Here is a 57,671-nt window from a genome sequence, read left to right on the forward strand (position 1 = left end):
CCGCGCAGTTGTTGACGCAAAGTTGAGAGAGAAGTCTGTAAATTCTGCTCTACTCGATTAGCGACTTCATAACGCAATTCACTAGCTACCTCATTGATTGCCTTTTGCCCATTGCTGATTGATAAGTATGCAGTTAATAATACAGCTAGCAAGATTTGCAGCAGAAATAATGCTACCAAAATGCGACGTAGGGGTACGCCTTTAAACAGGGAAAAAACACTACTTTGGGCAAATTTTTTGTTCATCTGCCCACTCTCCCTTCCTGTACTGTAGTACTGAGTACAATACCTCGACTTTTGACACCTGTGGGCTTATGCATAGTTTGTACTCGGTCGGGTCAAGAGCCAATATACCACTTCTGGTAAAACACTCTGCACCTACTTTACATCCAACTTGTGTATACACGGTAGCCTCGCTTGCCGGGAACTCTGTGCCCCCTCTGGGGATTAGAGGCAGCAGGGTAGTTTCATACGAAAAAAGAAAAATACATAAGTCTTGATTTCTCGTTTTGTGGCATAGCTTATTACCCCACTTCCATTCCTCTCCCCCCGTGTGGGAGAGGCTTTGAAACGCAGTTTTAGTTTTTTCTCTGCTTGTATCAAACCACCCTGCCTTTCCCGATGCGGGAAGGGGGAAATTCAAAGTCTCTCTCCTTTTAGGAGAGATTTAGAGAGAGGTTTTCCAGATGCCGTAAAAGTCAGGGGGTTCTTCGGCAGCAAATATCCTAATTAGCATCAAAGCAGCACAGGATTCTGCACTGGCTACTTTAGTATTATTTAACTTAACAAATTTTAATAAATATGGTTTCGGCATCGTATCAAAATGTGTAAAGGCATAACGATGCAAAAAGCTAATCTGCGTAACCCGTTTACGCAAGCTTAAAGATTAGTTAACTACAACCAACTGTCTCAATATGTGCAAAACATTCATAGGACAACCAGCAAAATTATCAGTAAGCTGATGCGCGCCTAAATTGTATAAACACTCTTTACGGTCGTTAACTGTTGACGGTTATCAGTCATCAGCCTTCATGTGAATGTTCAAGTTAAATGCGTAACAGCTTATCACTGAAGTTGCTTAGATTTGCCTAAGTTATAGATGAAAAGTGGGCTGGGCGCTAAAAACAACCGGGAGAATAAGAACTCAGTACTCCTAAGTCAGCACTGGCTCAAGCATAGCTATCCGCTAGCAGCACTTAGCACTTCTGAATGCGGTTATGATCAAAGAGGCTAGGAAAATAACTTTTTGGCCAAGATACCTCTTGAATTGTAAGCTACTTTTTTTAATGACTTTTCTAATGGAAATTACTGAATTGTTTGAATTTTCAATTGGACGATCGCGATCGCAGCATAGCGCTGATTATTTAGCATTTGCCCACCTTGAGCAGGTGCGTTATAACATCGAGCCTCTATCCGTCAATAAGTCTGCGGTGGTAGAAATTTGTTTAGATAAATCTAGATAGAGGTATAGATATTAAAATTCACGAGCAAGTATAAGGGTTAACCTCTTAGCCCTTTGCGGTTTGAAAAATGGGAAAGTTTTGCTGATTAATTATGTGCGGTGAGCGCCTTATGTTGATTCAGCTTGAATCTATTAAATCTAAAATGTTACCTCCACAAGCTGAAAAAAAAATGCGCTGCTGGATTCGCAGTCGCCACTTGATTTGTTCGGGCAACTTTTTTATATTCGAGACATTAGAATACACGACCATTGAGAGATTTTCTGAATGTGTCGCTTCTTTAGGAGGAACAGTAATATCCGTTGATCCGATTAATAAGATTTGGATGGGCGATCATCGCCAGGTGATCTTGTATCAGGCAAAAGCTAGTTTACATACGCCTCATCATACTTTAAAACAATACTGGATAAAATCCGGTAGTGCATACACTAAATTTGATGAGCGTGCTTGAGATTTACTATCCTGCGGAAAAGGTTCTGACAGGCGTTTACACTCCAATTCAAAATTAAAAACTTAATTTTGAATTTTAAATACTCCCCAAGGGGATTGACGGCTAATTGTTAATGTCTAATTGCTAATTTTTTTATAATGATTAGCTGTTAGTTATTACCAGTTAGCCGTCTCAGTTTATTAGAGAATATAACTAAAAAACTTCCTAAGACATAAACGACAAACGCTTTAGCAGAAGTTAAAAATGTAGCGTAGTTTAACTCGTAATATAAGCATCGCGTGCAATAATTCTAGAAAGTGCGTAGACGCGTAGCAGCTTGTCGCAAGACATCGCCTCAAAACTTCACCAACTCCAAATCGCGTTCCGCCCGTTGGATGGCTCCCTCTTTTAACTGTTCTCTAAGATTCACTAAGGCTTTTTGAGCAAGAGAAAAGGGTTAGAGAAGAGATGGCGATCGCTTATAATTACAGCAGTTGCCAGTTAAGGTTAAGACATAACCTTATCGTAAAACCCTTACACCATAATATTTTCAAGCCTGTTGCCTGTTACCTGCTATATCTGCAATTGCGATCGCGTTCGAGGTGCTTAGGCGATCGTACAGTGCCGGAGGCGGACGCTAGGAAAGCTTGTAGAATTTGTTAGTTAATAGGGTAGGCATCATTTACCAAAGAAAGGCAGAGGGCAGAAGGCAGAGGGCATAAGGAAGAAAATATACTTTTTGCCCGACGCCTTCATGGTTTAAAGCCCCTAAATTTATTTATGAAAAAAAGACAAAATTATGTATAACGAGTGGCGCAGCGCAAGAAATACTACGTCCCTATTGAATCCCCTAAATTGATTTATGGGGTTTCCCTTCTGCCTCCTGCCTCCTGCCTTCTGCCTTCTCAACGAATCCCTATTGGTAAGAGATCAAGATGGTACAAACACCCGCTAGTCCAGAAACCGAAACCCTATTGATTGAGTTGCCTAAGTCGATTGGGCTGTATGTTACCCAAGAACAGTTTGCTGCTTTAGCCGCAGCCAACCGAGAGTTGAGACTGGAAAGAACCGCACAAGGAGAATTAATAGTGAACCCACCAACAGGCTGGGAAACTGGAGAGCGAAATTGCAGTATTTCGGGAGAATTGTATTTGTGGTGGCGTAATGCGGGTGAACCTGGTAAGGTCTTTGACTCTTCTACAGGCTTCATTTTACCCAATGGTGCGACTCGCTCCCCCGATGCCTCTTGGGTGAGTGGAGAACGATGGCAGGCGCTTACTTCGGCACAAAAAGGAACGTTTGCTAATATCTGCCCCGATTTTGTGGTTGAGTTACGCTCTAGTTCAGATACCCTCAAGTCCCTGCAAGATAAATTGAGGGAGTATATCGACAATGGCGCTAAACTTGGTTGGTTAATCGATCCGCAGCAACGACGGGTGGAAATTTATCGACTGGCTAAGGATGTGGAAGTGTTGGAGAATCCGGGAGAATTGTCGGGTGAAGCAGTGTTGCCGGGTTTTGTCTTGAATTTGCGACGGGTGTGGGATTGAAAGCATCTTGCTCGCTACGGTTAATTAACGCGTAGCTTGCTTCTTGCTGGAGGCGAGTATTGTGAATTAAAAATTACGAATTACGAATTACTTAATATCATCACAGAGACGCTTGTCGCTCTCACTCAAATTCGGGTTATTCTGCAAATAATCATGCAGCCAATTGCAACCCCGCACCAACAATCGGTCTAAATTATCCACAGGCCACAACCGCGCTGTCCCGTCTTGTGATGCCGTGGCGATGGTTTTGCCGTCCGGGCTGAAACTCACACCCCAGACTATGCCTTGATGCCCTTTGAATTCTTGTAGCAGTTGCCCGTTGAGCGTCCACAACCGCGCTGTCCCGTCTTGTGATGCCGTGGCGATGGTTTTGCCGTCCGAGCTGAAACTCACACTATAGACTATGCCTTGATGCCCTTTAAATTCTTGTAGCAGTTGCCCGTTGAGCGTCCACAACCGCGCTGTCCCGTCTTGTGATGCCGTGGCGATGGTTTTGCCGTCCGGGCTGAAACTCACACTGTTGATTTCGCCTTGATGCCCTTTGAATTCTTGTAGCAGTTGCCCGTTGAGCGTCCACAACTGCGCTGTCTTGTCAGATGATGCCGTGGCGATGGTTTTGCCGTCCGGGCTGAAACTCACACTGTTGATTTCGCCTTGATGCCCTTTGAATTCTTGTAGCAGTTGCCCGTTGAGCGTCCACAACCGCGCTGTCTTGTCATCTGATGCCGTGGCGATGGTTTTGCCGTCCGGGCTGAAACTCACACTCCAGACTATGCCTTGATGCCCTTTAAATTCTTGTAGCAGTTGCCCGTTGAGCGTCCACAACCGCGCTGTCTTGTCAGATGATGCCGTGGCGATGGTTTTGCCATCCAGGCTGAAACTCACACTATAGACTCTGCCTTGATGCCCTTTGAATTCTTGTAGCAGTTGCCCGTTGAGCGTCCACAACCGCGCTGTCTTGTCAGATGATGCCGTGGCGATGGTTTTGCCGTCCGGGCTGAAACTCACACTATAGACTCTGCCTTGATGCCCTTTGAATTCTTGTAGCAGTTGCCCGTTGAGCGTCCACAACCGCGCTGTCTTGTCAGATGATGCTGTGGCGATGGTTTTGCCGTCCGGGCTGAAACTCACACCCCAGACTATGCCTTGATGCCCTTGGAACTGGTTACGTTCTTTAATTTTATTGAGAATAGTATCCAAAGCAAAAATAGGGCTAACAGCTGGATATTTTTCTAAAGGGCGACCATGTTTTACTAAAGTTTTTAACTCTTTACCACTCCGCACTACTGCCACCAGCGATTCTAACTCGGTATACTCAAATTGTTTTAAAGCATTGACACCTGCCCGTTCTAATTCCGTTCCCTTTTGTGCTTCTTCACGTGCTGCTTCTGCTTCTTCTGTTGCTTTCTGTGCTTGTGCAAGTTTTGCTTCCGCTTGTTCAAGAGTGGTTTGGACTTGTTGTAATTTTACCTCAACAGTTTTAATTTCTTCCCTTACCGTTTTAATTTTTTCCTCTGCTTGCAAGCGTTGTTCTCGCTCTCTAGCAAGTTCTGCTAATATTTCATTACCCTGTTGCTGACGAATGAACGACACAAGGTAATCATGCACCAGTTGATAACGGTCAGCCGGAGATTCTGGTAACAGCAATACTAACCTTGATGCCACAAAAATCTCTAACACCAAATCGAGTTTATCGGCTTCTGCTACCAAATCTGCGGCTAACTCAGCACGAGTCTTTAGGGGACGAGTACCATTTTCATCTGTAAGTAAATATAAAACCAGTCGCGCAACTTGTTCATTCTCCGCGCCACAATCATGGATGACTTCTTCTAAAAATCGCTCAACCAGTTTTTCTTTTGTACCAAACTGACGATAACTATCTAAACTTATAATTTTCTCAGTTTGCAGTTGCGTTCCCACAATTTGTAGCTCAATCGGGCGTACCTCACCCAAATCACCTGCTAAATCTCGCACTAATTCATCAATCAATGCAGGCTCAAGATAAAATTGAGAACGTTCTGTTAAACTCTGCACCACAGCCTTCGCATCGGCTGGCGAAAAGTTACCCAAGTAATAACGAATATTTTTATCGAGAATATTATTATTAATTGCAGTTAAATTAAACAGACGTTCTAACTCTAATAAATAATGTAAATAATCTTCCCGCAAAGACAGAATTACCTTGACAAAAGGAATATCTAGACAAACTCGCAAAAAATCATAAAATGTTCGTCGTTGACCTTGGTCTGAATAAACAAAGAAAAACTCTTCAAACTGGTCAAACATTAAAACCGTCAACAAATTCCGGTCAGCATTTCTCCGTAATTGTTCTAAAATAGCTGCTGAAGAATCAAGATTAGCAAATAATTCTTTACCTCTGACTTCCTCAAAAGCCTTAGATAAACACTGCCCCAACATCCCTACCCAATCTGTATAAACTCGCAACAAAATAGGTAAAGCATCTCGCTCACCAATTGCTTCTTGTTGCAGCGCCGGAATTAAACCACCCTGCAAAATTGAACTTTTCCCTACTCCTGACTGACCATGAATTACAGTCAATTTATGCTCAGTCCCGCCAATTCTTTCTCGCAACCGCTTCACATCTTGTCCCCGTCCAGAAGCGGCAATTTCTTGAGCAATTGTTTCCGGGTTTTCGACTTGCGACTGTGCAGAATGAATTGCCTGTCGTTGCGGGTTAAGATAAGATGCACCAACAAAGGCGCGAAAACCATACTGCTGTTCAATTTGTAGTTGTTCTTGCTTAATATAAAAAGCTTTGAGATATTCACCTTCCCCAAAGTAGAGTGAGCGTAACCTCTCTAATATGGATATATATAAATATGGGTTGTAGTGATGATTACTTTCTTTTTTTGCCGTTTCTAAATTAGTAATTGCTGCTTTAACTTGACCTAAAGCCTGCTGCGACTTAGCTAAAATAAACCGATATAATCCAAATTCGTCTGATTTAATATTAGGAATATCAGCTAATATTTGTAATGTTTGCCCCGCGAGTTGATTAGCTTCATCCCAGCGTGACTGCTCTAAAGCTACCTCTGCCAAAAAACCATAATCTTTAGCCAATTGCAACGATGTGCCATAATTCTGATGTAGCGGCAGAGATTTCTCAACAAGGCTTTGCAACTCTGTCCATGCTTGCAGATGTCGCAGAACTTCACCCAGTTTAGTAATATGTTTTGCTACTAAATCTGAACGTTGCGCTAGTTCAAAAATCTCAATAGCTTGCTGAAGGTAATTTTTAGACTCATGCCAATAGCGTTGATTTTCTGTCTGATTTTTTTCAGCTTGGCGGTTATACACCAAAGCAATATTAACAAATAATATACCTTGTCGTTCTAAATAGTTATTTTGCTGCCAAAACCTCAAACTTTCTTGATAATCTGCCAAAGCAGAATCTATCTGGTCATGTAGATAATTATTTAAACCAAGCACAAACTTTAAACTTGCTTGAAGCGCTGGTTCTAATACTTCTCCTCGATTTTGCAAATCTTTACGAGCGGTTTCTAGTTCCCAACACATTTGGGGATTAGGCGCTACCTCATCAGCAAAAATTTCATCAGTTTTTTGCTGGAGAAGGTTTACTAAATCATCAGTAGGGTTTTCAAACTCAATAATAGTTGCCCAATTCTCTAAATCAGTTGCCAATCGAATAAACTTTTGCAGAACTGAATCATTAACCCACAACAATATCGGAAACGGAAAATTCTTTTTAAACTCCTCCCGTACTTGGTTAGCCGAAGCTAGAACTGTCTCAACATCTTTAACCAACTCCAAACCAAAAACCATCAATGCAGGTGGCTGTTCATCTCCAATTTGTTCGCGTATATTTGTGTAAAGCGTTTTAACTGATGCAGGTAAAATAATTTCGCTAATATGTATAGGAGATAATTGGTGCAGACGTTCCACCATACGCTGACGTAAAGCAGTATAATTACAGCGCAGCAAAATCAGCGAAAATTCTCCTTGAGAAAAAGTAATTGTTCGCACCAGAGTTTGCAATGAATGCTCATTGTCAAAGGGTAAATTTTCTGGCTCTTGCTGATTACTCATAACATAGATAATTTACCTTATATTAACTGTTTGTATAATTACATCATGCAAGTAGGGGGCAGTCGGCAGAAGGATGATTTTTGTTAGTTGTAGGCTGTAGTTGTGAAAATTACAACTGATATCGCTCCCATGAAGACAGCTACGGTGTACACACATCTTTTTGCTGGGTGCAAAATGTGTATCGATCCCCCTAAATCCCCCGATAAATTGGGGGACTTTGAGAGCTTTTTGCCCCCCTTTTTAAGGGGGGTTGGGGGGATCAAAGCCTGTGGTGCAACTCTAGAAGACTTGTGTGTACACCGTAGCATGAAGACAAAGACCGCTCCCGCGAAGACAAAAACCGCTCCCATGAAGACAAAGACCACTCCCATGAAGACTGAGACCACTCCCATCACGACAAAGACCGCTCCCATGAAGACTGAGACCACTCCCATCACGACAGAGACCGCTACCGCGAAGACAGAGACCACTCCCATCACGACAGAGACCGCTACCGCGAAGACAGAGACCACTCCCATCACGACAGAGACCGCTACCGTGAAGACTGAGACCGCTCCCATCACGACAGAGACCACTCCCGTGAAGACTGAGACCGCTCCCATGAAGACTGACATGCTTAACGTTATAGCATTTCACAAAATACTCAATTCATAACCTAAATTCCTTGGCCTCAGCCAAAATTGGATTGATATCAAACCAAGAACCATCCTGATTCCGGTATTCAAATACAAACATACTGCGGAGCAAAAGTTCGTATCTTTCATGACCCCTTAAGTTTTTGTCTTGCGCTACCTCACGCAGTAATTCCCATTCATCGGGCGTAATTGCCAAACTTAGCTCATTGCGGCGTTGTTTAATCACCCTATTTACACACTCCCGCGACAGAGGTGGGTCTTCTTGCTGAAGACAGCGAAATAATAACATTAGCAAATTACGCAAATGACCGCCGCTAACTCGGCAAAGTCTCTCTAAAGTATCAGGACTATCAAAAACCTCAGTAATTAAATTTCGACTTTGTTCCCAACTAACACCAGGAAAAGCCCTCGCCATAACCATCTGTTGCAGTAGCGTGATTCCTTGTGAGAATTGTGAACTATCTTGTAACTGCACAGGAACCATCGGCAAAACCTTGGGGTCTACGCCAAAGCGATTTGTTAACCTACCTAAAGCGTTGGAAAAAATCAACACTAACGGAATGGTATAAACAACATGACAATTTAGCTGATTTAACTGTTCACCGCGTTCTACAAAGAGATATTCTGGCTGGTAATAACCCGAAGGCTTCAAAGAATTATCCACTCTGTCGAGATTATCTATAATTACCACCAGTCCTTTTTTACCTTCCTGCTTGAGTTTTTCTCTCGCAGGCTTGAGCAATTCTTTGTTGATTGATTCTAAAATGCCATTGGTGCGCGGTTCTAAATATTGTCGCAACTGACCGCGAAGTTTGGGACTATCTTTAGTTTTGGCAGTAATCTTGGCAATACCTACAGATAATTCAGCCTCTACCCCAATATCTAAAGGCGTTTGCAAAAACTCAGAAATTTCCGTAAACAGATTTTTAAAGTATCCTGGTTTGAGATTAATTTTTATTGCTTCCAGGCTTTGACTCACCTCACGAGCTACTGCCAATAAAATATCTGTAACATCAATATCAGCCATATCTAGGCTTTGGCTAGACTCAAAATAAACCACATGAAATCCCTGCTGCTCTAACTCTGCCTTTAGCCGTAGTAACTCAGTAGATTTGCCACAGCCTATATGTCCGGTAAATAATTGACAGGTAGGTTCTTCAGGTGAAAGGCGGGTAATAGTTCGCCCAAGTTCCTCAATAATTTTGGCACCACGCACTTTAGAGAAATCAATATAATATTGTTTATCCTCTGGTTTGCTTACAACTAAAGTCTTGCTAGGGTTGCAAGCTTTAAAAAACCTTGTTAAATCCAGTTTCATTACAAATCACCTGAAATTAGCCTGACACTCTTGCCCATCTCAGTGGTTATACAGACGGCAAAACCGCTATTTCGGAAAAAACTTCTTCAAAGCGGCTAATTAAGGACTTCCAATAAAAAATATCCAAGCAGTAAACATAGCATAACTATGCTACTCTGTCTGTGGTTTTCTAGCTTTACCAACAGATGACAGAAGGAAATGCATATCTGACTTTTCACGTTATGTGGAAAAGTCCACGAAAAACCTAACCCCTTTGCCGATGCGCGAAGGGGAAATTCAAAGTCTCTCTCCTAAAAGGCTGCGGTGTACACACAAGTCGTATTACCCCCCTTAATCCCCCCTTTATAAGGGGGGAAATGATATTTCCGGTTCGGTTCCCTCCCCTTTATAAGGGGAGGGTTAGGGTGGGGTAAAACCTTGGTTAATCAGCTATTTCAGACTTGTGTGTACACCGTAGCCTTTTAAAAGAGAGATTTAGAGAGAGGTTTTCCAGATGCCATGAAAAGTCAGAAATGCATATAGGTTGAGTTGGAGGTACAAGAACCCCACCCCAACCACCTCGCCACTCTTAGAGAGGTGGCTATGACATTAAAAAAAACTATAACGTAATAAGCAGATGTCTACAATTACAATTCCAACTTCTCACCCCGAATCGAATAATCTAACAACTCCATCGGGTGAATAACTGAAATTTTCTTACCTTGCAACTGCAAATGCTTAGTAATTTGCAAAGTACACCCCGGATTAGCAGAAGCAATTAACTCAGCACCAGTATTCAACAAATTCTGCACTTTTTGCTGACCCAATTCTTCAGAAACTTCTGGTTGGAGCATATTATAAACCCCAGCACTACCACAACATAAAGCCGCGTCTACTGGTTCTCTCAATTTCACCCCTGGAATTTGCCGCAATATCTGACGCGGTTGCACACTAATCTTTTGTCCATGTAATAAATGACAAGCATCTTGATAAACTAAATTCAAAGGTTTATCAGTCAGTGGCGAAAGTTTTGCTGTAAACCCAACAGTTGCCAAAAACTCTTGAGCATCTTTAACTTTAGCGGCAAAATCCCTTGCCTTTTCCCGATATTCTGGGTCATCTTCTAAAATGTGACCGTATTCTTTTAAAGTATGACCGCAACCAGCAGCATTGATAATTACAAAATCTACATCCGTCTTGGCAAAACTATCAATCATCTGCCTTGCTAAAGCTTTCGCCTGTTCTGTTTGTCCTTGGTGTTCAGGAAGCGCTGCACAACAACCTTGAGATTTGGGAATCACCACTTCACAACCATTCGCTGTTAAAACCCGCACCGTTGCTTCATTCACGGGAGAGAAAAATAGTCGTTGCACGCAACCCAAAATTACCCCAACTCGGTAGCGCTTTTCACCTTGGGCGCGAATAACAGTAGGCAAATTATCCTGAAAAGATTTGAGAGTAATTTCTGGTAGAATTGATTCCATTGCTGCCAAACGGGGGGAGATTTTATTGAGTAAACCCGTAGCGCGAAAGAATTTAGCAAAACCTAACTTTTGATAAACCAATAACGGAACTAATAAAACCCGTAAAAGATTGGGATAGGGAAACAGAGAAAATATTAGTTGACGAAAAAATTGGTCTGGCAAACTGCGGGGATAATTTCGTTCAACTTGGTGGCGGGTTGCAGAAATTAACTTGTCATACTGCACACCAGAAGGACAAGTACTCACACAAGCAAGACATCCCAAACAAGAATCAAAATGTTCTACAGTTGCCGTATTTAGAGCAATCTCACCCTCATTAATTGCATCCATTAAATAGATGCGTCCTCTAGGTGAATCCATCTCTTTGCCAAGCACCCGATAACTGGGACAAGTCGAGAGACAAAACCCACAATGGACACAACTATCAATCAACTTTGGCTCAGGCGGATGACTCTCATCAAACCCCTTCAAATTCTTTAAACTAGCCGTATTATTAACAGAATTATCTGAAACTTGCATTTTTCTCTCTTTCCCCTCTTCCTTTGCGTCCTTTGCGTCTACGCGGTTTGTTAAAACTAAATCCCACCCACAAACCGCCCAGGACTTAAAATATTTTTACTATCAAATTGTTCCTTAATACGGCGCATCAAGGGCAAAGCATTGCCAGTATAACCCCAAACATCTATTTGTTCTTTAACCGCCACTGGTGCTTCCAGAATTGTTAAAAAACCACTACTTGCTTGAGTGCGGTCGCTTCCAGCGGAGCGTAGCTCATCGCGCACTTTCAAAACTTGATTTTTATCCTCTAATTGTAACAAACCCAAACCACTACTTATATGAATTAAACCCAACTCCACCTGAGTCAAAATTTCCACAGCAGCAGTAGGTAACACTCCTATTTTGCAAGTAATTACAGATTCTGTGGGAGTAGTATGTATTCGTTCTTGCAATCTTTGCCATAGATTAGCCTCATCACCATCTGCAAAAATTGCCCCGTTTAAACCTAACTTTTGCCCTACTCCCAAAACTCGGTTTGACTGTTCCTTAACACTCTCACTAATACTTTGAAAGCGGGCAATTAATCCCAGTCCTTCACCCAAACCTAAGCTGGACACCAATTTAGTTGATAGCAAATCAGCCTGAACTGGTGTTAATGCCGAACCTCGAAGAATATCAGCCGCTCGGGATACAGCCTCTGCACTGCCGGTTAGTACTACCGTCCCCGATGCCTCTGGTAGCGGATATACGCGAAAAGTTAGTTGACTAATAAAGCCTAACGTACCATAAGACCCAGTAAGCAACTTCATCAAGTCATATCCGGCAACATTTTTAACTACTCTTCCCCCAGCTTTAGCGATTTGCCCATCAGCACGCACAAAGGTAATACCTAGTAACTGGTCGCGCACACTACCATAACGTTGTCGCAGAGAACCTGTATCGCCTGTGGCAACAATACCGCCAATGGTTGCTGACTCTGGTGCTGTAGGGTCAAGGGCAAGAAATTGCCGCGACTTTGCTAAGAGTGCTTGCAAATCAGAGAACTTCATCCCAGGTTCTACTGTGACAGTCAAATCCCCAACAGCGTGTTCAATCAGTTGGTTGATGCGTTCTGTACTAACTACGACATTAACGCCCTTAGCTAAACCGCCCCAGCTAAGTTTACTGCCACTACCACAGGGAAGGATGCGCCAGTTGTTAGTGTGAGCTGTAGCGATGACTGCGGCTAGCTGTTGTTGGGTGCGGGGATAAACGATACAACTGGGAGAATTTCCAGAAGCTATAGCTTGTTGGATAAGTTTTTGCTGCCCTATTTCTATATTTTCCCAAAGGCAAACAGCATTTTCTTCACCGACGATAGATGCAAAATCAGAAGCGCAGACGCCTTGCGGCCTGTCGTTAGACATCGCTTTCATTGAGTTTATTTTTTTACGCCCTACATCTAATTTACTGGCTAACCTGACCAAAAAAGCGCTGAGGTTATTTTAAGGGGTGGAGCTTTGCGTCCCTACTCCCCTTAGAGCCAACGATAGCGTGGTGGATTAACATTGTTCATATTTTCAACGCACGGGATTTCTTGTCTTCCCCTGCCCGTTTCCTTCTGTCTCTAGGGGGAATACAACAATGGCAGGTTTGCGTATATTAGTTTACTTGTCTCTAACCTTTTGTTAAATTAATCTTAATGTAAGCTAAACGTATTTGTTTACTGTACTTAGGTTATCAGCTACAAACTAGCCATTCAGCCCGCTAGGCATAGGTGCAAAGTTCCGTTCTGTCTGTAGGAGAAATAAAGCAATGGGGCCAATGTTTATTAATGCCAACGATTGGCCACATATAGCGTTTCGATTGTCTTTGGCGCTCCTGGTTGGTTGCTTGATTGGATTTAATCGTCAGCAAGGGGGTAGACCAGCAGGAATGAGAACATTTATGCTCGTAAGTATGGGGGCAGCAATATTCGTGATGATTCCTTTGCAGGCTGAGGGTGAGAGTCCCGATGATGCCGCCAATGCACTGAGTCGTACAATTCAAGGTGTAGCTACCGGGATAGGATTTCTCGGAGCCGGATTGATTTTACATGAATCCTCTAGAAAATCTGCGGCACCAAAGGTAAAAAATTTAACTACAGCCGCCTGTATCTGGACTGCGGCCGGTTTGGGGGCTGCGATCGGTTGTGGTCTGTGGCAAATGGGATTATTAGGAGGGTTGCTGACCCTGATTACCCTCAGTGGGGTAAAGCGGCTCAATGGCGCATTTGTATTTCTGACGAGTCAGGGTAAACAAGGGACGACTCAGAATTCAAAAACCATCTCTGATGAAGATGATGATTGACCGTCGGTACACATTTTAGGTGTACTTTTCAAAATCAATTCAAGATAATTTTTAGTTTCTTAGCTAACTTTAATCACCTGCTCAGGGCTAATTCAGAGCGTAGATGCATTAGCGAAGCGGTAGCGACGTTCGCGTAGCGTCTCGCAGAGAAGGAGCGTCAGCGGCTTGTCGTTCAAACATCGCTGATTATATAGCAGTTATGCTGGGGTGCAGTAGATTTTGACTTACTTCCATTCCTCTCTCTTTTTAGGCTACGGTGTACACATAAGTCTTCTAAAGTTGCACCACTGGCTTTTGATCCCCCCAACCCCCCGATAAATTGGGAGGCAAAAAGCTCTGAAAGTCCCCTTTAAAAAGGGGGATTTAGGGGGATCAATACACATTTTGCACCCAGCAAAAAGATGTGTGTATACCGTAGCTCTTTTTAGGAGAGAGGCTTTGAATCTTACTTCTATTCCCTCTCTTCTCTACGAGAGGCTTCTCTTTCAGAGACGCGAACGCGAACGCCAACGAGACGCTGCGCGAATGCAGGGAAGGGTTGGGGATTAGGTCTGTACCGCACTCAACTAAGAACCGCTATAGTCAACTAAGAGCAAAGGGAGCAGTTATTGCTAGAAGCAAGGGAGAGAACCCAATAAATAAATTTAGTTGTTCTAAAACCCTTACTCCCCTGCGTCTTTGATCATCAATGTAGGGAATCCCGTACTGGAGTTGATTGTCCAGTTAATCGGAAAATAGAAAATAATAGATAAATGGACAAACGATATTTTTTACAAGCTAGTGCAGTAATAGTCGGCACAGCATTGTTATCAAGGTATATTTACAACAATCAGGAGTCAGAAGCCATGACAACTTCTAAGAGTGGATTTGAAATTACTAAACCTGAAGAAGAATGGCGCACCATTTTAACACCAGAACAGTTTCGTGTATTACGTAAACACGGGACTGAACGCCCTCATACCAGCCCATTGGATAAGGAATACGACAATGGTACTTATTATTGTGCTGCGTGTGAACAGCCACTGTTTACCTCTGATACCAAATTTAACAGTGGTACTGGCTGGCCTAGCTTTTTTAACCCAATTGAAGGTGCGATCGCTACTACTGTAGATAGGTCGTTGTTTATGACCAGAACTGAAGTGCATTGTAGTCGTTGTGGTGGTCATCTTGGTCATGTTTTTGATGATGGTCCTGCACCCACTGGCAAGCGCTATTGCATGAACGGGGTTTCGTTGAAGTTTACTCCTGCCTAATTTAGTAGCCTAATAAATAGCTCATCGTAGACATCGCATTCATTAACGCCACATTCCTACACCGATTGTATGCAATACGGTGTAGGTAACTGAAATCCTCTAAATTTTCAGATTTTGAGGCTTGACCAAGGGTGAGTAAAGTTTGAGAATAACTTTTCCTACTCAATGCTACCGGACGAACTATTTTCAATATCAAGTAAATGCAACTCTTGGCCTTCGCTAGAGCTATCTACTTAAATTGTCCTATTTCTTTGGGTCGTTTTTATCCTTTTTGTCTTTGGGATCTTTTTTAGGTTTTTTAACTTCTTTATTACTTTTTCTTTCCTTCGACATCAGGGTTCTCCAATTAAGTTAGTGAAAATTTCCACATTCTGCCATTAGTAAATCAAGAGATGACTTACCTGATATTCTTTTAACGCAAAAAAGAAACTATCAGACATAAATGTTACTAACTATCATGATACGGTGTTGTTTGATTTAATGTAGCTTGAATCTATATCGCCAGAGCTTGCCCAAATTCCATAAAGACTTAGGTTACAGGGTGCAAAGGATAATTTTCTTTAGTGTCGTAACAATTGTCTATGAAGATGCACAGAATAAAAGACTTGAAACTCCATCCTAGACAAAGGAATTATTCTATGCAGGCTTACATAGGTTTCGTATCACCTGTAACCCATCCCGTTTTGAATTCCTAACTCCCTATACTATTGCTCCAACAACTTCATCCTCTGCCACCAACGATTTAGGGGATAATAGACTACAGGTGCCCACAGACTACTAAGAATGGCAGAGGCTAGGGCAACACGTTGATAATATGTCCAAATATCTGTGAACTTGCGCTCATCCCCTATCAAAGTTAATTGCAACCCAAAGATGGTTTCTGCTAGAACTGCCATAACAAAGACAATTACAGCGATCGAAATAAAATCTTCTTCGATAAAACGCTGTTTTTGGAGCAGACTAGTTAAAATTCCCACTATACCTAAACTGAGAGCATGAGTAGGGTTAGGTGATGTCATTGAATCTTGAAGTAGCCCCAGAACTATACCTGCCAATGCGCCAGCAAAAACTGTGCGTTTCACACTCCAAGCTACCACCCAAATTAATAGCCAGTTAGGGCCAATTCCCAATAATTCCATACCTGGCAGGCGAGTTGGTAATAACAGTAAACATAACAGTACAGAACTAGCCGTCACCATCCAACCCAGTAACTGACGTACACCAGGATGCCAACGAGAAAGTGGCTGGATTTGGAATTTCGATTTTCGTTCTGACGATTTTGGCTTTTTCTGCCTGCTGTGACTAAATGCAGGAATCTTCATTTTTCTATAGATTTTTTGAAGAATTTACTTAGACTTTTGCGGCACTTGATTTGCCGACTTTTGGGTTTCCAACTCTTGGTTTTCTAGCTTTGGATAAACAGCTACCCAATCGAGAGAGCGGATTGGTGGAAAAAGCTCAATTTTCGCCACTGATGCGGGGAGTTTCTTTAAATCCAGTGACTTTATGCGTCCTACTGCCAAGCCAGATGGATATTTCTGACTATAAGTAGATGTGGAAACTAAATCTCCTACTTTGACATTTGGGACTTTTTCATAAAACTCCAGCACAGCTTCGGCAGAAGAATCTCCTCGCAAAACACCTTTAGCTGCTGTGCGGCTAACGGATACACCCACTTGACTTTTGAGATCACTGATTAACAACACGCGGCTAGTATTGGGAGTTACACTCTCCACTAGACCCACCAATCCGCCATCTGCCTTGACTATAAAGCCTTCCTGAATCCCTGCATTCGTACCGCGATTTAAGGTAACCTGTTGCCACCACTGATCAGCACTACGTCCTATCACCCGCGCTGGAATTGGCCGTGATGCCAACGGCTCTTTTTCTACATAGCCTAATAAATCTTGTAGCTTTGTTTTTTGACTTTCCAAATCTACTATACGGGTTTGCAATTCCAATATCCGGGCATCTCTGAGACGTTCTTCTCGAGTTGGCCCTGACTGCAACATCTCTAACGGACGGGTAATTGCTTGGTATGTCTCAAGCACCAATTCACCTTGAGTTTGTCGCAATACCCAAGCACTACTAACTACTAAAGCTAACAACCCAATTTGTAACCCTTTATGATCCCACCAACGCCGTATTGTAACCATATATACCTTTATGCACTTACATAATTAAGTTCTACTTGGACTCTCTTTATATAGAACCCAAATAGAACTCAAATAGAACTCAAGTCTGATATTTTTTTGCTACATATTGCGAGAGCTTTCGGTGACAACTCGTTCTAACTGTTTGAAGTTTTCTAACACACGACCTGTTCCCAACACAACACAGGAAAGAGGATCGGCAGCAATGTGGGTCACAATCCCCGTTTCATGGCTAATGAGGGTATCTATGCCTTTGAGTAAAGCACCACCACCAGCTAACATAATACCTCTGTCAATAATGTCTGCTGCTAGTTCTGGAGGTGTACGTTCCAGTGTTCGCTTCACGGCTTCTATAATTACTGATAGCGGTTCCAACATACTTTCACGGATTTCTGGGCCTTTGATTGTTACAGTTCGTGGTAGACCAGAAAGCAAGTGTAAGCCTCGGATTTCCATCATGGCATCATTATCATCATTAGTAGGATAGGCAGAACCAATCCGAATCTTGATGTCCTCGGCAGTACGTTCACCAATGACTAAGTTATGAACTTTCTTAATATACTGAATGATAGATTCAGTCAGCTCATCTCCAGCAATGCGTACTGATTCGCTGATTACTGTACCTTGAAGACTCAGTACTGCAACTTCTGTTGTGCCACCACCAATATCGATGATCATGTTGCCAGTGGGTTCGGCAACAGGTAGTCCTGCGCCAATTGCCGCGGCTACAGGTTCATCGATTAAATACACTTTTCTTGCTCCTGCTTGGTGAGCCGCATCCATCACAGCTCGCCTTTCTACTCCTGTGACACCACTAGGAATACCAATGACAATTCGGGGTAAAATTAAAGATTTACCTTCATTTACACGCTGAATAAAGCTTTTGAGCATCAGCTCGGCTATATCGAAATCAGCGATTACACCATCACGCAAAGGGCGGAGGGCAATCACATTTCCAGGTGTACGACCGAGCATTTTTTTGGCTTCTTCTCCTACTGCTAGTGCTACCTTTTCGTTGACATCGATAGCAACTACAGAAGGCTCTTGCAATACAATACCTTTACCAGATACATAAACGAGGGTGTTAGCAGTACCGAGGTCGATACCCATATCCCATGATGTGCGAAAGTTCCTAAAAATACCCACGCGTTTCTAAGCCCCCTATGTGCGATACTTTTTGACTACAACGGTAAGATTTGATTTGATTATGTTTGTATCCTGAGTTGAGTAAACTAGACTATATATTTATATGATTCCCAGGAATATTTACTATGTCTCAGGTGTGTATGTTTTGATATTCTCTGGTTAACTTAGTATATCCGTATAATTTTATGTGTTTCTCCAAGTAGTATGTATAATTTTTCAAGTCAACTATATTGTTAACTGTTTAATACATTATTTTCAAGTGTTTCACAATTCGCTATGATGAAAGTCGGCATTTGTAAGTACGCTTGTACTAAGAGGTAACCCATATGAGTATCAATATTGTCACCCTTGTGGGTCGTGTAGGTAGCGACCCTGATATAAAATATTTTGAGTCTGGTAGTGTTAAGTGTAGATTGACACTAGCTGTAAAAAGGCGATCGCGCAACAGCGATGAACCTGACTGGTTCACTCTAGAATTATGGGATAAGACGGCCGAGGTAGCAGGTAATTACGTGCGTAAGGGAAGCCTAATTGGTATAAAAGGTTCCTTAAAGTTTGACTCATGGAGCGATCGCCAAACAGGAGCAAACCGTTCTACACCAATTATTAGAGTAGACCAACTAGATTTATTAGGCTCTAAGCGCGATGGAGAGAGCGGTGTAGCAGATATGTCTTCAGAACATTTTTAATTGGGCATTAGGTATTGGACATTGATAGTCCTTTGCCCTCACAAATGACAAAGGACTAATGACTAATAACTAATTTGCAGTGTCACGGATGCTTCTACTTGCTGTTCACCCCCAACAACAGGGGTGGAAGCATCTGCGTTGGCTAACTTTGCAGCCTCAGCCCTTAAAAACATCGGTGGTGGAGGCGCACTGGCATTATTAACTTGAATGCTCACCACTTCTTTGGATTTGAAACCCAAGGCACTGAAAACCGCATCAGCTTGCTGCTGGGCATCTTGAGTAGCTTCTTTTAATGCTTGTTTTTGAGCAGCCGCGATCGCTTCATCATTAGCAACAAAACTAATACCGTTAATTTGTGTCGCACCCGCTTTTACTGCATTATCCAATAATGTACCAGCTTTCTCAGTAGGAATCCTAAAACTTACAGTGTTATTGGCACCATAGCCTGTAATCCTCTGCACATTATTGGTGTAGCTGTAAACTGGATTAAGCTGAATACCAGTAGTTTGTAATTTTTCGACATTTTGGCTCTTGAGGAACGCAACTACAGCCGATGACCTCCGGGCGGCTTCTTGCTGTACCTCTTGGGCTGTTTTCCCCTGAATCTCCACTCCTAAACTAACCTGCGCCAAGGTTGTAGGAATTGTTTCAACTCCTCGACCACTGACACTGAGGGTTCGCCACAATTTGTCTTTTTCTTGCGCCAACGCAGGTAGTGTAAAAGTTGTACATAAAAGCATTGCTAAAGGCAGTATTTTCCACAACTTTCCATTGGGAAACTGAGAACCGGGTAAAGCAGCTCTAGTCATAAGATTTGCACTCCTCAAAGTATCCACAGATGTTTTGAATAAAGGTATATAGCAATTTTATGGTGACTGTTGACTCTCAACAGTCACCATAAGTTTTTCACAATTTAAGTGCGATCGCTAAATACGATTTGCATGTTCTTACTTTGACACTGCCATAGTTAAAACCTGAAATGGTTACATTTTTTGAAACTAAAAAATTACACCAATATAAAATTGCGTAAATCAACCACCCATTCCAAATCTATAAAATGTTTACGCCGTATACCTGTTTAAATTTTGAATTCTGAATTTTGAATTCGGATTACGTCACTATAGATAGACGTTTTTCAGAAACGCGTCAAAATCAAAGAGAAGGATTTTCAGAGAACCCATGCATTTGTTAGATCCAATCAACTTCTCTTTTCCTCTGCTGGCTACGGCAACGGAAGCCGCAGACAGTTCAATGGTAGTAGCAGCAGTGTTACTAAGCTTAGTAGTAGTTTATCTCGCCAGCAAAGTTGGTGGAGAGTTATCAAACCGAGTGGGTTTGCCTCCTGTCTTAGGCGAACTATTAGGTGGTGTGGTAGTGGGCATTTCTGTTTTCCACCTTTTAGTGTTTCCAGAAGGCAGCACAGACAGTTCTAACTCTTTGATCATGTCCTTCCTGCAAATCACTGCTGGTTTAACTCCTGAAGCCACTCCAGCGGTGTTTGCAGCTCAGTCTGAGGTGGTTTCGGTTTTAGCAGAATTGGGTGTGATCATCCTACTGTTTGAAATCGGCTTGGAGTCGAACTTAAAAGATTTATTGGCAGTCGGTATCCAAGCCACCATTGTCGCAGTAGTGGGGGTAGTAGTACCCTTTGCCGCTGGTACTGTGGGACTGATGACTTTGTTTGGTATTGGTGCTGTACCCGCAATTTTTGCAGGGGCAGCTTTGACTGCCACTAGTATCGGTATTACTTCCAAGGTGCTGTCAGAGTTGGGGCGACTCAATTCTAAAGAAGGGCAGATTATTTTGGGCGCTGCCGTAATAGACGACGTTTTGGGAATCATCGTTTTAGCGGTAGTTGCCAGCCTAGCTAAAGATGGCGTGGTGGATGTAAGCAAAGTCATCTATTTGATTATCAGCGCCACTGGTTTTATTTTGGGAGCAATCCTACTAGGCAATGTTTTCAATAAGTCCTTTGTGGCGATCGCTGATAAACTCAAAACACGCGGTGGACTGGTAATACCAGCATTTATCTTCGCCTTTGCTATGGCATACCTTGCCGCCGTCATCCACTTAGAAGCAATTTTGGGAGCTTTTGCGGCAGGTTTAGTCCTAGAAGAGACAGATAAGCGCAAACAACTGCAAAGCCAAGTCTGTCCGATTGCCGATATGTTAGTGCCAATTTTCTTTGTGACTGTTGGGGCAAAAACCGATTTGGGAGTATTAAACCCAGTAATTCCCGACAATCGAGAAGGTCTAATTATGGCAACTTTCCTGATCACAGTAGCCATTCTCGGTAAAGTAATCACAGGCTTAAGCGTGTTTGGTCAACCGGAAATCAACCGTTTAGCGATCGGTGTGGGGATGATTCCCAGGGGCGAAGTCGGATTAGTGTTTGCTGGTGTCGGCGCAGCCAGTGGCGCTCTCTCGAAACCATTAGGGGCGGCAATTATCATGATGGTTATCTTGACAACCTTTTTAGCTCCTCCCTTGTTACGATTTGTATTTCCAGATCCAAAAACCGTGGATGCAGGTTCAGACCAACTGATTTTAGACGGTTCCTCTGGAACCTCGTTGCTAATTGAACCACCTCAGTCGAGAGTGCCAGCATCAAATGATAGTGGCAATTTGGAAGTAACCCCAGAATCTGGCGATCGCTAATCAAAGTCTTCGGTAAATTCTTACTGAGTTCTGAGTAATTTTCGCTCAGAACTCAGGACTCTGAATTCAGTACTATCACCGTACTTTGAAGATTTTGTGATCGTGCAGTGGAAACTTCCCTTCCCAAATTTCCGTCCCGTGTGATTGTAGAATAATCGTTTGTTTCTAATTTTTACAGCATTCAGAATGTTATTTATTTCTAGTCTCCCTTGGCTTGTTGGCCTTTATCTGAATATTTTTTAGGTAATTGGGGAGTAACACCCATAAATCTTGCTAGATCTTCTCACAGTAATGGGAATTATTTACTTAGCGTATTGATGGCAACGAACAAAAAACAGTTATCAGATAACGGTTATCAGTTATTAGTTTTCTAGCTTCTTTAGGAGTCAGAGTTTCTACCTCTAAAGGTGGAGGTTTTCACATGGGGATTTAAACCCAATTATGAAACCTGGTACTGATTTAAGTGTGTGTTTATACCAGCTTAAAAAATCAAAAAAGGCATCAAAGGCGAAGTTTAGGTGGTGACGGTGTGATGATTTACCAATGAGTTGAGATATTGACGGCTCCCATGAACTTGAATTAGGAGAAAGGACTGTGAAATTACACTGGTTACTACCCAGCACTATTGGAACTATCTTCATGCTATCGTCGCCTGCAATGGCCGCGAGACTTGAATCTTGGCGCTTTGATGCCAATCAAAACAGGCTGGAAATTAATACTGTGGGAGCAGTTCAACCCCAGGCACAACTGATTTTTAACCCCACTCGGCTGGTAATTGATTTGCCAGGAACCACATTTGGGCGTCCGCAGGTAACCCAACAGGTAGGCGGTGGAATTCGCTCGATTCGGGTTGGGCAGTTTGATACAGAAACAACACGTATAGTTGTTGAACTGACACCTGGTTATAGTTTAGACCCTAAACGAGTAAAATTTGCTGGTACAGCTGGTGATCGCTGGACGGTGCAATTACCTAGACCAGAAGCCGAGAGAATAGTCTCATCTCCCAGAAGTGCTTACAGTGTTGTTACCCCAGACTCTGAACCGCAGCAACCTAGTTTTTCAAGGGTTGCCACTACTACACGAGGGGCGACTCAAATTGAGAGCTTACAAGTCACAGGCGATGGGTTGTTCGTCCGCACCAGTGGTGGCAATCCTCCAATTCAGGTAATTCGCAGCCGCGATCGCGCTACTATCTTCATGGATATCTCTGGCGCATCTTTATCATCACGTCTGGCGCAGCAGAATAATATACCCGTTAACAAGCATGGTATTAGCCGCGTCGAATTCACCCGATTACAATCCCAATCTCCTGGTGTCCGCCTAACTTTGCGGGTAGACAAAAATAGCCCAGACTGGCGAGCAACTAATAGTAGCGGCGGTGGTTTGGTGGTTCTGCCAAGTCGCGTTGTCAGATTGCCTGGAACTAGTACCTCAAACAATCTGCCGGATAATCAGTCACAACCACCATCCTTACCTAGCAGACCATCTGCCGACAACTCCCCAGCAACAATTGAGTCTGTGCAACTGGCTGATAATGGCACACAACTGCTAATTAGAGCCGACCAAACTTTATCTGCCACGGGAACCTGGGATAGAACTTCTGGTTTGTTTCGTGTCACAATTCCCAATGCCAAGTTAGCTCCTAGAGTTACAGGCCCTACTTTTGCTCCCAATAGCCCCATTCTCCGGGTACGTCTGCAACGGCAAGAGCCTAACACAGTCGTTGTCTTAGTTCAACCCGCAGCCGGGGTACAACTTGGGCAACCCAGGCAAATTGGTGGCCAGCTTCTGGCTTTACAAATACAAGGCTCTCGTCGAATTGTTGCAGTCCCCCCCCCAAGACCCCCCTTTGCTTTACCTGGACTACCACCGCCAAACCGGGGGCCATTCCCAGACCCAAACAATCCCAATCCCCAGCCCCCAAAACCACCACAGCGTCCAGTTACCAGGGGGCGAATGGTAGTCATGATTGACCCCGGACATGGCGGTAAAGACCCCGGAGCAGTAGGTCTTGGGGGACTACGCGAAAAGGATATTCTTTTGCCTATTAGCAAACGAATAGCTCAGGTCTTGCAGCAAAATGGCGTACAAGTAGTTATGACGCGGGATTCTGACTATTTCGTTACCCTTCCAGGACGGGTGCAGTTAGCAGAGCGAGCAAATGCTGATATCTTTGTTAGCATTCATGCGAATGCAGTCGGGCCAGGTCGTTCGGATGTCAGTGGCTTAGAAACGTATTATTACGATAGTGGTTTGAGTCTAGCTCGCACTGTCCATAATAGTATTCTCCAAAGTGTAAATGTCAAAGATAGAAGAGTGCGGCGAGCCAGATTTTTTGTTCTCAGAAAAAGTTCTATGCCTTCTATCCTCGTAGAAACAGGTTATTTGACTGGTCGAGAGGATAACGCTAAACTCAGAAGCTCTGCTTACCAAAATCAAATGGCAGATGCGATCGCTCGTGGCATCCTTCAGTATCTAAAGAGAAGATAAGGAATTTATTCAAAATAATTGAGTAAATACATCTAATCTTTATCATTTTTATCCAAATTTAGTAGTACAACAATTTCAGTATTCTTGCGGCGGGACAGGAGTAGCTTCTTTGTTATTGTCATCTGATGCTTTGCAAGTCAAATTTATATAGGCTCATGGCATGGCAAAATCAAAGGATCGTGCTATATTTTACGCCATTAGCTCTGTCTTAATACCAGCACAAAACTCAAGTGTGCGCGGTGACGGTGTGAGGATTAGCCAATATGTTGAGATGTTGACGGCTCCCATGAATGTGAATCAGGAGAAAAGACTGTGAATTTACGCTGGTTGTTATCCAGTACTATTGGAACTATCTTCATGCTGTCGTCGCCGGCAATGGCCGCGAGACTCGAATCTTGGCGTTTTTATGCCAACCAAAATCGCCTGGAATTTAATACTTTGGGGGATGTTCAACCTCAAGCACAATTAATTTTTAACCCCACTCGTTTGGTAATTGATTTGCCAGGCACCACATTTGGGCGTCCGCAGTTAACCCAACGGGTGGGTGGTGGAATTCATGCTATCCGTATTGGGCAATTTGACGAGCAAACAACGCGCATAGTCGTTGAACTCACTCCTGGTTATACTTTAGACCCCAAGAGAGTACAATTTGTTGGCACAACTGGCGATCGCTGGACAGTGCAATTACCTACGCCAGAAGCCGAAAATGTACCCTCAAATCCTGGGGGGCAACAAGAACAAGCTATAGCAACAGAAAGTTCGCCGAGAACGTCTCCACCAGTCTTCTCCCCAAGAAATATTTACAAAGTGGTGAGAACAGACCCTGTCAATCCACCTAAAAATGGAATGCTTGCTGCCAGAGTTACTCAAATTGAGAACTTACAAGTCACAGGCGATGGTTTTTTCATCCGTACCAATGGTGGTAATCCTCAGATTCAGGTAAATCGTAGCAACGATCAAAGAGCAATTAACATTGATATTGCTAGCGCTACTTTATCACCAAATCTAGAGCAGCGCGATTTGCCGGTTAATCGCTTTGGTGTCAGTCGCATTCAGTTCAGCCAACTACAAACAAGCCCATCTGTTGTTCGCATGACGTTACAGGTGGACGAAAACAGTCAAAATTGGCGAGCAACCACTAGCAGTATTGGTGGTTTTGTGATTCTGCCCAGTCGTGGCATTGCCCAGCTACCTGGAAATAATAGTCTACGCCCCATACCATCTACTGACACCTCGCCTGCTACTATTGAGTCTGTGCAATTGGGTGGTAATGGCACACAATTGCTAATTAGAGGCGACAAAAATTTATCTGCTACAGGAGGCTGGGATAGAACCTCTGGTCTGTTCCGCATCACTATTAACAATGCTCAGTTAGCTCCCAAGGTTACAGGCCCTACTTTTAATGCTAATAGTCCTATCCTTCGGGTTCGCCTGCAACCACAAGAATCCAATACTGTCATCGTCTTGGTTCAACCAGCAGCCGGAGTGCAAATTGGGGAACTCAATCAAGTTGGCAACCAGCTTTTGGCTTTAGAATTGCAAAGCTCTCGTAGCCTCACACCTCCCATTGCTTTACCTCCTCTGCCATCGCCAAACCAAGGTCAATCTCCAAACCCCATAGATAATCCCCGTCCTGTCTCCCAGCCACAGCCGGCCCCCTCGGTTCCTAGAGGAAAATTGCTAGTAGTTATTGACCCAGGGCATGGTGGTAAAGACCCAGGTGCTCCTGGTCTGGGTGGACTGTTAGAAAAGGATGTAGTCTTGCCTATTGGTAAAAGGGTAGCAGCAATTTTAGAGCAAAATGGTGTACAAGCAGTGCTAACGCGGGATGCTGACTTTTTCGTAGAACTTCAGGGACGGGTAGATATCGCCGAGCGAGTTAATGCAACTTTGTTTGTCAGCATTCACGCTAATTCGGTTGCTAATCGTCCTGATGTGAATGGGTTAGAAGTGTATTATTACGATAGCGGTTATGCTCTGGCTGAAGCAGTTCGCAATAGTATCCTCCAGAACATCGATACAATCAAAGACCGGGGAACCCGCAAAGCCAGATTCTACGTTCTCAGGAAAAGCTCTATGCCCTCGATTTTAGTAGAAGCAGGCTATATGTCTGGTCGAGAAGACAATCCTAGATTGGGAACACCAGAATATCAAAATCGGATGGCGGATGCGATCGCTAGTGGCATTCTGAAATACTTACAGCGTTAATATAGTACAAATTATTAATTATTATTAATTAAATTAATAGGTGGTATTTAAACTCCTTTGTCCTCCAGAATTTAGTGGTCAATTAGCGAATTGTCTGCTAAATTCTGTATTTTAAATCCCAAAACCTAAAATAATATCTGCCTGTGTATTCATCTTCGATTTTTGATCCGAATCTTGACGATTTTTCGGCTCTTGAACCCCAACGTGCCCCAATTGGCATCTTTGATAGTGGTGTGGGTGGACTGACGGTACTGCGACAAGTATATCGGCAACTCCCCAATGAATCAATTGTTTACTTTGGGGATACAGCTCGACTTCCTTACGGAATTCGTTCACAAGCAGAAATTTTACAATTTACGCGTGAAATTATTACCTGGCTACAACAGCAGCAGGTAAAAATGGTAATTATGGCTTGCAACACCAGTTCTGCCCTAGCCCTAGAAACCGTGCGTCAAGAATTCAACATACCCATTTTGGGAGTAATTCTACCGGGTGCAAAAGCTGCGGTGCAGCAAGGAAAACGCATTGGTGTAATTGCTACTCCAGCTACGGCGAAAAGTAATGCTTATAAGCACGCCATAATTGAAATTGCTCCTGATGTCCAAGTGTGGCAAGTTGGATGTCCTGAGTTTGTGCCACTCATCGAGCAAAATCGGATTTATGACCCTTACACTGCTGAAGTTGCACGAGCCTATTTAGAGCCATTACTAGAGCAGGAAATTGACACCTTAGTTCATGGCTGTACCCATTATCCCCACCTTACACCAGTATTGCGATCGCTCCTCCCCGCTCAAGTCCAACTGGTTGACCCAGCTGTTCATGTCGTAGCAGCTTGTGCCCAAGAGTTAGATTTACTAGGCTTAAAAAATACCTACCTACCACTGCCAACTCGCTTTGCCGTTAGCGGTTGTCCACAACAGTTCTCCCAGTCAGGAGTGCAGTGGCTGGGCTATACCCCAATGGTTGAAGAGGTTTGCTTCACTGATACTGCTATTTCCCAACTCCAATAAAACTAATTTGTTCTTAGTCATTGGTCATTTACAAATGCCCAATGCCTATTAACTATTAACTACTTCAGTTACCTTTGTCCTTACTGGTATCTCCTGCTTGTGTTTTCCTTCGGCAGATGGAGGTATTGTCGGAACAGTCTTTGTACCTGTTCGTTTCGCCAGTGCTAATAATAGGTAAACTGTGAATAAATATCCAGACGCTAAAATAAAAATCATCATCGGTATACTTCCGTAAATCATTGTTCTACCAGCACCGTTTCAAACGAATATAAAATTCCATAAAATTAGTAAAACCTCAGCTAACCAAGTACATTCTTGATTGCTGTAGTTTTCTATGGTAAAATTACCTATAGAGATTTCATATCTCTACGGTTAAAGAATTTATTGTCTAATGGGCTTCTTGCAGACCATAGATCCCACAGCAGTTAAATTGCCGTTTAACAATCTAAAACTACGGTTCTCAGCGATCCACTTGATCTGCGTTATTTTTGTTAACACTGCTATGAAAAGAGCAATGCTTGCGCTTAACATACGCTGAAGACGTGTAGCGACTTCCCATAGGGATATCGCATAGCTCCAAATCAGGAGTTTTGCATATCGTAATAAAAATCAAAGGAATTATTCCCTTAATCTCAACTACGACTAATTATTTTAGACTTACATCACCGACACAGTAATATCACTTAGTAAGTGACTTACTTTTGGGGTGTGACTATCTGAAAAATTTATAATTCCTATATTTTAGCGTAACACAACAACCCTGAATTTGAAGCCCATTCGACTACTAAATTTCAATTTTTTTGAATAGCTACACTTCAGTCCTGAAGAAATTTAATCTTACCTAATTGATAAATGTTTAAATAGCATCCATTTTGTCAATAAGCAATATTACTCAATTCTTCTTTCATGTTGTAGCGATAAATGTGTACTAGGAAACTACTTAATATAATTACAACAGATATTTATTTTAATATACTGAGGATTCATGTTTTAAGTTAGTTTAAAACCCGACTTACCAAAAAATAAGCAATTATGCTTATTGACAAACGTGCTACTAACTTTAATTATCACCGATATACTCATGAAAATGGGATTACCTTATGAAAACTTTGCGCTGGCACAGGGTTATCTTAAAATGAGTGTAGGATATGTAAACTTTCGTAACCTAAGTCAGAGTCCGCCCATCCATGACCCCAGCCACCTCCCTGTTTACCCCTGTGGAAGCAGACCTGCGACTACTAGCAGATAACCTAAAACAGCTAGTTGGAAATCGCCACCCCATTTTGTTTGCAGCAGCCGAACATTTATTCGGAGCTGGGGGAAAGCGTATCAGACCAGCAATTGTCCTGCTAATATCGCGGGCAACAATGTTAGATCAAGAGATTACACCGCGTCATCGCCGCCTAGCTGAGATTACAGAAATGATTCATACAGCAAGCTTGGTACATGACGATGTGGTAGATGAATCAGATGTGCGGCGAGGCGTCCCTACCGTTCATAGTTTGTTCGGTAATCGCATTGCCATATTAGCAGGAGATTTTCTTTTTGCTCAATCATCCTGGTATTTAGCAAACTTGGACAACTTGGAGGTGGTGAAACTCCTCTCAGAAGTCATTATGGATCTGGCTACTGGGGAGATCCAGCAGGGATTGAATCGTTTTGAAGCTGGTATCTCTATTGAAACTTATCTCCAGAAGAGTTATTACAAAACAGCTTCATTAATCGCCAACAGTTCTAAAGCTGCCGGGTTACTCAGTGAAGTCTCGCGAGAAACTGTTGAGCATCTGTATAGCTACGGTCGTCATTTTGGTATAGCATTTCAAATTGTTGACGACATTCTAGATTTCACCAGTACAACAGATACCTTGGGTAAACCAGTGGGGTCGGATCTGAAAAGTGGAAATCTGACTGCACCTGTTTTATTTGCTTTAGCAGAAAAACCATCCTTGGAAGTGCTAATTGAGCGAGAGTTTGCTCAATCAGGTGATTTAGAGCAAGCACTAGCACTAATTCAAGATAGTCAAGGTATACAGCAAGCGCGAGAGTTAGCTGCTCACCATGCTAAGTTAGCAATTGAACATCTTGCAGTTCTCCCACCCTCAGAATCTCACCAAGCCTTGATTAACATAGCTGAGTACACACTGAGTCGCCTCTACTAAATCATTTACTAGCTAACAGGTAAAAAACAGGATTTTAGACCGCAAGCGAAACCTCACAACTGTTCTTAGGTAGAGAAATTTTGCTCAATAATCAGCTAATTTTTGAAAAATGTTCACTGATAACTGTTTGTTAATCAATTTTAGATTAGGCGGAAAATTAAGCCGATCGCTTGCTTTTTTAAAGAACCAAAAGAGTAGTGACTGGCATTAATTTCTTTTCATCAAAAACTTTTTCAAACAAATTTGAGATTTAAAATTTTGGATGTGGGATTGTATCTAAAAAATCCCACATCCAAGTTTTTTCTATGCAATATCAGGGGGTATCTGTTTAAGCGATCGCTGTTGTCGCAACTGTTTCTGCATAAGTTTCTCTAGATCAGTTCGTCGAATTTCAACGGTATGAGTGGTCTTACCCGGCGTCTCCAAAAAAACGATACTATCTACGGGTTCCAATGCCACCAGTTGGAACAAAATATGGGTGACAGGAATAATTTTAGCTAGCATTTGAGGGTCAAGCCCAGCAGGGGAAATTAGAGAGACATCCTGTATGGTAGGAAAAGCGTAAATCACACGCTTTTCTAATCCTGGATTAGCACGATTGCTCAATGTAGTTAAAACCCAGCTTGACTCTGAATTTTGAAGAATATAGTACTGGGAGTAACGTAATTTTTGAGCGATCGCTCTAAGGGCAGGAGCAATTGCTGCAATCAGATTTGGTGTTATACCATCGCGGGGTGCATTGTCAATCAGCAATTGAATTTGTACTTCTAAATCCATAATGACTTGTATACGGCTCCTGGGTAATGGCAATAACATCTATCAAAGTGTGAACAATCCCATCCAAGTTGGGAATAATAAAATCAGCCACATCCTCAATGTTGGATTGGTCTGCGTTTAGCTTATACGTAAAACTGAAGCCAATACCCACGTCGTACAGGTTGTATTTAAATACTTAGGGTCTTTTGAAAACCGAGACTATGAATTCAGCCGCAACCGCAACTATTCCATCTGCAAATATTCTGGGAGAAAATTCTAAAGGCGTGGAGGTGATCTTTCAACTCCTATCCAGGGAGTTTCAACAATCAACCAAAGCTTCGGAACAGAATTGCCATGATGTAGCAACACGTATTACTACCGAAGTATATCGGATTTGCCATGAAAGCAAACGTATCCAAGCTTCTGGAACTGTAGAAAGCTCGGCGATGGCCTTGGCTCGGCATCGGCTACAACAGTGTCTCAGGTACTATCAGTTGGGTTCAAATCGGGGTAGGGTAGAATTACACAGCACTCTGAGTGCAATTATTTATCGATACATCAATCCTCCTCAGAAGCAATTGAGTTATCAAGGGCGACTGACTATAATTGAAGATTTCTTACAAAGTTTTTATCTAGAAGCATTAAACGCTTTCCGCCGAGAAAATCAACTCGGTGCTACTTACCGCCCTCAGACACTTCTAGAATTGTCCGAGTACATGGCATTTACCGAGCGCTACGGCAAGCGACGCATTCCTTTACCAGGCCGTCAGCAGCAACTAATTATCTTGCGGGCACAAACTTTTTCTCAACAGCAGCCCCCAGAAACCAGCGTAGATATAGAACAAGCCGCAGAAGGCAGTAATGGAGAAGCCGATGGTTCTTGGGAAGAACCAGCAGTGCATCAATTGCGCTCCACAATGGCAACGCAAGCCGAACCCGAAGCTGAAGAAGATACCTTGCGCTCCGTTGTGGTTACAGAATTAATGAATTATCTCGAAGAACGGCAACAATCTGACTGTGCTGATTACTTTTCCCTCCGCCTCCAGGATCTATCGGCACAGGAAATTGAGTCGATTTTAGGTTTAACCCCTCGTCAGAGAGATTATTTACAGCAGCGCTTCAAGTATCATTTAATTCGGTTTGCTTTATTACATCGTTGGGAATTGGTTCACGAGTGGCTGGAAGCCTCTTTGCACACCAATTTGGGTTTAACTCCCCAGCAATGGCAAGTATATACAGCACAGCTGGACACTAAGCAACGGTCTTTACTAGAGTTGAAGCAACAAGGACAAGCCGATGAAAAAATCGCAAAAACTTTAGGGCTGTCAATGGCACAACTTCAAAAACGATGGTTTAAGATTCTTGAGCAAGCTTGGGAAATTCGTAACTCATTAGTGTCCGGATCAGGTGCATCTACTCATGAATAGTGACTCAGAATCCTTACAATCTCAGTGTCTCGGTTGGTTATTGACAGATCATGTCAAAAATACCGAGCAATCTGTAGAATGTGAGGAAAATGACGGGGTAAAAAACCTCCACAATGAAGCCACTGCTTCAAAAAGCAGTGAGCCAAAATTGGGAGGAACGCCCCAGACCTTTAAATTGGGAGAAATTCCTACTGTGCAAGATCGTTTCCAAGCCGTCCTTAAGCGTCGGTTACAAATCCAAGTCCAAGAACACCCACCCTTATTTCCTTGGGAAACACAATTAATCGACTATCCCGATTTTGTTGACGAGCCGTCAATGACGCTCGTTCCTAGCTGGGGGTGGATGGTACAACAGTCGAAGCTGAATCTGCCACGTGCTTTACCAGAGAGAGTTTTTCAGCAATTGCTGGAAAAATGTCAAGCGATGGTGACATCTTCCGTGCCTCTGGGAGCAAAATTAGTTCAAGTGGTGGAAAACTTTTTCCCTAACGAGTCTCAAGCACTAAACGATATAGCTGGATTGGTGCTAAGAAGTACCTATCGGTCTGTAAGTACTCTGGAGACAATTCCCAATATTCAGAGCGATTATTCAGATTTACAACCGCGTCAACAAATGGCTTTGTCGTTGCTAGCAGCTAAACAACTGCTGGAAAATTTGACTCTACCACTTTCAGCAACCAGTCCAGTGGTAGAAAGACAATGGCTAACCACTGTCGGTAATTTAGACATCAGAGTAGAGTATCAGTCTGTAGGTAAACTTACAAAGTTGCTTGTTCAGGCTGAGTTACCTGTTAAAGGAACTTTGGCACTTCGGGGAAGTGGCACCTTAGCAATGGCAACATCTTCGACTTCGGGATACTTAAGTGTGGAGTTAGACTGCGAACAACTTTGCCCAACTTATACCCTGGAAGTTGAGTTTCCAGAAATAGACCAACAGCCGCTTTTATTTGTCATTAATCTGACTATGTAACCTTAATTGCCACCGCTAGTACGTAATGCTGAATATCTTAAGGTAATCATTGCCTAGCTGTTGCCTTGTGGCTTTTTCGTCCTCTCGAACACTATTAGCAACAGGGTGCTTACTTATATCGTTTGCGGAAATTAAGGCGTGGTTATAACTAACCAGTAGGAGTAGACTTACCCTCTACCTCATAATTGATTTTTTGTGGGTACTCGTCAGTCCACTCGGTTACTAACCAAGCCTGGAAAACGAGTTAATTTCTTGTGTTGTGCTGATTTCGGCTCGCCTCTATTTTACCAAGACACCATTTTTCACAACGGATTTATTCGTTTGTGTTGTTTTTTATACAAATTTATGCTCACTCTTGCCGTTACAGGTCGCGGTAACGTCATATCATGTTTGCTTGATTACTTATTTAACTTGGAAAACCCACCCTTAATCCCTTCCCCTACGGTGTACACACAAGCCTTTGGTAAGGGCATTTAAGATTTATCGTGCAGTTCCTGAGATACCTCACCCTGGTTTTGCTTGTGCAAAACCTGTCCCTCTCCTTAGTAAGGAGAGGGATGCCCGATAGGACAGGGTGAGGTTTTTGCTTTTGTTTCGAGTAATTCAAGAACTTATGTGTACATCGTAGTCCTGCGGGGAGGGGGGTGGGGTTTATCAGTCACCAGTCAACAGTAAACAGTTATTTTGTAAAAATAGGCGCTAAACCTTCATAGATACTTAAAGACAGGATAAGAAAGCTTCTTGTAACGGGAATACTTTAAAGTAGGACAAACAGTTTTGTCCTCAGCATTGTTTCCGTGGGATTTTCACTTAGACTCGAAATGCTTAACTTATCCAGGATGAATCGGTTTTGGCGTGTCCCTATAGGTAATTTTCCGCAGCGATCGCCTTTGATAGAAGTGGAAGATTCAATTTCCTTGCGGGTGCTGGTGCTAGCGTTGGTTATTTTGGGAATTGTAGCGACGGATATCGCCGCCGAGACTTCATTCACTTTTTGGGCGTTACCCCTAAGTATATTGGGTGCGATTTGGAGCTACTATAGTCGCCGCGATGCCAATGTTGCAGTTAAGTTTTGCATCGCTATCGGAATGTTAGTAGCACTGGGTGCTTTCTTTGGGCGGTTAGTGGGAGAGTTGAATGATACGCGGTTGGGTTTGGCAGAGTTATTAATTCAACTCCAGGTGTTGCATAGCTTTGATACACCCCGCCGGAAGAATTTGGGCTATTCGATCGTTATAGGACTAATTTTATTGGGTGTGGCAGCAACGTTAAGTCAGACTTTAGCATTTGCACCTGTGTTGCTGTTATTTTTAGCGATCGCTCTACCAACTTTAGTACTAGATTATCGCTCACGCTTGGGTTTGCAGCCATTAAAAACTCAAAAGGAAAAATCCAATAAGAAGAATTCCTCAATTCTTAATTTTAAATTTTTAATTCTGACTTTTTTGCTAATTGTCGGGCTGGGACTAGCAATTTTTGCTGTTTTACCCCGATTCCCTGGCTATCAGTTACGGAATTTTCCTGTAAGTTCTCCTATTCAAGTAAAAAACAGTTTCACTGGACGTAGTATTATAAATCCCGGTTATGTCCGCCAAGGTAAAGGTGATAATCAAGGCAGTGGTACAGGACAAAATCAAAATGGTCAACCAGGTAAAGTAGATAATAACTTTTATTACGGTTTTAATAGCCAAATTAACCAAAACCTGCGCGGCGAGATGAAACCTAAAGTTGTGATGCGGGTGCGATCGCAAGCTGAGGGTTTTTGGCGAGTATTAGGATTTGATCGTTATACAGGTAAAGGATGGGAAGTCTCGCGTAATGAAGAAGTTACAACCATCAAGCGAGCGCCTTGGTCTTACCAAATTCTCCTGAACCGACCTCTGATTACTGGTAAAACCCAAGAGATAGTCCAAACTTATACAGTAGTGGCGGATTTGCCTAACCTAATTCCGGCGATGGCTTATCCCAAAGAGATTTACTTTCCGACACCGATGATCGCGGTTGATACAGAAAATGGGTTGCGATCGCCTGTGGAATTATCAGAAGGACTCACCTACACAGTAGTGTCTGAAGTGCCATACCGCGATCGCACCTTATTAGGTAAAGCTTCTACTAATTATCCCAAACTGATTAAGAAGCATTATCTACAAATTCCTCCCGAAATTGCAGAAATTGTCCGGCAACGTACCGAAGAAATTCTTGCTAACTACAATCGGGAACGAGTCGCAAAGTCTTCTAAAAGCCTAGATTCAACCTATGAACAGACTCTCTACCTAGCTCAATACCTCAAGCAAAACTACTCCATTCCCCAAAATCCCTTCGATTTGCCTTATTTGGGAGAAAAAGATGACTTAGTAGAAGCTTTTTTATTCAAATATAAAGGTGGTTATCCCGACCATTTCTCAACAGTTCTTACGGTAATGCTACGTTCTATTGGTATCCCAGCGCGGTTAGTAGCAGGGTTTAGTCCAGGAGAATTTAATCCATTTACAGGGCTATATGTTGTCCGTAATACTGATGCTTATGCGATGACGGAAGTATATTTTCCGAAATATGGCTGGTTTGCCTTTGACCCGATTCCCAATCATCCCCTCATACCTCCATCAGTAGAAGATATTCAGACTTTTAGCGTGTTGCGCCAGTTATGGCAATGGGTTGCTGGATGGCTACCATCTCCACTGACAGGTTTATTGAATAATGTATTTGAGACAATATTTAGGTGGGTAGTTAGAGCGATCGCTTGGTTTTTAGCTTTATTCTCTCAAGGTTGGTTTGGTGTATTAACTGGCTTAATTTTGACAACTATAGTAGCTTTCTTCGGTTGGCTGGGTTGGGGTCAGTGGCAAGAGTGGCGCAACCGCCGATGGTTAAAGAAATTGCCAGCAATGGAGAGCCTTTATCAACAAATGTTGCAATGGACAACCCAAAAAGGTTTAGGTAAGCATCCAGCGCAAACACCTTTAGAGTATGCCAGAGGATCGTACCAGCATCATGCCCCAGCGACTGCTGAGGTTATAGATGAGATTAGCCAAGCTTATGTTAGTTGGCGTTATGGTGGTCATAGCCCTAACTTGAAGCGACTGCGAGAAAGATGGCAAGGTTTAAAAAAGACTGCTAAGTAACAATCCCGTTCAGTTAAGCTAAGAATCCTTAGTAGAGACGCGAAATTTCGCGTCTCTACTGGTCTAAAATCAGTACCAAAAAACCTTAACTGACTAACTAACTCAATTAAACTTTTAACCGCACTACTACCAAGAGGGAGTGTTCAAGACGCAAATTCGTCATATTTTAAAAGCTGCTGTTTATAAGCTTTTAAAATATAATTTTGCTCTTGTACTAAAAATTAGCTATTATTTTGGATTTCGTCTAACTTGGCACGTACTGCCTGGATATCTTGCCACATCAACCATTTCGGCGCGCCTCTTTCTTTAGAAGGATTACGCAGCAAGTAAGAAGGATGAAAAATTGGCATACATAAACGCCCTTCCCACTCTAGCCACTGTCCGCGAATTTTCGTAATCCCCCGCTTATCGCCTGTGATGGCTTTGACAGCAGTTGCACCTGTTAACAAAATTATTTTGGGGTCAACTAGGCGAATTTGTTCTAGTAAATAGGGTAGACAAGCCGCCACTTCTGTTGGTGTAGGAACTCTATTATCTGGTGGACGACATTTATTGATATTAGCTATGTATACATCTTGTTCAGTAGTCAAATTTACAGATGCCAGAATTTTCTCCAGCAACTGCCCCGATCTGCCTACAAATGGTAAGCCGGTTTCATCTTCATTTTGACCAGGCGCTTCCCCTATAACCATAATTGGTGCTTTGAGATTGCCGCGTCCGACAACAGCATGAGTCCGAGTGTCTCCCAATCCACAACGGTGACAGCGATTGCAATGCTGTGCCAACTCAGTCATGTCAGGATAAGTTCCCGGAGCGATCGCAATTTTAGCGTCTGTGGGAATCAGTTCTCGTTGGTTAAGGGTTGAGTCGTCGAAGAGGCTGAGTTGGGTTTCGCTGCTCATGAAAATTAGGATTTTGGTATCAGCACCATCTGTCTTATCTGAGTTAAATACTGCTCTGTTTGGAGATTTATCAAGATAAATAGACTTTTGCTGAATGAATACTTAATTATTTATACAAATCTTATTGTATCAGTTAATTTGAGACAAAATTCAGTCATGATAAAAGCAATGCCGTCCTAATATGCTGGGGGAAAACTATGTCACATACCCCACTTTTTACCGATCGCACCCATGCGGGTGAGGAATTGGCGCGAGTGATTCATGATGTTTTGACTCAGCAAACTATTGATTCTGGGGTAAAGCCTGTACCACTTGTTTATGCTTTGCCAAGAGGGGGTATACCAGTGGCAGCACCAATAGCACGTCTTTTGGATTGTCCGTTAACAATTGTGGTGGCGAAAAAGATCAGTCATCCAGAAAACCCAGAGTTAGCAATTGGTGCAGTCACTACTTTTGGAAATGTTCTTTGGGCTGATCAAAAGCTATTTCGCTCTAAACATGATGCGCGGGGGCGAGAAGTAGCTTTAAATAAAGCAATCAACCAAGCTAAGTCTCTTGAGGCTCAATTAATTCCTGCTTGTCCGCAGGTGAATGCAAAGGATGCTACGGTGATTTTAGTTGATGATGGCATTGCTACAGGTATGACAATAGCGGTAGCGGCAACTGCTATCAAAACCCTTTCTCCAGCAGCAGTTTGGCTATGTACTCCAGTAGCACCACAAACATTGCTACCTTGGTTAGAACAGTGGGGCGATCGCACAATTGTTTTGGAAACACCAGAACCTTTTTGGAGTGTGAGTAATTTTTACGCACAATTTCCCCAAGTAGATACATTAGAAGTTCTTGAATATCTCCAGCAACAAAATACAATGGGAGAAATTGACCTATTTGAGTAATTTTATATTATTTTAACTAAATATTAACTATTAATTATTCTTTTCCCTCTCTTGCTTTTTAACGATTTTTGGGCCTTTTTGTCATTACGAATTACGTTAGCGTAGCGGGGCGTAGCCCATTACAAATTATTTGAAGATGTTCCTTGCTGATATTGCATAGCTTTGGCATAATCACCCAAGGCGTAACAAGCGACTCTCAGACTGGCAAGAGCTTGTTCTTCACTGCGACGGTCTTTGATATTCCTAGCTAACAGTAAACGTTCTTCATAATATGTAATTGCTTTGTTATAATCACCCAAAGCTTCACAAGCAACTCCTAAACTACCTAAAGACTGTTCTTCGCTGCGCTTGTCTTGGATTTCTCTAGCTAAGTGCAACCGATCTTCATAATACTTAATAGCTTTAGCATAATCACCTAAGGCATAACAAGCATTCCCCAGGTTTTTTAGCACCTGAGAAGCACTGCGAACATTTTTTAAAGAGTGTGCTAATACTACACACTGCTCATAATAGGCGATCGCTTTTGGGTAATTGTCCAAAGCATACCAAGCATTACCTAAATTCTTGAGTACCTGTTCCTCGCCCCAGTTATCTTTGAGTTCCCGGACGATTTCTAGACTTTGCTGCTGATACTCAATTGCCTGCGTAAAGTTGCTCAAACCTTTATAAACCAATCCTAAATTATTCAGTGCCGCCACTTGACTGCGTTTGTCTTGCAGTTGCTGCGTTATTTTCAAACATTTTTCTAGAAATTCAATTGCCTTTTTATGATCATTCAAGTGACGGTAGGCATTGCCTAGATGGGAAAGTGCTTGCATCTGCACTGCTAAATCTGAGGTATTGTTGAGCAAAGACAGACACTCTTGGGAGTAAGAGATAGTACCTTTGTAATCTCCAGCGCTGTAAGTTACCAATCCTAAAAAAGAAAGTGCCTGAGCCTGTTTTTGCAAATCCCCAACTGCCTGAAACAGTCCCAAGGATTGTTGTAAGGATTTCAACGCCGCTATTAATTCACCGCTTTGCTGCTGTTGAATTCCTTGCCGTAGTAATTTGGACGCTTCCGATAAATTATCGTCACTTTCCTGTATAGGTAGTATTTCTGCGTGTGAACCAGAGTTGAACTCATGGGTAATCGTATTACGCTTCACTGGTTTTAAATATGTTATGGGTAATTGCAAGGGAAGTGTGTTTTTCGATCTGTGATTCCATCCACTGTTAGACATCGACCCTTTCCTGTTAAGCCTGGTAGTAAATCTAGTGTTCCCAAAACCAGAATGTATCTTTCATCAAGCTGGTTTGCCAGGGGTTGGGAACGGGCATACACCATGTGACTCGTCGAACTTACTTTGAGATTTGGCTAACCAGTTATCAGACATTTATGTATAAATAAATACATATTATTTTACAATCATGGCTGTGATCGCTTATTAATAATTAATCCCCCCTTTTCTCCTGAAAATGCGGGGCTATGTCCCCTATTTCTGAGAGTACTTGGGAGGATATTCAAGAGATAAATGTCACTAATCTACTAGTATTATTTATTCAAGTTAAACGCACCTGCTCAAAGCTAGGTATTGATTCAACCAACGGGTACAGAAACATTGGCCACAGAGCCATCATTTAGGATAGGCTGGCGGGTTTTCAAGTCAAATTTAAAGCCATGTGGCAAAATATGAAGCTTTGCTCCACAAATCGCCAAAGGTTCATCCTTCAAAATTTCGCCCATATTGTTGTATGTAGCCTCTGATTCATCAACAATTGTAACCGCGCCTTCACCAATTACTTCAATTTGGTTATCTGTAACTACCATAGCGGTATTCTCATCAATACCGAATCCCAAAACAGCAGGTTCTAGTATTAAAGCTGAAATTAAGCGTCCCAAACGTCCACGCTGAGAAAAGTGCTGGTCAATTACTACCCCTGGTAAAAAGCCTAGACCGGGGCCCATTTCGACAGTTTCAATCCGAGGGTTTGTCTGCGAATCACCTTCCACTATCATTTTATCTGGCATCACGGCAGCTCCGGCGCTTGTGCCTGCGATAACTATACCTTCAGAGAATCGTTGATGAATCGCCTTATCTATTTCGGTACCCTTGAGGATGCTGGTGATGCGAGCTTGATCTCCCCCAGTAAAAAATACTCCAGTTGATTTATTAATTGCTTCCAATGCGGTAGATGAAGATCCATCTTCGCGGGTTTCTGTGTCAAGAATGCGAACATTCTCAGCTCCTAGCCGTTCAAAAACTCTAATATAATTTTCTCCCACTTCTCTTGGTAATTCTGTCGCCGCCGTCATAATTACAATGTAGGCCTTCGTACCCCCAGCACGACGCACAAAGTCCCGCAGAATTACGGAATCTCCTTCCTTGTCCTCAGCTCCCCCAATAATTACTAACTGCCGTTTGGTATTATTTTCCACGATGATGCTTCCTGATGTGGGTTAATAAACTTTACTAAATCATGACAATTCAAGTATCAAATCATCCCTTTGGTAGATCACTTGATAGAACGTAGGGTTATAATTTGCGTAGACGCATACTAGTACGGAAAAGCAAGCTACGCGTAGCATCTCGTAGAGAAGCGGCTTGCCGTTAGACGCTGCCATGAAACGAAGAGATTTTCCCAGAAAATTACAAAAAAATAACTATCCTCAAAATTATTTTTTTGAGTTAATAAAATCCACATATTAACTGCCTCTAGAGAGATTTTCTAGAGGCATTGTTAACATATTATTAATTGCCGATTAAAAGTTTATCGCGCAATTTAATAATTGGTATTAACTCTAGCTAGGTGCAATTAGATATCTGGTGCTAAGTCCTAATGAATGCGACTTCTGTAAAGCAAGTTAGTTAAGAAAAAACGTGCTTGTTCTAGTGGGAGATGCCTGGGTTTGCCTTGATAAACAATTTGATACTCATTTATGTCCGGGCCATCACCATGCCCAGAGATTAGCTTTTGGTGAAAAGCTTCCTCAGCAAGTTCTCGAATTTCATCTCTTAGAGTAGCTTCTGTGCTATTCATAACTTTGCTGTCTTTTAAATACCGCATATTTATTTATACCAATTCTTATGTGAGTGTTGTACCTTTCAAAGGTTATAACTTTGACTATTCATGAGGATGAAGTGATTATACTTTTCGTTTGCTGAAGTAGGAAAGTTTAATTATGCCTTGAGATAGTTGAAAATGCTTACTAATAAGGTTAATGTGAGTTCTGATTAGATCAATGGCTTTGCCATCACTCTCCAAAATTAATCTGAATCAATCTACAATCAATAAGTCTGAGTAATCATAACTCAGCAGCGAAATTTCAGGGTGTTTAGCCAAAGGTTTGTAATCAATGGTTGTACAAAAAAGCAGTGATTTAGTCCGCGTTAATGCTAGAAGAACGGATGTATTCGATATTTTCAACTTCAAGCATTATGTTGGGCCCAACCCCTATTTAGATATAGGGGCACTAGTATTTGACTTTGCTCTAGTTGACTCTAGAAAGCCTTTACCCATTGAAGATTATGTTGCAAGGATTGGCACAGACGCGGAGCGGCTTGTCGAGAGGCATCGCTATCGAAATCTGAGCGACCAAAGTTACGAATCTTATGCTCATCTCTTTGCCCAAGTTGTGTCCGAAGTTGGAAAGCTGGACATGGATTTGCACCTTAACCATTGGAGTATCAAGCCATATCCAGATTTCGTGCGAATTAGCGTCCAATCACTACATGAACGCACAACTAGAGAGGTAGTTTATTTTGTTTGGGATTGGTTTGAAGCTATTACCCAAGACGAAGATTTTCCCTTTGATGAACACTTGGTGAAGCTGCAAAATAGATTTCGCGCATCTGTTTATGGGGGGCCCACAGTTTACGCTCTATTGCGAACAGCCTATGAAAAGGGTATTCCTACCTTTTATTTGTGGGAAGAAGGATTAATGCAATACGGCTTAGGAAAAAAACACGTCCGGGGTGTAGCAACAACATTTAACTGTGATAGCCATCTAGATTCGGAGTTCACCACCCGTAAAGATGATTGCAAGGCATTTTTAAAAAGTTTGGGTTTTCCAGTCCCTGAAGGCGATATTGTCTTCTCTGAAAAGGAAGCCTTGGCAGCAGCAAGACAAGTTGGCTACCCAGTGGCAGTTAAGCCAGTGGTAGGCCACAAGGGAATTGGCGTTACGGCTGATGTGCAGGACTCAAAAGAACTGGTAGCTGCTTATAATAGGGCAGTGGCAGCGATTCCCGAAGACCAGTTAACTCGGATAATTGTTGAGAAAAGTATTTCTGGATCAGATTTTCGCTTGTTGTGTGTCAATGGCAGATTTGTCGCCGCTACAGAACGCCGTCCAGCATCGGTTGTTGGTGATGGGTATTTAACGCTTGCAGAATTAATCCGCCTAGAGAACCGCAAACCTGCACGTTTAGATACACCTACCTCGCCGATGAGTAAAATTCAAATAGATGAAGCGATGGAACTCTACCTAGAGGAACAGCGCTTATCATTGGATAGCGTTGTTGAGAAGGGACGCACTGTTTACCTTCGTAAAGTTGCCAATCTTTCTGCTGGTGGTATGAGCATCGATGCAACGCAAACGGTTCATGATGACAATATTATCTTGGCGCAAGATATTGCTCAACACTTCCAGTTGACTTGCCTTGGTATTGATGTCATGACCAAAAGTCTCTCAGAATCTTGGAAGTCGAGTAACTTTGCCATTTTGGAAATCAACGCTGCACCAGGCGTTTTAATGCATCTTAAACCTTCTGAAGGTGAAAGTGTTGATGTGCCTTCTCATATTTTAGAAACCTTTTTTGAGTCGGGTACAGACGCTAGAATACCAATTATTACCTTTAATAAAATCTCAGTTGAAGAATTGCAAGAAACCATTGACCATATTCTTTTGCAACATCCCAACTGGATAATAGGCGCTGTTTGTCGTGATGCAGTGTTTGTAAATCGGTCTAAAAAAGTATTAAGTAAAGATTACAATAGCAACGTCCAAACTTTGCTACGTCATCCCAAACTTGATTTATTGATTGCCGAGTATACGGGAGACATCCTAGATGAAGAGGGTATGTTTTACCGGAGTAGTAATATGGTAGTTTTGGATAATCCCAGCGAAACTGAGATGATGCTAGTGCGGGATATCTTTGATGGTTCTACTGTGGTGATTAGAAAAGGCAACGACATTTCTATCCGTCGCAGAGGGTTGATTGAAGATTATACTCTAACTGAAAATGAACCATTTACACGGGTTTATTTGAAAGAAACCGGAACCATATTGTGAGCTAGGTAAATAAGCACTCAAACCAATTTTTCTGAGTCCAACTAAAAAGTTAGAACCCCGACTTTGTAAAACTTGTCGGGGTTATTGGGGATAATTTAAAATTGCCATTTATCTGCATTGATTAATTTTTAGAAATTTAAAATATCTAACGATTCTTCTATTTCTAAATCTAATATAATTTGTCTTGTATCTTTGAGTGCTTCTAGCTTACCTTCTTTACGATATATGTCTGCCGCTTTTTGAAAATCTTCAATTGCTCCCTGTTTATCGGCTATTTCTAAACGGATATTGCCACGATTATAATAAGCATCGGCATAATTTGAATTAATCTGTATTGTCTGAGTATAATCTTCAATTGCTCCTTCAAAATCTCCTAAATCTGAACGAGCATTACCACGGTTGTAATAAGCATCGGTATAATTTGAATTAATCTGTATTGCTTGAGTATAATCTTCAATTGCTCCTGCAAAATCTCCTAAGTCAGAACGAGCATCACCACGCTTTTTATAAGCTATGGCATCTTTAGGATTAATCTTAATTGCTTGAGTAAATCCCGGTTGAGAGTTTAATAAATAACGAGCAATGCCACGGTTTTTATAAGTATCAGCATAATGGGGATTAATTTTAATAGCCTGGGTATAATCTTCAATTGCTCCTTGATTATCTCCTACATGAGAACGTGCTTCAGCCCGATTTTTATAAGCTACGGCAACATTAGGATTAATTCTGATAGCCTCGCTATAATCATTAATTGCTTCTTCTAATCTTCCCAGTTGAGACAGAGCTAAACCTCGTTTATTGTAAGATTTAGCATCATGAAGATTCATCTGGATTGCCTGAGAATAATTTGCGATCGCAGCTTCATAATCGCCTACTTGATAGTAAGCTAAACCTCGTTTATAATATAAATCAATATCGCTAGATTTGACTTGTAAGGCTTGATTATAGTTAGCGATCGCATTTGTATATTCTCCTTTTTCAAAACATTCATCGCCCAATTTTATATAAAATATATTTAAATCTTCATCACTATATTCAGGTTCAAAAGAGGGTTTGAATACCTGGTTAATATTTGGCTTAGATATAATTTCTTGTTTCGAGAAATATTTGTGAATTGATGATTGTTGCCTAGAATTATTTATAGAAGATTGTAACTGTTCTAGATAACACCATAAACCGCCACCATACAGTAATTGTTCTATGCCAAATGAAATTTTACCAGTCTTCAACTTAATCATCCGGGTTGGGAGAAAGCCAGCCAAAAAAAGGTGATACTCCGATTGTGCTTCACTTACATCTTCTTGAATCAAAATGCAAACTACAACTGCATTTTTTTCAACTTCTTCAGAACTGATTGACCATCTAACTCTATCAATCCGACCATGACGAGATTTAACTTCAATACCAATAGATGGGTCAGAAGTCAAGGTAAAATCTATATTGCCATCGCCGCCGAATCGCTTTTCATAATCAACTTCCGTAATAAAATCAGCTAAACGTTCTTTGACAACTTCCTCGCCCAACTTCCCTTTGAGATAGCTAATAAAAACGTCACGGACTGGTAAAACACGTTTATATTTCTCAGCCATCAGCCAGCAAAATTCCCGTAGTGCCCTTAACCTTTCTCCAGAGATTATAGTTAATTCACTATATTGACCTTCTGTTTCACAATGAAGCAGACAACCAGATGCTAACCTTTTAATAAAATCAGATTGTAGCGATCGCAGTAGGGTAATCCAGTCCATTTATATTTCTGCGAATCTGTTGATGAGATTATTCTATTCAAATATCCAGTTGGCGTAAAGCTTTAAATCAGCTTTTTAGGCGCAGCCATGTCTGATTATGCCAGAGTTTTAAAGAATTGGGAGAGTGCGTAGTTTACCGCCGTAGGCATCGCTGGGAATAATACATGAAATATTAATTAACCACCAAGATCGCAAATGACCCAAAATCACAACCCTAACCCAAAGCCTCTGACTAACTCCAGTCCCCCCTCCTCGCTTGCGGGGAGGGGGTTAGGGGGTGGGGTTCCGGGATACCCTTGGCAAACCCCACACGAACTTTGGAAAAAACTTAAGCCATTAGCAAGACAGATGCGTTGTAAACCAACTCCAGCAGAAAAGCTACTTTGGGAAAAGTTGAGAGACAAGCAACTTTTGGGTTTCAAGTTCCGCCGTCAGCAAACAATTGATCGTTTTATTGTGGATTTTTACTGTAATGAAGCGCGGTTAGTGGTGGAAGTGGATGGTGAGATTCACGACTATACCCAACAGGAAGATGCGATACGTCAAGAATTCTTGGAGAGTTTGGGGTTGCAGGTTGTGCGATTTAGAAATGAGGATGTTGTGGAGAGGATGGAGGAGGTGTTGCAAGATATTGGTGCTTGGTTGCAGAGATAGAACCCCACCCCCAACCCCCTCCCCGCAAGCGAGGAGGGGGCTAATTATGTGGTTTTTGATGAGGAGGTGCGATCGCAGTAGTGTAATCCAGTCCATTTATATTTCTGCGAATCTTTTGATGAGATTATTCTATTAAAATATCCAGTCGGCGTAAAGCTTTAAATATAACTTCGGACTTCCAGATGATCCAATACCGACTTATCTTCGCCATTACGTCGCAGACTTGAACGAGTTTCTCAACGAATATTTGCCCTAATTCTGGATCTTGAACGACTTATTGTAACTCTTTGTTCAGAAAAGTATAGCCTTGCTTCCAGTCTATTCCTTGGACAGCGACGGGGAAGAAAAATTCAATGTATTCCTGAAAGTAGATTTCTCTGACTTATTTCCAAGCACTGTCATATTCGTCATTGGAAATTGAGGTGATTTACATCAGTTTTGGAAGTGCGCCCATGTCTTATTATGCCAGAGTTTTGGTAAGTTAGAGGAGTGGGAGCGCTTTTGAGTCTAGTTGGGTAATATTCCTTTGATTTTGATGTAAGTGGATAAATGAAGTTGGTCTGTCCTATTTAGCGGTAGTGAAATTTTAAAAGAATATAATTAGTATTTTTTTATTGGCTTTCTCCATTTATGTATCTTATGTCAAATTTTAGTGCATTCAAGATATTTGATATTGCTCAAAAACTTTTGGGTATTGTTGATAAAAATTTACCTGTTGAGCATGAGGAGTTTCATAAAGCTGTTGGAAAACTAAAAAATCTCAAGATTGACGAAGGCTCACTCAAAACAGCTAGTGAGAAAATCACAGAAAGTGATTTTGATTTTAAACCTTTTTTAGATTACAAGAGTACGCTGGAATCGCTAATTTCAGGCGAAGATCCTAGAAAAATCCCCAATATTTATCAGTTATCTAATGAACCAAGTTATTCTTAGAACTCTGAGAATAACCATGTCAAAAATTACTCTTTAATTTTCTAGCAATATGTATCAATCGTTAAGAAAACACCAAGGTAATCTTGTGATCAGATCAATATATACTTTGAATCTACAGTATTTTTAGTTACCGTAAACCTTCTCCCGCAATAGCGCATCCAACCAACCAGTATCCCGTTCTAACCACCGTGACACTGGTTCTTGATTGTAATCTATTACCAAATAATAACTTGCGCGGTCATAAATCTCAGTTAATAAACTCTGCAAATCCACTAATGGTTTACTATCACCAGTTTGCAAAGGCAAAGAAAATGAGGGAATTACATCTTTCACATTAAAGGCATATAAATCAGATTGCGGACGATGTTGTGCCCGACTAACCAAAATCCGATAATCATTTTGCGTACCATCCCCAAAAACTAACATTGGTTTCCCGACACGCAACAAATCAATTTCCACCAAATGTGTTGAACTTCTCAATACTCGCTACCGCTTAATTTCGTATGCGTTGCTTTCTTCCCCTTTACGTTTATTTTTAGGTGATAAAATTTCAATTACTGTTACTAATTTTTTTGTTCCTACCTTTCGCATCTCTAAATATCTCTCATTCACTATCTCAGGCATAGGAACTGTCACCATTTTAGGTTGAACGGCAGGTGCAGCTACAACTATATTCGGTAGTTTACGATTTATTACTGTCTGTGAATTTTGTACGATTACATCAGGAATACTAACCAAAAGTTTATCATCGCCAGTAGTTTGATAAATTCGTTCTTCGATGGCGACAAAATATTTAGGATGTAGTTGAGGAGAGAGGTAATCTGCGATCGCTACTATTAGTCTCCCATATACTCCTGGACATAATTCAGGATCTTTTAAATACGGGTTCATTCCTGGAAATGGATAAGTCATAACAAATATCTCAAAACCAAATTTTAAACCTAATTCTCAGAGCAAGCTCTCGAAGAGCGGGGAGGGGTTCTAAGAACAAGTAGTAAGGGCTGCACCACATTGATCTTCCCTTGTCAACCAACCTTTAACACCTTGATATTCCACCTGCGCCCAATCTCCCTGACAGCCTAACAACTTAACAGCTGTATTAGCAGGAATTCTTCGCACTTTTAGGCTTTGTTGATTGGTACTAGCATATAAATCCACGCTATTAGTTCCATAGCCCCGCGTTGTTAGTCCTAACTTTGGCACTGATACCCATCCAGTTCCTTGAAAACCATCGCTAGCATTAGTAATCTGTACCCAATTTCTAGCAGCACCAATAACCTGAACTGTTTCGTTGATGGGGATTTGCCCTAGAATCGTGTTATTTGTACTTGCACCACTCCGCACATTTAAACCTTGCGGATCTGTATCGGTGACGTAAGCAAAAATATCGCACTTTTGTGGATCAATTGATTTCGCTAAAGCTATTTGATGAGCTATGCCAGTATTGAGTATGACACTAATACAACTGAATGCCAATCTTATCACTAAATTTGATGCTGGATTTTTAACTTTTCTTGTCATAATTTGCTCAAGTTTTTTGCTTCACTATCTAAAATTGGAGCCTTATTTCTATCTCATAATCTACCCAAAAAAATTAGGGCTAACTTTGTAACATAGTTCTCTAAAAGGGATTTTAGAACTGTAATAACACTCCTAATTTTACAAAATTTAGTCATGTGATGTCTACGACGGGATACGCCTACACAGATGGATGAAACACAACAGCATGATTGTGTACTCAAAGTTTATTAATAGTCTATTGCCTACAAAGCAGTTAACCCCAAATATCCTTAAATTTGAGGATGATTCAGATATTTCTGAATAGGTTGTCTCTGAACTGAATAAAATTGCTGAAAAAATCACCACGGAAAGTTCGTGGCGTAAAGGAGATATTTTAATGATTGATAATACTAGGATACTTCAGTGTAAGCTGATAGCCAGCATAGATTTTTGCCAGTTTCTACCTAACACGTTACCTCATATCATAGCCAAACAAATTCGGGTCTACTTCTCCTAATTGCAACTCTGCCAAACCATATTCCGCCCATCGCCTTTCTACCATCGCCGCCACATCTGGGTCAGATTCCAAAGGCAAACCCCATTCATGGTCTGTTTCCGGCGGAATCTTTGTAGTTGCATCAATTCCCATGCGTCCACCTAAGCCAATTTTTTCACTGGCAAAATCTAACGTATCAAAAGGCGTATTCGGCAAAATAAAGACATCCCGCACTGGGTCAACTTTAGAACTAATCGCCCACACCACTTGACGCGGATCGCGAATATTTATGTCTTTATCCACAACAATTACAAATTTTGTGTATGTAAACTGTGGTAAAGCACTCCAAAATGCTAAAGCCGCCCTTCGCGCTTGTCCCGGATATGCTTTATCAATGGAAATAATCGCCGCTTTGTAACTCAAAGCTTCCATTGGTAGGAAGAAATCGACAATTTCTGATACTTGTTGCCGCAGTATAGGGGTATAGATGCGATTTAGTGCGATCGCCATCATCGCTTCTTCTTTAGGTGGACGACCGCTAAATGTTGTTAAGTAAATCGGATTTTTACGATGCGTCATACACTCAAAGCGGATTAACGGCGAATCCTCAACACCGCCGTAATAACCCATGTGGTCGCCAAATGGCCCATCTGGTAAAACTTCCCCTGGTGTAATCGTCCCTTCTAAGACAAATTCTGAATCTGCGGGAACTTCCAAATCGACGGTTTTACACTTCGCCAATTGCACACCAGAACCGCCGTATAATCCAGCAAACAGCCATTCTGATAAATCTACAGGTATGGGTGTGGCAGCTGCCATGATAATTAGAGGATCTACACCAAGTGCGATCGCAACTTCTAATTTCTTCCCACATTCAGCCGCTTTTCGCAAATGCCTTGCCCCACCCCGCACTGATAACCAGTGAACCGTCATTGTATTCTTAGATTGTAGTTGTAATCGATACACACCTACATTTGGTGTACCAGTTTCACAATCCTTGGTAATTACCAGTCCCAGCGTAATAATCTTGCCAGCATCACCAATATAAGGACGTATTAAAGGCAACTTATTTAAATCTAAATCATTACCTTGAAGCACAACTTGCTGACAAGCCGGGAAAAAGTCCCGCCCTGGCTTGGCTTTCACCACATCAAACAGCACTTTCCCAAAATCTATCGCCTGGGAAATCTTCTTCGGCGGTTTTGGCTGTTGCAGCATACTCAGTTTTTTCCCCAGAGTTTCCAACTCCTCTGGATGCTGCATATTCATCGCCCAGCAAATCCTTTCCACAGTTCCCATCAAATTCACCGCCACTGGGAAAGAAGCGCCTTTGACGTTTTCAAACAACAATCCTGGGCCACCTTTTTGCAGCATACGGTTAGAAATTTCAGCAATTTCTAAATTTGGATCAACTAAAGCTGAAATCCGCCGTAATTGTCCTCTTTCTTCCAAAATTTTAATGAATCCCCGCAAGTCTCTTGCCATTGTTCTAATAAAGCTGATTATTTAAGAAGTGTGAAGCGCTTTCTTATATTATGGGGCATAGGGCACTTGTACTGAGCTTTACCGTAAAGCCTACGGCATAGCAACTCTTAGAGACGTTACGCGTAGGAACCTAGGAGTACGCTTAGGGCGCAGCCTCTCCAAGAGTTGTATTGGACATGGTGCATTGGGAAATAGTTTTCCGTGTTCTCCTCTCCTAATTTAGTAAATTATTGGGTTTAATTGGAAATTAACCTATTTAGTAACTGTTCTTAACTGTGTTTTCCAAAGTATTTAGGTATCTTATTTAGGGATACGCAATTATTTTTGATAAATAAGCGCTAACCTAATCAAACATGGCCAGAATATACTATACCTTCCTGGCAGGCGGCCTTGCTATGTGGCCTCTGCTGGGATTATTTTTTATAAGCTTTAACTGTGCCTTGGTTTTGGGTTTTTCTGAATTTTTCTAACCCAGGACTTACGCAAAATACCTCTCAAACTCTTATTCCTCCGTGTTCTCTGTGCCTCTGTGGGTCGATTTTCCGTTACCTGTGTGTAAGTCCTATTAACCTAAGCATTGCAACATAATGCCATTTCAAAAATCTTTGCAACAAATGTATCAGCAGCTATGCATACATCTGTACGCCCCTATAAATGTTGACAAGAGGATTTTTTAAACATCCTTTAATATCAATGTCCGCTTGATTGTTTATTAAACCCGAAGAACTTCACCCCGCCAAAGCTGTGCTTTGTCTCCTTTCCTCGCAAGCCTATGATGTATACATAAGTCTTCTAACATTTACCCATAGGCTTTTGCTCCCCCCAACCCCCCTTAAAAAGTGGGGCAAAAACTTCTCAAAGTCCCCCAATTTATCGGGGGATTTAGGAGGATCTAAACGCTGTAAGATAACTCTCAAATAATTGTGTGTACACCGTAGCCTCGCAAGCGGGGAGGGGTTAGGAGTGGGGTGCAATGACTGTGAGAATCGTAATTAATTATGCGGACATGATATAAGAAATATTTTTGTAAGTTTCAAGATTATTAATAATAAATATTTTCTACTAATAATTTTTACAACATTCTTAAACTAAGATTTCTAGACTAAAACCTATCAGATGCTTAAGTAATAATATTGATTTTACCAGTGTCAATATCGTAACAAGCACTAACAATTTTTAGTTTACCTTCACGGAGCAAGTTAGCTAAAATAGTTGACTTTTCCTGCAATTTTTCAGTTTGATATTGAATATTGGCAATAACTGCATCTTGCATAATATCACCAGTTCTTAACTTTACCCTTTCTACAGATGGTTTGATGCCTTCAATAATCAAACCAATTCTGCCAGGAAGTGGTTCGTTTTTAATTGCTTCTGCGACTGCACCGCATCTTTTATGACCCAAAATCACAATCAACTGCGAACCTAATACTGTTGTAGAATATTCCAGACTGCCTATAACCGTATCACTGACAACATTACCAGCAACTCTAACGACAAATAAATCTCCTAGTCCTTGATCGAAGACGATTTCCGCAGGTACTCTAGAATCTGCACAACCTAATATGGCGGCAAACGGATACTGAGCTTTAGCAACTAATCGTAGACGTTCTAATGATTGATCGGGATATTTGCGTTTTTGATTGATAAATCTTTGATTACCATCCAGTAAGCGTTTGATAGCTTCATTAGCACTAACTGGATTAGGGTTATCTGGATGAATATCAGCAACAGCAGTTTGCTCTGTACTCCAAAAGCTATCACCAAAAGCAGTAGCCGCAATACCTACTACACTTGCAAATTTTAAGAAATTGCGTCGTCCTACAAATCCATTAATTCGACTCATCAATCTACCTGAAAACAACAAAGCTGTTCTCAGGAAGATATCAGACTTAACTAAGATGTGAGAGTACCTTATTACACGGTTTAAGAGTCATTTAATCTTCATATTAGATCGTAATTTATAGCTGAAGTAGATAGTAACTGTTAACTGTTGGCGGTTAACGGTTATCAGTCATCATGTAAATGTACAAGTTAAATGCGTAACAGCTTATCAGCAAATAATAAACTAAAGCAGCTTCAAGTTAAATAAATGGGAGCGATCGCTTTGGTATGCTAATATCTCTGCCAAAAATCTTTGCAACATAATGAATCGAATGTAAGAGCGTACATTTGTACGCTCCTACATCTGTATAAGGTATTTCATGAAATGGTATGAGTCCATTTGTACTATTTATTTTCTGTTTGATTTCTAGCCAGTTGTGGTGAAGCGATGACGCTTTGCTCTGCTTGTTTACTGCATCCACCATTTCAGGTAGTTTACAGAGCGTGAGCGTCAACAACTGGCCATTGGGTGGGATTTTTGAGACGGGAATTAATCCCTTGTAGAATTTTCTCAATGTCCCAGTAACCCTGTTGATATATCAATTAAAACTGCAATATGAAAATTTTGGATGCCAAATTGCCAAAAGCACTCAATCAATTTTGATTAGGGTAAACATAGACGTTTTTATACCACGAAAAAATGCCCCAGGTTCCCTCTGGAGAAGCTTTACAGGAGTTGTTGTGACTTAGCGGTATATCAAAAAGTGATGCAGAGCTTTATATATAGGAAGTTCAATACGCCTTCCTGTTGAATTGGGGTTCTGGCAAATCCGATTAATTTGCATTTTGATCATTTTTTCCTGAATGAATGTCCTGTTTTGCCTTTCTACTCGCTGTAGATGTGATTAGAAAGGCGATTATTAGGGAGAGTTCTTTGAGCATGGATAACGACGGTCGCGGCAGTGGCAGGAATTATTAGCTTTTGTATTAGTTATATAGATGATAGCGTAGGCGCAGTCCAAACTAGGCATCGCTATCGCCTGGTGAAGTTTCCTTATTTAAAGTGGTGTTATGTTGAATGGGAGCAAGAGTGATTAAAGATGATTAATGTCTTTTACCTGCTCCCAGATATAGCTCACCCACTTTAGGATCATTCAACAGTTCTTGACCAGGGCCTGAGATAGCATCGCGTCCCGACTCCAGTACATAGCCGCGATTGGCCATCTCTAAAGCCTTACGGGCATTTTGTTCCACTAATACGATCGCAGTACCCGCCTGATTAATTTGTTTAATCTGCTCAAACACTTGTGTCACCAAAATCGGGGACAAAGCAGCAGATGGTTCATCTAAAATCAGCAAACTAGGTTCTAACATCAAAGCTTTGCCCATCGCTAGCATCTGGCGTTCTCCTCCAGAGAGAGTACCAGCGCGTTGACGACGGCGATCGCTCAGTCTGGGAAACATACTAAATATTTTATCTTTGATTGGTTTCAGGGGAACGTTAAGCACAAACGCGCCCATCTCCAAATTCTCTTCAACACTTAGAGAAGGGAAAACATTGGCGATTTGCGGTACGTAGCACATTCCTCGTTGAACGATTTGATTGGACTTTAGCCCCACAATATTTTCACCTTTGAAAGTAATTGTGCCTGTGTGGGGGATCAAAAGCCCAAAAATTGCTTTTGCTAAAGTAGATTTACCAGCACCGTTCGGGCCAATCACTGTTACCAATTCCCCTGGTGCAACCTGGAAATTTACACCTTGCAGGATATCTACATCTTTGATGTATCCAGCGTGGACATTTTGAACATTTAGTAAATAGTCATTTGTCATTTGTCATTGGTCATTAATCAACAGTCAACAGTCAAGTTAAACATAACTATTGACTGTTGACTATGGACTATTAAGGAGTTTTTTGCAACTCCGGTCGTTCTTCTGCAAGAATCGCCCCTTCTACTGGGCAAACTTGGAGACATATACCACAGTCAATGCACGTGGCAAAGTCAATCCAGTACCAGTCTGTTCCCTTGGCATTCTTGCCTGGCCCATCATGAATACAAGCTACTGGACAGGCATCTACGCAGTCAGCTACGCCTTCACAGACTTCTGTAACAATTGTGTGCGGCATATTCTCAATTCCCTCTTTTCTGTATCGGCTATTTCTAGCCTAGCAGGGGAGTGGGGAGTGGGGAGTGGGGCAGGGGAGGCAGGGGGAGCAGGGGAAGAAGCATTTATTTATTAATTGTTCACCCATGCCCCATGCTCAATGCCCAATTCCCATTAACGCAATGATTCAATTTTTGGGGAGCCATCAGCTTTAATCCAAGCAATTTGGGCAATGCCGCGATCGCTTGCGTATTGCCGAATAGCGTCTGTATCCCTTCCCCCCAGATCAATTTCTACCCGCACCAGATCAGTAGAATCTCTGAGCTTTTGTGCGTAGGCAAAGGCAGGGGCGTTAGCACTCGCCGTTTCTGGGACAACTAAGCAGTTACTCACTGGGGTTGCCTGTGGTAATTGCTGAGTAGACAACAAAACTTGGTATAAATCTTCGATATTGAGTCCAAAACCAATTCCGGGGATGTTTTCTCCTTGGGGATGATATAACCCCAAAAGCTGGTCGTAGCGACCACCACGCCCTAAAACTCTGGCTTGGGAATCGGTATCGTTGACAACTTCAAAGACGATACCAGTGTAGTAATCTATGGTTTGGATAAGGCTGAGATCGAGGATTAAGGGAAATTTTTTCTCTGATTCCAGTAATTCTACTAGGGATTTGAGATTATTTACTGCCTCTCGCTGTTCTTCATCTAGATCCAAACTACTAACTTTTTGTAACACGTCTGCACTGGAACCTCGCAGATCCAGCATGATTCTGGCGCGATCGCGCAGTTTGTCACTTAGGGGTAAACTATCTATGGTAATGCGGTCGAGATGAGCGATCGCACTGCGAACTTTATCCTGTAAGTTAGTAGGAAAGGCACTCAAGAGCGATCGCGTAATTCCCGCCTCACCTAAAATTAAATGCCATTCTTGCAAGCCCAGTGCTGCTAAACAATCAGCTACTAACAACAGTACTTCCGCATTTGCCAGCAATCCGCCAGCACCTAATAATTCCACTCCAGCTTGATAAAACTCTTGCTGGCGATTGTGTCTACTTTCCCAAGTGCGGCGAAACACATTGGCGTTGTAGTACAACCGTTGCGGATAAGTTGTATTTGCCATCCGAGTGACAACAGTACGAGCAATGGATGCTGTTAATTCTGGACGTAGCCCTAATTCATCATCCTCGCCATTTTGTTGTAGTTGAATCACCATCTGGCGCTGGATTGCTTCTCCTGCCATTAGGGTATCCATACGCTCTAAAGTTGAGGTGATAATCCTGTGATATCCCCAACGGTGAAACACCTGCTGTAACCGATCTTCAATCCAGCTTTTTTTCTCCACATCCAAGGGCAATAAATCCCTGGCTCCTGCTGCTGGTTGATACACCATTATTTTTTCTTCCCACCAAACAAACCACCGAACAAACCACCACTACCAGATTTATCTGGTTGCTTATCTCCATTATTGGGGGATGAAGTCACCTTATGATCATTAGGTTGTTGTCCTATAGCTCTATCTATTTTTGGTTTCCATTGCAGAGCTGTTTGGTCATGGGGGTCTAATTTGAGAGCATTATCGAAGTGGACTTTCGCCATTTTTAGCTGATTTTGCTTTAAATACACCATTGCAATTAAGCTATGGCAGCGACTATTTTTCGGTTCTAGCTTCAGGGCATCTTGCAACTCTACTTTGGCTTGGGCAAATTGGTTTTTGTCAATCAAAGACTGAGCGCGACGCACATACTGTTCTATAATTGAGTCTTCCTTTGGTGGCGCTGGTTCTGGTGGTGTATTCTTTAGTGTATTTGGCTGAGGTGTACCTGATTGAACTTTGGGTTGAGCAGGTGGCGGCGGCAGTGCGGATGGTTTGTTTGCACTCCGCATTAAATACACTAAATTCAATTCACTAACTTGGGCAATTACTTGCGGCACTTGCTGTAAAGAATCATATTGAGTTTCACCGATTTTAGCGATCGCACTTCTATAGAAATGATCGACATTAGGCGATTGGGCTAACTGTTTGGCCAAGTCAGTATTAAGAGTTACCGAAGTAGACTCTTGTACTAAGCGCCTGCCAATTTGCGACAAAATTAGAATATATTCCGTGCGAGTCCGATCGCCATACAGTGTTTCGTAAGCTGGGTTTACTAACTTTGATAACAATTCGTTCCCTAGCTGTTTTTGTTCAGCACTTTCAGTAAAACTACTGTCCGGATGTAAGCGGCGGGCGATTTTGAGATAGCGTTTTCGAATCTCTTTGACATCCGCATCTACTGGAACGCACAATACTGCGTGATGATCTATGAAATCATATTTAAATAGTCCACGGTCTATTTTGAAAGACATATAGAGGTTTTGCACCAAAGGAGCAGTTAGATTCTTTTTAGTTTACCCAAAGTAGAGGGGAAAGCCCCCACCTGCTACACCCACGCTGACAGTGGTGGAACTTGTAAAAGTTCGCTACTGAGGGAACCGTGAATATAACTATTTGTGGCAAGAATTCTACCTGACTCAATTTTGACGGGAGTACCATCGTAGGCGGTGACTTTGCCTCCAGCTTCTTGTAACAAAATTATTCCGGCCGCAATATCCCAAGGAGAAAGCCCCCGTTCCCAGTAACCATCGACACGTCCACAGGCAACATACGCTAAATCTAGCGAGGCGGAACCGCTACGCCTGACTCCTTGGGTAAGATGGGTGAGGTGACTAAATTCTGCGTAGTTGTTATCAGAGGTTTCGCGGCGATCGTAAGCAAATCCTGTCACTAGTAGGCTTTTACTTAGTTCAGATGTTACTGAAACCTTGATGGGGCGACGGTTACGCGTTGCTCCTAAGCCAGCAGCAGCACGGAATAGCTCATTGTGGAAAGGGTCATAAATCACACCCACTTGCGGAACGCCATTAATTAACAGTCCGATGGAAACGGCAAAAAATGGGTATTGATGAGCGTAGTTGGTTGTGCCATCTAGGGGATCTATTGCCCAAAGGTATTCATTCTCTTGATTACCTAATTTTCCTGATTCTTCAGCAAGGATGGAGTGATCGGGAAAGTGGCGGCGCAAAATTTCTAAAATCACCTCTTCCGAGGCTTTATCAGCAGCAGTGACTAAATCACCAGGGCGACCTTTTTCAATAATTGCGTCTTCTAATTTACCTAAGTAACCTTGCAAAATGACACCAGCAGCTAATGCCGCTTCGGTAGCAATATCTAGAAAAATATGTAGATTAGTCATTAGTTATTAGTCATTAGTCATTGGTCATTTGTCATTTGTCATTCTCCCCCTGCTCCCTCATCCCTCACTCCCCACTCCCCACTCCCCACTCCCCTGCCCCACTCCCCACTCCCTACTCCTCAAAGATTTTGGCGGCGAAACTCGGCGGGAGTGAGGCGCATGGGTTTTTCTGAGTTCCAGATTCCTTGGCCCATGAGCCTAGCCCATTGTTGGGCACGTTCTAAACGCAGGTCATATTTGTGGTTGGGCGATCGCCCAACAAACAACACATTTCCTTGTTTTACTAACTCTTCATTCAACAACACCTTATTTTTCCACACATAAGCTAGAGTTCGCCCGATTTTGTCTTTTGCTTCTAAATCAAACTCTAGGGTTACCGATTGTTCTACACCACCAATTAGATTCTCTAACTGTTCTTTTGCTGCTTCCCCCCAAGGCCGCTGTCGCAAATCTGGCGCATCAATCCCAACTAACCGCACTTGGGAAATCAAATTTGGTTGTTCAGCCATGCCTAATACTTCCAAACTTTGCCCACTAACTACCCGTGCTACTTTTACCTGAGCCTCATTATTGGGCAGTTGGTTTTTACCTTGGCAACTCACCAAGAGCAATAAGCAAGCCAAAATGGCTATTTTTCGCATCAAGTTACCAACACGCATAGGCATCAGAAGTTTTGCTATAGTTGCCGCTACGCGATCGGTAATTTTGAACAGAAGAGGCAGGACTAATACTACCTTTTGTCTCGTGCTGTGACCAGAAAAAACTAGGGTTTGAATCCCCCACTTCTTCAAGTAACTCTCGCTCGGATAAGGTTGATGAGCGAAACCTCTTGCCCC

46 protein-coding genes and 1 pseudogene (1 of these 47 only partly in view) are annotated in these 57,671 nt (G+C 42.1%); 19 read left to right on the top strand and 28 right to left on the bottom strand.

Going from position 1 to position 57,671, the window contains the following annotated elements; genetic code table 11:
* Both H6G96_RS07330 and H6G96_RS40910 read right to left on the bottom strand, forming a co-directional pair.
* Nucleotides 1-245, bottom strand: partial view of an ATP-binding protein gene (locus H6G96_RS07330; protein ID WP_190910838.1) — the 5' portion only. The gene continues 2,404 nt to the left of window position 1, outside the view; 245 of the gene's 2,649 nt are visible here — the first part of the coding sequence; its start codon is at nt 243-245; its stop codon lies beyond the left edge, outside the window.
* A gap of 421 nt (nt 246-666) precedes the next feature.
* Nucleotides 667-813, bottom strand: coding sequence for a hypothetical protein (locus tag H6G96_RS40910; RefSeq protein ID WP_206757664.1), 147 nt, complete (start codon nt 811-813; stop codon nt 667-669).
* A 472-nt stretch (nt 814-1,285) separates the two neighbouring features.
* Here H6G96_RS40910 and H6G96_RS07340 point away from each other — a divergent pair, with 472 nt between their 5' ends.
* The 3 genes from H6G96_RS07340 to H6G96_RS07350 all read left to right on the top strand — a co-directional run bounded on the left by H6G96_RS07340 (nt 1,286) and on the right by H6G96_RS07350 (nt 3,439).
* Nucleotides 1,286-1,462, top strand: coding sequence for a hypothetical protein (locus tag H6G96_RS07340; protein ID WP_206757665.1), 177 nt, complete (start codon nt 1,286-1,288; stop codon nt 1,460-1,462).
* 109 nt (nt 1,463-1,571) lie between these two features.
* A complete protein-coding gene (locus H6G96_RS07345; RefSeq protein ID WP_190910840.1) occupies nt 1,572-1,910 on the top strand; it encodes a CpeR family transcriptional regulator in 339 nt (112 codons plus the stop codon).
* A gap of 914 nt (nt 1,911-2,824) precedes the next feature.
* Entirely contained in the window at nt 2,825-3,439 is a 615-nt protein-coding gene (locus H6G96_RS07350) for a Uma2 family endonuclease (protein WP_190910841.1), read from the top strand.
* A gap of 87 nt (nt 3,440-3,526) precedes the next feature.
* Here the strand turns inward: H6G96_RS07350 and H6G96_RS07355 are convergent, their stop codons facing one another.
* The 5 genes from H6G96_RS07355 to H6G96_RS07375 all read right to left on the bottom strand — a co-directional run bounded on the left by H6G96_RS07355 (nt 3,527) and on the right by H6G96_RS07375 (nt 12,836).
* Nucleotides 3,527-7,507, bottom strand: coding sequence for a PD40 domain-containing protein (locus tag H6G96_RS07355; protein ID WP_190910842.1), 3,981 nt, complete (start codon nt 7,505-7,507; stop codon nt 3,527-3,529).
* Between the two features lie 83 nt (nt 7,508-7,590).
* The gene (locus H6G96_RS07360; protein WP_190910843.1) at nt 7,591-8,121 is read right to left on the bottom strand and encodes a hypothetical protein; all 531 of its coding nucleotides are present in this window, start codon (nt 8,119-8,121) and stop codon (nt 7,591-7,593) included.
* Nucleotides 8,122-8,155: 34 nt separating this feature from the next.
* On the bottom strand, nt 8,156-9,460 hold the full coding sequence (locus tag H6G96_RS07365; RefSeq protein ID WP_190910844.1) for a P-loop NTPase fold protein: 1,305 nt from the start codon (nt 9,458-9,460) through the stop codon (nt 8,156-8,158).
* Between the two features lie 626 nt (nt 9,461-10,086).
* A complete protein-coding gene (locus H6G96_RS07370) occupies nt 10,087-11,442 on the bottom strand; it encodes a (Fe-S)-binding protein (RefSeq protein ID WP_190910845.1) in 1,356 nt (451 codons plus the stop codon).
* 56 nt (nt 11,443-11,498) lie between these two features.
* The gene (locus H6G96_RS07375; RefSeq protein WP_190910846.1) at nt 11,499-12,836 is read right to left on the bottom strand and encodes an FAD-binding oxidoreductase; all 1,338 of its coding nucleotides are present in this window, start codon (nt 12,834-12,836) and stop codon (nt 11,499-11,501) included.
* A gap of 379 nt (nt 12,837-13,215) precedes the next feature.
* Between H6G96_RS07375 and H6G96_RS07380 the strand changes: the two genes are divergently transcribed.
* Both H6G96_RS07380 and msrB read left to right on the top strand, forming a co-directional pair.
* Nucleotides 13,216-13,749: an MgtC/SapB family protein gene (locus tag H6G96_RS07380; RefSeq protein ID WP_190910847.1), complete on the top strand. Its 534-nt coding sequence runs from the start codon at nt 13,216-13,218 to the stop codon at nt 13,747-13,749.
* Between the two features lie 752 nt (nt 13,750-14,501).
* Nucleotides 14,502-15,002 carry a peptide-methionine (R)-S-oxide reductase MsrB gene (gene msrB / locus H6G96_RS07385; RefSeq protein ID WP_190910848.1) on the top strand — a complete coding sequence of 167 codons (501 nt, stop codon included), beginning with the start codon at nt 14,502-14,504 and terminating at the stop codon, nt 15,000-15,002.
* Nucleotides 15,003-15,706: 704 nt separating this feature from the next.
* Here the strand turns inward: msrB and mreD are convergent.
* The 3 genes from mreD to H6G96_RS07400 all read right to left on the bottom strand — a co-directional run bounded on the left by mreD (nt 15,707) and on the right by H6G96_RS07400 (nt 18,265).
* Nucleotides 15,707-16,324 (bottom strand): rod shape-determining protein MreD, encoded by a 618-nt coding sequence (mreD, locus tag H6G96_RS07390; protein ID WP_190910849.1) that lies wholly within the window; start codon nt 16,322-16,324, stop codon nt 15,707-15,709.
* Between the two features lie 24 nt (nt 16,325-16,348).
* The gene (mreC, locus tag H6G96_RS07395; protein ID WP_190910850.1) at nt 16,349-17,158 is read right to left on the bottom strand and encodes a rod shape-determining protein MreC; all 810 of its coding nucleotides are present in this window, start codon (nt 17,156-17,158) and stop codon (nt 16,349-16,351) included.
* 99 nt (nt 17,159-17,257) lie between these two features.
* Complete coding sequence (locus H6G96_RS07400) at nt 17,258-18,265, bottom strand: rod shape-determining protein (protein WP_190910851.1); 1,008 nt, start codon at nt 18,263-18,265, stop codon at nt 17,258-17,260.
* 362 nt (nt 18,266-18,627) lie between these two features.
* Here H6G96_RS07400 and H6G96_RS07405 point away from each other — a divergent pair, with 362 nt between their 5' ends.
* Nucleotides 18,628-18,990, top strand: coding sequence for a single-stranded DNA-binding protein (locus H6G96_RS07405; RefSeq protein ID WP_190910852.1), 363 nt, complete (start codon nt 18,628-18,630; stop codon nt 18,988-18,990).
* A 62-nt stretch (nt 18,991-19,052) separates the two neighbouring features.
* On the opposite strand, the gene H6G96_RS07410 is transcribed toward H6G96_RS07405, so the two are convergent.
* Nucleotides 19,053-19,799, bottom strand: coding sequence for an SIMPL domain-containing protein (locus tag H6G96_RS07410; protein WP_190910853.1), 747 nt, complete (start codon nt 19,797-19,799; stop codon nt 19,053-19,055).
* A 370-nt stretch (nt 19,800-20,169) separates the two neighbouring features.
* Here H6G96_RS07410 and H6G96_RS07415 point away from each other — a divergent pair, with 370 nt between their 5' ends.
* The 5 genes from H6G96_RS07415 (at nt 20,170) to murI (ending at nt 27,356) form a co-directional block, all read left to right on the top strand.
* Nucleotides 20,170-21,648: a cation:proton antiporter gene (locus H6G96_RS07415; protein ID WP_190910854.1), complete on the top strand. Its 1,479-nt coding sequence runs from the start codon at nt 20,170-20,172 to the stop codon at nt 21,646-21,648.
* Nucleotides 21,649-22,242: 594 nt separating this feature from the next.
* A complete protein-coding gene (locus H6G96_RS07420) occupies nt 22,243-24,138 on the top strand; it encodes an N-acetylmuramoyl-L-alanine amidase (protein WP_190910855.1) in 1,896 nt (631 codons plus the stop codon).
* Nucleotides 24,139-24,298: 160 nt separating this feature from the next.
* Nucleotides 24,299-24,454: a hypothetical protein gene (locus H6G96_RS07425; RefSeq protein ID WP_190910856.1), complete on the top strand. Its 156-nt coding sequence runs from the start codon at nt 24,299-24,301 to the stop codon at nt 24,452-24,454.
* Complete coding sequence (locus tag H6G96_RS07430) at nt 24,451-26,346, top strand: N-acetylmuramoyl-L-alanine amidase (protein ID WP_190910857.1); 1,896 nt, start codon at nt 24,451-24,453, stop codon at nt 26,344-26,346. Before H6G96_RS07425 ends, H6G96_RS07430 begins: the two co-directional genes overlap by 4 nt.
* Nucleotides 26,347-26,489: 143 nt before the next feature.
* Nucleotides 26,490-27,356, top strand: coding sequence for a glutamate racemase (murI, locus tag H6G96_RS07435; protein ID WP_190910858.1), 867 nt, complete (start codon nt 26,490-26,492; stop codon nt 27,354-27,356).
* 48 nt (nt 27,357-27,404) lie between these two features.
* Here the strand turns inward: murI and H6G96_RS07440 are convergent, their stop codons facing one another.
* Nucleotides 27,405-27,596 (bottom strand): hypothetical protein, encoded by a 192-nt coding sequence (locus tag H6G96_RS07440; RefSeq protein WP_190910859.1) that lies wholly within the window; start codon nt 27,594-27,596, stop codon nt 27,405-27,407.
* A 947-nt stretch (nt 27,597-28,543) separates the two neighbouring features.
* On the opposite strand from H6G96_RS07440, the gene sds reads away from it, so the two are divergent.
* Nucleotides 28,544-29,515: a solanesyl diphosphate synthase gene (gene sds / locus H6G96_RS07445; protein ID WP_190910860.1), complete on the top strand. Its 972-nt coding sequence runs from the start codon at nt 28,544-28,546 to the stop codon at nt 29,513-29,515.
* 303 nt (nt 29,516-29,818) lie between these two features.
* Here sds and H6G96_RS07450 read toward each other — a convergent pair whose 3' ends face one another.
* Complete coding sequence (locus H6G96_RS07450; protein ID WP_190910861.1) at nt 29,819-30,292, bottom strand: hypothetical protein; 474 nt, start codon at nt 30,290-30,292, stop codon at nt 29,819-29,821.
* Nucleotides 30,293-30,492: 200 nt separating this feature from the next.
* On the opposite strand from H6G96_RS07450, the gene hetZ reads away from it, so the two are divergent.
* The 3 genes from hetZ to H6G96_RS07465 all read left to right on the top strand — a co-directional run bounded on the left by hetZ (nt 30,493) and on the right by H6G96_RS07465 (nt 35,790).
* Entirely contained in the window at nt 30,493-31,698 is a 1,206-nt protein-coding gene (gene hetZ, locus H6G96_RS07455; RefSeq protein ID WP_190910862.1) for a heterocyst differentiation protein HetZ, read from the top strand.
* A complete protein-coding gene (locus H6G96_RS07460) occupies nt 31,691-32,668 on the top strand; it encodes a PatU (protein ID WP_190910863.1) in 978 nt (325 codons plus the stop codon). Before hetZ ends, H6G96_RS07460 begins: the two co-directional genes overlap by 8 nt.
* Before the next feature lie 821 nt (nt 32,669-33,489).
* Complete coding sequence (locus H6G96_RS07465) at nt 33,490-35,790, top strand: DUF3488 and DUF4129 domain-containing transglutaminase family protein (protein WP_242063194.1); 2,301 nt, start codon at nt 33,490-33,492, stop codon at nt 35,788-35,790.
* 221 nt (nt 35,791-36,011) lie between these two features.
* On the opposite strand, the gene H6G96_RS07470 is transcribed toward H6G96_RS07465, so the two are convergent.
* Nucleotides 36,012-36,692, bottom strand: coding sequence for a uracil-DNA glycosylase (locus H6G96_RS07470; RefSeq protein WP_190910864.1), 681 nt, complete (start codon nt 36,690-36,692; stop codon nt 36,012-36,014).
* Between the two features lie 197 nt (nt 36,693-36,889).
* On the opposite strand from H6G96_RS07470, the gene H6G96_RS07475 reads away from it, so the two are divergent.
* Nucleotides 36,890-37,588, top strand: coding sequence for a phosphoribosyltransferase family protein (locus tag H6G96_RS07475; protein WP_190910865.1), 699 nt, complete (start codon nt 36,890-36,892; stop codon nt 37,586-37,588).
* A gap of 119 nt (nt 37,589-37,707) precedes the next feature.
* On the opposite strand, the gene H6G96_RS07480 is transcribed toward H6G96_RS07475, so the two are convergent.
* The 3 genes from H6G96_RS07480 to H6G96_RS07490 all read right to left on the bottom strand — a co-directional run bounded on the left by H6G96_RS07480 (nt 37,708) and on the right by H6G96_RS07490 (nt 40,609).
* Entirely contained in the window at nt 37,708-38,811 is a 1,104-nt protein-coding gene (locus tag H6G96_RS07480) for a tetratricopeptide repeat protein (protein WP_190910866.1), read from the bottom strand.
* A 356-nt stretch (nt 38,812-39,167) separates the two neighbouring features.
* Nucleotides 39,168-40,010, bottom strand: a complete 843-nt coding sequence (locus tag H6G96_RS07485; RefSeq protein ID WP_190911042.1) for a cyanophycinase — start codon at nt 40,008-40,010, stop codon at nt 39,168-39,170.
* A gap of 395 nt (nt 40,011-40,405) precedes the next feature.
* Complete coding sequence (locus H6G96_RS07490; protein WP_190731699.1) at nt 40,406-40,609, bottom strand: hypothetical protein; 204 nt, start codon at nt 40,607-40,609, stop codon at nt 40,406-40,408.
* A gap of 316 nt (nt 40,610-40,925) precedes the next feature.
* On the opposite strand from H6G96_RS07490, the gene H6G96_RS07495 reads away from it, so the two are divergent.
* Nucleotides 40,926-42,863: an acetate--CoA ligase family protein gene (locus H6G96_RS07495; RefSeq protein ID WP_190910867.1), complete on the top strand. Its 1,938-nt coding sequence runs from the start codon at nt 40,926-40,928 to the stop codon at nt 42,861-42,863.
* Nucleotides 42,864-42,991: 128 nt separating this feature from the next.
* On the opposite strand, the gene H6G96_RS07500 is transcribed toward H6G96_RS07495, so the two are convergent.
* Nucleotides 42,992-44,608 carry a tetratricopeptide repeat protein gene (locus H6G96_RS07500; protein ID WP_190910868.1) on the bottom strand — a complete coding sequence of 539 codons (1,617 nt, stop codon included), beginning with the start codon at nt 44,606-44,608 and terminating at the stop codon, nt 42,992-42,994.
* 195 nt (nt 44,609-44,803) lie between these two features.
* Between H6G96_RS07500 and H6G96_RS07505 the strand changes: the two genes are divergently transcribed.
* Nucleotides 44,804-45,262 (top strand): endonuclease domain-containing protein, encoded by a 459-nt coding sequence (locus H6G96_RS07505; protein WP_190910869.1) that lies wholly within the window; start codon nt 44,804-44,806, stop codon nt 45,260-45,262.
* A 639-nt stretch (nt 45,263-45,901) separates the two neighbouring features.
* Nucleotides 45,902-46,195, top strand: a complete 294-nt coding sequence (locus H6G96_RS07510; RefSeq protein WP_190910870.1) for a hypothetical protein — start codon at nt 45,902-45,904, stop codon at nt 46,193-46,195.
* Nucleotides 46,196-46,318: 123 nt separating this feature from the next.
* Here H6G96_RS07510 and H6G96_RS07515 read toward each other — a convergent pair.
* The 10 genes and pseudogenes from H6G96_RS07515 to H6G96_RS07560 form a co-directional block, all read right to left on the bottom strand.
* Nucleotides 46,319-47,107 (bottom strand): annotated as a pseudogene (locus H6G96_RS07515) (DUF4058 family protein).
* 69 nt (nt 47,108-47,176) lie between these two features.
* Nucleotides 47,177-47,716 carry an SH3 domain-containing protein gene (locus tag H6G96_RS07520; protein WP_190910871.1) on the bottom strand — a complete coding sequence of 180 codons (540 nt, stop codon included), beginning with the start codon at nt 47,714-47,716 and terminating at the stop codon, nt 47,177-47,179.
* A 451-nt stretch (nt 47,717-48,167) separates the two neighbouring features.
* Complete coding sequence (locus H6G96_RS07525) at nt 48,168-49,676, bottom strand: UbiD family decarboxylase (protein ID WP_190910872.1); 1,509 nt, start codon at nt 49,674-49,676, stop codon at nt 48,168-48,170.
* A gap of 1,120 nt (nt 49,677-50,796) precedes the next feature.
* Entirely contained in the window at nt 50,797-51,519 is a 723-nt protein-coding gene (locus H6G96_RS07530; protein WP_190910873.1) for a carbonic anhydrase, read from the bottom strand.
* A gap of 1,082 nt (nt 51,520-52,601) precedes the next feature.
* The gene (locus tag H6G96_RS07535) at nt 52,602-53,330 is read right to left on the bottom strand and encodes an ABC transporter ATP-binding protein (RefSeq protein WP_190730896.1); all 729 of its coding nucleotides are present in this window, start codon (nt 53,328-53,330) and stop codon (nt 52,602-52,604) included.
* 70 nt (nt 53,331-53,400) lie between these two features.
* A complete protein-coding gene (locus tag H6G96_RS07540; RefSeq protein ID WP_012407913.1) occupies nt 53,401-53,625 on the bottom strand; it encodes a ferredoxin family protein in 225 nt (74 codons plus the stop codon).
* A gap of 152 nt (nt 53,626-53,777) precedes the next feature.
* Nucleotides 53,778-54,992, bottom strand: coding sequence for an ATP phosphoribosyltransferase regulatory subunit (locus H6G96_RS07545; protein WP_190910874.1), 1,215 nt, complete (start codon nt 54,990-54,992; stop codon nt 53,778-53,780).
* The gene (locus tag H6G96_RS07550; protein ID WP_190910875.1) at nt 54,992-55,948 is read right to left on the bottom strand and encodes a J domain-containing protein; all 957 of its coding nucleotides are present in this window, start codon (nt 55,946-55,948) and stop codon (nt 54,992-54,994) included. Before H6G96_RS07550 ends, H6G96_RS07545 begins: the two co-directional genes overlap by 1 nt.
* Nucleotides 55,949-56,022: 74 nt before the next feature.
* The gene (locus H6G96_RS07555; RefSeq protein WP_190910876.1) at nt 56,023-56,835 is read right to left on the bottom strand and encodes an inositol monophosphatase family protein; all 813 of its coding nucleotides are present in this window, start codon (nt 56,833-56,835) and stop codon (nt 56,023-56,025) included.
* A gap of 119 nt (nt 56,836-56,954) precedes the next feature.
* The gene (locus tag H6G96_RS07560; RefSeq protein ID WP_242063206.1) at nt 56,955-57,500 is read right to left on the bottom strand and encodes a thermonuclease family protein; all 546 of its coding nucleotides are present in this window, start codon (nt 57,498-57,500) and stop codon (nt 56,955-56,957) included.
* Nucleotides 57,501-57,671 lie beyond the last annotated feature (171 nt).

The organism is Nostoc sp. FACHB-892, from assembly GCF_014698795.1.
In the GTDB taxonomy this organism is placed as follows: domain Bacteria; phylum Cyanobacteriota; class Cyanobacteriia; order Cyanobacteriales; family Nostocaceae; genus Nostoc.

Bases quoted from the DNA above. Each gene is read 5' to 3' on its own strand.
- H6G96_RS40910 (WP_206757664.1), bottom strand. From the start codon at position 813: ATGCCGAAACCATATTTATTAAAATTTGTTAAGTTAAATAATACTAAA.
- H6G96_RS07340 (WP_206757665.1), top strand. From the start codon at position 1,286: ATGACTTTTCTAATGGAAATTACTGAATTGTTTGAATTTTCAATTGGA.
- H6G96_RS07345 (WP_190910840.1), top strand. From the start codon at position 1,572: ATGTTGATTCAGCTTGAATCTATTAAATCTAAAATGTTACCTCCACAA.
- H6G96_RS07350 (WP_190910841.1), top strand. From the start codon at position 2,825: ATGGTACAAACACCCGCTAGTCCAGAAACCGAAACCCTATTGATTGAG.
- H6G96_RS07355 (WP_190910842.1), bottom strand. From the start codon at position 7,507: ATGAGTAATCAGCAAGAGCCAGAAAATTTACCCTTTGACAATGAGCAT.
- H6G96_RS07360 (WP_190910843.1), bottom strand. From the start codon at position 8,121: ATGTCAGTCTTCATGGGAGCGGTCTCAGTCTTCACGGGAGTGGTCTCT.
- H6G96_RS07365 (WP_190910844.1), bottom strand. From the start codon at position 9,460: ATGAAACTGGATTTAACAAGGTTTTTTAAAGCTTGCAACCCTAGCAAG.
- H6G96_RS07370 (WP_190910845.1), bottom strand. From the start codon at position 11,442: ATGCAAGTTTCAGATAATTCTGTTAATAATACGGCTAGTTTAAAGAAT.
- H6G96_RS07375 (WP_190910846.1), bottom strand. From the start codon at position 12,836: ATGAAAGCGATGTCTAACGACAGGCCGCAAGGCGTCTGCGCTTCTGAT.
- H6G96_RS07380 (WP_190910847.1), top strand. From the start codon at position 13,216: ATGGGGCCAATGTTTATTAATGCCAACGATTGGCCACATATAGCGTTT.
- msrB (WP_190910848.1), top strand. From the start codon at position 14,502: ATGGACAAACGATATTTTTTACAAGCTAGTGCAGTAATAGTCGGCACA.
- mreD (WP_190910849.1), bottom strand. From the start codon at position 16,324: ATGAAGATTCCTGCATTTAGTCACAGCAGGCAGAAAAAGCCAAAATCG.
- mreC (WP_190910850.1), bottom strand. From the start codon at position 17,158: ATGGTTACAATACGGCGTTGGTGGGATCATAAAGGGTTACAAATTGGG.
- H6G96_RS07400 (WP_190910851.1), bottom strand. From the start codon at position 18,265: ATGGGTATCGACCTCGGTACTGCTAACACCCTCGTTTATGTATCTGGT.
- H6G96_RS07405 (WP_190910852.1), top strand. From the start codon at position 18,628: ATGAGTATCAATATTGTCACCCTTGTGGGTCGTGTAGGTAGCGACCCT.
- H6G96_RS07410 (WP_190910853.1), bottom strand. From the start codon at position 19,799: ATGACTAGAGCTGCTTTACCCGGTTCTCAGTTTCCCAATGGAAAGTTG.
- H6G96_RS07415 (WP_190910854.1), top strand. From the start codon at position 20,170: ATGCATTTGTTAGATCCAATCAACTTCTCTTTTCCTCTGCTGGCTACG.
- H6G96_RS07425 (WP_190910856.1), top strand. From the start codon at position 24,299: ATGGCAAAATCAAAGGATCGTGCTATATTTTACGCCATTAGCTCTGTC.
- H6G96_RS07440 (WP_190910859.1), bottom strand. From the start codon at position 27,596: ATGATTTACGGAAGTATACCGATGATGATTTTTATTTTAGCGTCTGGA.
- sds (WP_190910860.1), top strand. From the start codon at position 28,544: ATGACCCCAGCCACCTCCCTGTTTACCCCTGTGGAAGCAGACCTGCGA.
- H6G96_RS07450 (WP_190910861.1), bottom strand. From the start codon at position 30,292: ATGGATTTAGAAGTACAAATTCAATTGCTGATTGACAATGCACCCCGC.
- hetZ (WP_190910862.1), top strand. From the start codon at position 30,493: ATGAATTCAGCCGCAACCGCAACTATTCCATCTGCAAATATTCTGGGA.
- H6G96_RS07460 (WP_190910863.1), top strand. From the start codon at position 31,691: ATGAATAGTGACTCAGAATCCTTACAATCTCAGTGTCTCGGTTGGTTA.
- H6G96_RS07465 (WP_242063194.1), top strand. From the start codon at position 33,490: ATGCTTAACTTATCCAGGATGAATCGGTTTTGGCGTGTCCCTATAGGT.
- H6G96_RS07470 (WP_190910864.1), bottom strand. From the start codon at position 36,692: ATGAGCAGCGAAACCCAACTCAGCCTCTTCGACGACTCAACCCTTAAC.
- H6G96_RS07475 (WP_190910865.1), top strand. From the start codon at position 36,890: ATGTCACATACCCCACTTTTTACCGATCGCACCCATGCGGGTGAGGAA.
- H6G96_RS07480 (WP_190910866.1), bottom strand. From the start codon at position 38,811: ATGTCTAACAGTGGATGGAATCACAGATCGAAAAACACACTTCCCTTG.
- H6G96_RS07490 (WP_190731699.1), bottom strand. From the start codon at position 40,609: ATGAATAGCACAGAAGCTACTCTAAGAGATGAAATTCGAGAACTTGCT.
- H6G96_RS07495 (WP_190910867.1), top strand. From the start codon at position 40,926: ATGGTTGTACAAAAAAGCAGTGATTTAGTCCGCGTTAATGCTAGAAGA.
- H6G96_RS07500 (WP_190910868.1), bottom strand. From the start codon at position 44,608: ATGGACTGGATTACCCTACTGCGATCGCTACAATCTGATTTTATTAAA.
- H6G96_RS07505 (WP_190910869.1), top strand. From the start codon at position 44,804: ATGACCCAAAATCACAACCCTAACCCAAAGCCTCTGACTAACTCCAGT.
- H6G96_RS07510 (WP_190910870.1), top strand. From the start codon at position 45,902: ATGTCAAATTTTAGTGCATTCAAGATATTTGATATTGCTCAAAAACTT.
- H6G96_RS07520 (WP_190910871.1), bottom strand. From the start codon at position 47,716: ATGACAAGAAAAGTTAAAAATCCAGCATCAAATTTAGTGATAAGATTG.
- H6G96_RS07525 (WP_190910872.1), bottom strand. From the start codon at position 49,676: ATGGCAAGAGACTTGCGGGGATTCATTAAAATTTTGGAAGAAAGAGGA.
- H6G96_RS07530 (WP_190910873.1), bottom strand. From the start codon at position 51,519: ATGAGTCGAATTAATGGATTTGTAGGACGACGCAATTTCTTAAAATTT.
- H6G96_RS07535 (WP_190730896.1), bottom strand. From the start codon at position 53,330: ATGACAAATGACTATTTACTAAATGTTCAAAATGTCCACGCTGGATAC.
- H6G96_RS07540 (WP_012407913.1), bottom strand. From the start codon at position 53,625: ATGCCGCACACAATTGTTACAGAAGTCTGTGAAGGCGTAGCTGACTGC.
- H6G96_RS07545 (WP_190910874.1), bottom strand. From the start codon at position 54,992: ATGGTGTATCAACCAGCAGCAGGAGCCAGGGATTTATTGCCCTTGGAT.
- H6G96_RS07550 (WP_190910875.1), bottom strand. From the start codon at position 55,948: ATGTCTTTCAAAATAGACCGTGGACTATTTAAATATGATTTCATAGAT.
- H6G96_RS07555 (WP_190910876.1), bottom strand. From the start codon at position 56,835: ATGACTAATCTACATATTTTTCTAGATATTGCTACCGAAGCGGCATTA.
- H6G96_RS07560 (WP_242063206.1), bottom strand. From the start codon at position 57,500: ATGCCTATGCGTGTTGGTAACTTGATGCGAAAAATAGCCATTTTGGCT.